The sequence below is a fragment of the Actinomadura hibisca NBRC 15177 genome (assembly GCF_001552635.1).
Classification (GTDB): Bacteria; Actinomycetota; Actinomycetes; order Streptosporangiales; family Streptosporangiaceae; genus Spirillospora; species Spirillospora hibisca.
Window position 1 is genome coordinate 1 of sequence record NZ_BCRO01000105.1, and the last position, 42,332, is coordinate 42,332.

The window sequence follows — 42,332 nt, forward strand, 5'->3', positions numbered from 1 at the left end:
CCCCGGAACAGCGGAAGGCGCAAAGCGCCTGCCCTGCCTATAAGTGCGTGCTGGGACTCCGTCCCCCGCGGCCCCTGGCAAGGGGCTCTGCCCCCTGCACCCCCGTCATGACGGCTGGGGTCGGCGCGCTCGTGCGGAGCGCGGGCTGAGGTAGCTGGTCACGCGCGGAGCACGGGGTTGGGGTTGTTGTTCGGGTGGGGGTCAGCCTGCTTCTTCGCGCAGGGTCTCGTTCAGCTGGGCTTCTTCCCGCAGCTTGTCCTGCAAGATCTGCAAGCCCGCCAGGCCGTCCACCGACAGGGCCGCCAGTTCGTCCAGGGAGATCAGCGGAGTGTTCCGCAGCGGCGGCTTCCAGCCCTCCGACTCGTCGTAGCTCCGCAGCACCTTCGCCGGGACGCCGCCGATCACCGAGTGGTCCGGGAACTCGCCGCGGACCACCGCGCCGCCCGCCACCGCCACGTTCCGGCCCAGGCGCGTGCCGGGCAGGATGATCGCGCCGGTGCCGATCCAGCAGCCCGAGCCGATCACCACCGGGTTGTTCTCCGGCCACTGGCGGCCCACCGGGGTGGCCAGGTCGGCGTAGGTGTGGTTCTGGTCGGTGATGTAGACGTTCGGGCCGGTGAAGACGTCGTCACCGATCTCGATCGACTGGTGGCCCACGATGTGCGTGCCGCGGCCCAGCGAGCAGCTCTTGCCGATCTTCACGATGGTGTCGGGGCCCAGGTCCAGGCCGGGGACGAAGCCGGCCGAGATCGTCACGTGCGTGCCGACCAGGGTGTGGTCGTCGATCGAGATCCACGGTTCGCCGTAGATGCTGCCCACCGGGAAGCCGATGCAGACCCCCTCGCCCAGGTGGGCGAACCTGCGGTTGCCGGGAGTGTGCGGGGTGATCTCCCCGTGGCGCTGGACCCATTCCCAGCCGCGGTGCACGGCCTTGTGGATCTCGCGGCGGGCCCGGTCCCTCAGCAGGTGCCGTAGCGAAGGGGGTTTCGGCGACATGGCGCCCACGGTACCGGTTGGTAGGGAACGGGCAGGCCGAAGGGCCCGGATCGGTGCCGGGCCCTTCGGTTCCCGTCTTACGAGGAGTGTGCCTTCGTGTCCGACTTCTGCTCGTCGGACTCGTAGATCAGCTCCTGGGTGTTGCTGCGGCGCACCGCCATCAGGCCCGCCACGCCGAGCGCGGCGACGGCCACCATCATGCCCAGCATCGCCTTGCGGCCGCGCTGGGGCGGCGGCTCGGGTTCCACCCGCTGCGCCACGTCGGTCAGGAACGTGCTCACCTGGGGGGCCAGGTCGGCCTCCACGTAGTGGGCGGCGTGCTCCAACCGGGGTGCGCTCCAGCCGCGTGCGGCCAGAGTGCGTTCGGCGGCCACCTCACGCGTGTGCTGGGCTGCCGGGCCGATCCGTTCGGCCGCCAGACCGACGCCGCTCCGGCAGGCCTCGAAGCCCTGCCGGTAGGCATCCTGGGCGCGGCTCAACCGTGAGAGCGCCTCATCCTGCGGCTTGCGACCGATACTCATCTTTAGGGACACGCTAACCTCCCTGTTTGCGAGGTCCTGCCAAGCAGCCTTCCCATCGAGCGGGGGGTAAACCCCAAGTCCACTGACCTGGGGAAACGTTGAACGATAGATCACTCGATGTCGTTCGACGTCAGCCGGGATCAGCTAGAGACGGCCCTCGGTGTCTGCGAAAGTGTCTCCCCTGCCTCCAGCGTTCTGCCAGGTCAGAGCAGTAATAGGTCCCAGTGCCAGCCGGAGATCATATGGCTGGTGCTGGAGATCTTTGTGTGCGCGGAACACCCTCTCCCCGCCACGGAGACAGCGAGTTCCAGCGGGGAGAGGGTGCCGGGCGCCTTAGAACTCCCCTGCTCTATGGCACCCGTCTGGTGGGGACGCGATGGTCACAACGCGGGCCGGCGTTCCTCCAACGCGTCCCCTGTCTATGGAGAGGGTGGAGCGGGGTTGTTGTCGCCTGCCTGCCGTCGCCACTGGGGCCAGAGCGCGACGCAGTCGAGGAAGATCAGATCCACTTCGTCGGCTGCGTCGCGTAGCCCGGCGGCGTGGCCTCGGAGGTAGGCGACTCGGTCGGGGTCGGTCGCGACGGTCTTGGCGGCTTCCTCGTCGTACCGCTTGGCCTTCTTGCAGAGCACGGCGGGGGTGTTCGCCACGGCCGTCATCGCCGCGCGTGCTCCTTTGAGGCGGAAGGCGAACAGGTAGACGGGGCGGTGGGGAGTGTTGACGCTCGGCTTCTGCTTTCCCCAGCCGGGTTGTGCTGCGTTCGCCACCTCGTCCAGTCGCAGGGCCGCGAACCGGTAGGCGTCCACCTCGCCCGACAGGTAGGCGCGCTCCTCCGGTGATTTCGCGTGCTCGGCGCGCTTGTCGTTGGATGCCGCCATGTCGCGCATCTCGTCCGCGCTCTGGACCGCCAGCCGCCACGCGCCCAGCCGACAGGAGACGCGGTCCACCAGCAGCAGCGCGGGGTGGTCCATGTGGCGCGGGCTGAGCCGGAACCTCATTGCGTGATCACCGCCCACACGCACTTGCCGCCCGCGAGCCGGGTGTAGGTGCCCCACTTCGCGGCCATGATCGACAGCATCGCCAGGCCCCGGCCGTCTTCGCTGGTCAGGTCGAACGGTTTGATGGTGGGCAGTTCCTGCGAGGGGTCGAGAACTTCGATCACCTCGCCTTGGGCGCTGCGGTAAACGCGGATGATGATCTTGTCGCCCGGCTGGCAGGCGTGCCGGAAGGCGTTGGTGACCAGCTCGGAGACGGCGGCGATCGCGTCATCGGCGTCCAGGCCGTGACGGGCGAACCAGAAGCCGACGAAATCGCGGGCTTTCTTGATCGCTTCGGGCCTGGCTTCGATCATGAGCGATGACGGCGGGGTGATTCCCTCCGGCGGGCGGAGCTGTTCCTTGGTGATCATGATTCTGCCTCTGCGTTGTTGCTCCCTGTGAAATCTCTGTGACGCACTCCACAATCCCGCAGGCGCGGCGTACGGTACTACGGGACGAGTGCGTTAGCTCCAAAGTTGTACCGGCCGCTACCGATGCCAGTACCGGACGAAGGAGATCACGTTGGCCAGTAAAAAGGTCAGCCCTGAACTTCGCGCCTTCGGCACCGAAGTGAAGACGCTTCGGATTGCGACCGGTATGAGCCAAGACCGGCTTGCTGCGCTGGTCAGCGTCACGCGTGGCTACATTGGCCAAGTCGAGCGGGGCTGGACTCGGTGCCGGAGGGATTTCGCCGAACGGCTGGACACCGCCTTGAAGTCCGGTACCCACCTGCAAGCGACATGGGACGAGTTGATCAGGGGTACGAAATACCCCAAGCACTTTGTGAAGTTCCCGCTGGTCGAAGCCACGGCCGGAATCCTGCGAGCCTACGAAAGCCACCTCGTCTACGGCCTGTTCCAGACGGAGGCGTACGCTACGGCGCTGATTAAGCGGCCGGAAGGCGTAGTCGTCCGAATGGGACGGCAAAAGAAAGTGCTGTCCGCCCCGTGCCCCAAGATATTCGTCGTCATGGAGGAAGGTGTTCTGTGCCGACAGGTGGGGTCGCCTGAGATCATGCGTGAACAATTGGAGTACCTATTGGAAATCTCCTATTGGGATGAGGTATGCCTTCAAATTATCCCCGCAGAGATCTATGTAGAGGAAGCCCGTGCTCCCTTCGGCATCGCCACCCAGGATGACCGTAGTGAGGCCGCCTACCTTGTTAATGCCACGGGTGGGGAGACGACAACGCAGGAAGACCAGTTGGGGGAACTCAGCAAAGGCTTCGCTACACTCCAAGCTATGGCGCTGAACGTGACGGACACGAGAGCGCGCATCAGAAAGGTGCTTGACGAGCGATGGACTTGAACGACGCCCAGTGGCGTAAAGCCTCCCGTAGTTCGGCGCAGGGCGACCAGTGCGTTGAAGTCGCTGCTATTTCTGGCACGGCTGGTATCAGGGATAGCAAGGACCCTCACGGCCCTAAGCTGGTTCTCTCTCCGGAGGCTGTGCGCTCTCTGGTGAATGGCATCAAGAGTCTTTAGGGCAGCAGAGAACGCCTCTCACTCTTCTTGTGAGGGGCGTTTCCTGTCCGTGCGGCTGCCTTGCCTGGGGCGGCTCGTGGCCGGTGAGGCTTGCCAGCGGAAGGTCCACCGCAAGCGGCTCAAGCCCGCGATCAAGGTTGGGGTCGTGGTGATGGGGCAGGCTTCGCGGTCCGGTGTCCGCGGATTGGTTCCGGTGGCCCGGGAAACCCTTGCCTAGCAGGGGGTCGGGACTGGGGACACGCTAACCTCCCTGTTTGCGAGGTCCTGCCGAGCGGCCCTCCCATCGAGCGGGGGGAGCCAACCCTGTGTGCGCGATCACGCCGTCACGCAGGGGGCGGACGTCGGTGCACGAATCCGCAAGCATCCATCCGACGAGGAGGGGGCCGTCGTGGCCAACGAAGTCTTTGCGACCCTGAACACCAACAAGGGCAAGATCGTCGTCCAGCTCTACCCGGAGCAGGCGCCCGAGACCGTGGCCAACTTCGTCGAGCTGGCCGAGGGGACCCGCACCTGGCGGCACCCCGAGACCGGCGAGCAGTCGACCACGCCGCTGTACAACGGCACGATCTTCCACCGCGTCATCCCGGACTTCATGATCCAGGGCGGCGACCCGCTGGGCACCGGCACCGGCGGTCCGGGCTACGAGTTCAAGGACGAGTTCAGCCCGAGCCTGAAGTTCGACAAGCCCTACCTGCTGGCGATGGCCAACGCCGGGCCCGGCACCAACGGCTCGCAGTTCTTCATCACCACCAACGTGGCCCACACCCAGCACCTGACCGGCCGGCACACCATCTTCGGCAAGGTCATCGAGGGCACCGACGTGGTGGACGCCATCTCGGCGGCGCCGACCGGGCGCATGGACCGGCCGGTGGAGGACGTCGTCATCGAGTCGGTGACGATCGAGCGCCGCTGAGCGTTGACAGGGAGACCGACCCCGGACGGAGCCCCGCCATGAGCAACGACCCGGCCACCGAGGCGCCGACCTGTTACCGGCACCCCGGCCAGGAGACCCACGTCCGCTGCACCCGCTGCGACCGGTACATCTGCCCGGACTGCATGCGGGACGCGGCCGTCGGCCACCAGTGCGTCGAGTGCGTTGCCGAGGGCAACCGGGGCGTCCGGCGGGCGCGGACGGTCCGGCCCGGCCGGCCCGTGGTCACCTACACGCTGATCGGGCTGTGCCTGCTCGCGTACGCGGTCGAGGTCGTGTGGCCGCGCGTCGTGGACGAGTTCGCCATGGTCGGCTGGGTCTGGCCGGAAGGCGCCCCGAAGCCGCTCGGGGTCGCCGAGGGCGAGTGGTGGCGGCCGGTCACCTCGATGTTCCTGCACCAGCCGCCCGACGAGGGGTTCGGCCCCGCCCACATCCTGTTCAACATGTGGGCGCTGTGGGCGGTCGGGTCGCAGCTCGAAGTGATCCTGGGCCGCTGGCGGTTCCTCGCGCTGTACATGCTGGCCGGGCTCGGCGGCTCGACGTTGTTGTGCCTGGTGAGCCCGGCCACCGCGGCGATCGGGGCGTCCGGCGCCATCTTCGGCCTGTTCGGGGCGTTCTTCGTCTACAGCCGCAAGCTGGGCGCGCCGATGGGGCCGATCGTGTTCCTGCTGGTGCTGAACCTCATGATCACGTTCGGGGCCGACGGCATCTCCTGGCAGGCCCACATCGGCGGGCTGGTCGTCGGCGGGCTGCTGGCCGCGGTCTTCGCCCACGTCCGGCGCCCGGCCGTGCACGTCGCCGCCTCGGCGCTGACGCTGGTGCTGCTGGTCGGGCTGATGGCGGTCAAGGCCCAGGAGCTGACCTCCGGGGTCGCCTGACGGCCGCCGCGCGTGTCGCGGCGGCCGTCAGGCCGAACACCGGGTTGTGGAAAACCTGGGGAAAGCCGGGGTCGGCGGTCCCCATCATGTGGATAACACCCGTGGATTCGCCGGCCCGGAAAGCGGGTAGGGGCTACCGCCAGCGGGTCGAGAGGATCACCCCGAGGATGATCGAGGTGAACCCGATGCCCAGGTTCCAGTTCCCCAGGTCGGACATCCCCGGCACGTCGGTGCCGGTGCTGGCCGTGACGTAGAAGGTCGCGATCCAGGCCAGCCCGAACAGCCAGAAGAACACCATCAGCGGCACCAGCCAGCGCGGGCTGACCTCCGGTGCCTTGGACTTCTGCGGCGGCGTGTAGACGGCCTTCTTGCGCACTTTGGACTTGGCCACGGTGGGATCGATCTCCTCGGGCGGCTGGCGGCCGGAGCGCCGGTCCGCGCATGGTCGTTTTGTCGGTTAGCGTAGTCGCTGGTGAGCAGCGTACGGCGTCGAACGTGGGGAAGCATCATTCCGGCCCTCACGCTTGTGGCGGGAACCTTGTTCGCGGCGAGCGCGAGCACGGCCCGCGGTACCGACCTGCGCGAGGAGGGCCGCACCCGGCTCACCGAGCTGATCACCGCCGAGCAGCGCCGCACCCGCCGCGAGCGCGCGCACTACCAGGAGCTCCGCCGCGAGGTGGACGGCATCTCCCGCCGGGCCGGGCGGCACGACGAGCGCGTCAAGCGCTCCCAGGCCGGCGCCGACCGGCAGGCCGCCGGCGCCGGGTTCACCCCGCTGGCCGGTTCCGGCGTCCGCGTCACGCTCGACGACGCGCCGCCGCGGCCCGGCGGCCCGCCCCGCGGCGTCGGCCCCGACGACCTGGTCGTGCACCAGGCCGACGTGCAGGCCGTGGTGAACGCGCTGTGGGCCGGCGGTGCTGCCGGAATGCAAATTATGGACCAACGGGTGATCTCCACCAGCGCCGTCCGCTGCGTGGGCAATACCCTGATCCTGCAGGGGGTCGTCTACTCGCCGCCGTTCCGCATCACCGCCGTCGGCGACCCGAGGCGGCTGCGCGCGGCGCTGGACGCCTCCGCCGAGCTGACGCTCTACCGGAAGTACGTGCGCGAGTACGGGCTGGGGTACGCGGTCCGGAGCCTGGACGGGGTCCGGTTGCCCGCCTACACCGGAAACGTGACCATGGACCACGCGACGGTGCCGGCCGGGGCCGCGCCGGGCGGTGCTCCCTGACCGGGAGCGGGCGAGCAAGGGGGTAGGCGCGGTGCGGACGGTCATTCGCGGGCTGGGCGAGCTGTGCATCACCGGCGGCCTGGTCCTGCTGCTGTTCGTCACCTACGAGCTGTGGGGGACCGGCCGCTACACCCAGCAGCAGCAGGACGCGCTCGGCCAGGAGATGATCAAGGAGTGGAAGGCGCCGAAGGTCACCACCGAGAAGGTGAAGCTGGGCAAGGGCCTGGCGATGATCCGCATCCCCCGGTTCGGGCCGAAGTACCGCTTCGTGGTGATCGAGGGCGTGGAACTGGCCGACCTGCGCAAGGGGCCCGGTCACTACCCCGGCAGCGCGCTGCCCGGCCAGGTCGGCAACTTCGTCGTCTCCGGCCACCGCACCACCTACTCGGCCCCCTTCAACCGGGCGGGCGAGCTGCGCCGCGGCGACAAGATCCTGATCGACACGCGCGAGAAGCAGTACGTCTACCAGGTCACCGACCGCAGGGTGGTGCGGCCGTCGACGGTCGAGGTGACCGCGCCGGTGCCGTTCAAGCCCCGCGCGCGCCCCACCGAGCGGCTGATCACGCTGACCACCTGCCACCCCAAGTACTCCGCCGCGCAACGCCTGATCATCTTCGGTGAGCTGACCGGCGAGCTGCCCCGCGCCGCCGCCCCCGCGTCCGGAAAGTAGGAGGTCCCCGTGTACGCCTGGCTCTGGCGCGTCCTGCCGGGAGGCTGGCCGCTCAAGGCCGTGCTGGCCCTCGTGCTGGCCGCCGCGCTCGCCGCGGTCCTGTGGTACCTGGTGTTCCCCTGGCTGGAGCCCAAGGTGCAGTTCGACCACGGCGTCGTCAACGGCACCCCCTCCGCGCCGTCCTCGCCGGGCTGAGCCGGCGGTGCGCGTCCTGGTCGTGGACAACCACGACAGCTTCGTCTTCAACATCGTGCAGTACCTGCGGGAGCTGGACGCCGACTGCGTCGTGAAGGACCGCTCGCAGGTGGCGGTCGCCGACGCCGCCGGAGCGGACGGGGTGCTGCTGAGCCCCGGCCCCGGCCACCCCGCCGACGCGGAGGTCTGCCTCGACCTGGTCCGCGACGCCGACGAGCGCGGCACGCCGCTGCTGGGCGTCTGCCTCGGCCACCAGGTCATCGCGCAGGTGTACGGCGCGGTCGTCGGGCACGCGCCCGACGTCGTGCACGGCTACACCAGCAACGTCCACCACGACGGGCGCGGGGTGTTCGCCGGGCTGCCCGACGGCTTCCCCGCGACCCGCTACCACTCGCTGGCGGTCGACCCCGGGACGGTCGCCGGGCCGCTGGAGATCACCGCGCGTACGTCGGACGGGGTGGTGATGGGGTTGCGGCACCGCGAGCGGCCGATCGAGGGCGTGCAGTTCCACCCCGAGTCGGTGTTGTCGGTCGCGGGTCACGAGCTGCTCGGCAACTGGCTGCTGGCCTGCGCCGCCGCCCGCTGACCCGCCTACGGGCGGCACATGCACCGCTTTGCGGGGAAAAAATCTGGTGAAACCGGTAACACACGGATGCCGGGTTCCGAAGACCATAACGAGGGCTTCCGCCATTGCCCCCGAGTGGCGGAAGCCCTCCTTTCATGCCCGGACGCCGAAGGGCCCGGCCCCCCTGCGGGGACCGGGCCCTTCACGCGTCCGTCATTCGCTCTCCCCCGGCGACGGGCTGCCGGGGCCGCCGGGCGACGGGGGCGCGGGCTTCGGCACGATCAGGATCGTCACCAGCGAGCCCGGCGCGACCGTCGTGCCCTCCTGCGGCGTCACCTGGAAGACCGTCCCGGGCGGGAAGGAGGCGTCCGGGGCCGGCTGCTCGCGCGCGTCGCACTGGAGTTTGAGCTGCCGCAGGCGGGCGCACGCGGCGTCCTTGGGCAGCCGCATCAGCGTCGGCACCTTGACGTCCTGGGCGGCCTCGGCCACGTACACCGTGATGGTGGCGCCCGGCTTGACCTTGCTGCCGCTCTGCGGGTCGGTCTTGAGCACCGTGCCCGGCGAGGCGCTGGTCGAGCTGACCTTGCGGACGGTGAAGCTCAGCCCCTTGGCCTGGAGCTTCTGCTGCGCCTCGGCGAGCGAGTCGCCGACCACGCCGGGCACCGCCACCATCTTCGGCGGGGCCGGACCCCGCGAGACCGTCAGGGTGACCGAGGTGCCGGGCGCGACCTCGGCGTCGGCGGCGGGGTCGGTCTTGATGACCTTGTCCTTGTCCACGTCCTCGTCGAAGGCGCGCTCGACGGTGGGGTTGACCTTCAGCCCCTTGGCCGTCAGCGCCTCGGCGGCCTCCTTCTCCGACATGTCGGCCACCGAGGGGACCGCCACGTTCGCCGGCGTCTTCGGCTTGTCGTCGTCGCCGCCCGACAGCGCCACGCCCACCAGGCCCGCGCCGCCGATCAGCACCACCACCAGCGCGATCCACAGCGCGATCTTCTTGCCGTTGCCGCCGCCGCGGCCGTAGTCGCCCTGCTGATCGTCGTAGCGGACCGGCGGCAGGTCGTAGCCGGTCGGGCCGCCCATCGGGCGCTGCATCTGCGTGTGCTGCGGCTGGGCGCCCATCACCTGGGTGTGCTGGCCCTGCGGGACGCCGCCGCCCATCAGCATCGTCGAGGCGGCGGTGGAGTGCACCTGCTGGCCCTGGAGGACCCGCTGGATCTCCTGCCGGAACTCGGTCGCCGACTGGTAGCGGTGGTCGGCGTCCTTGGCCATCGCCTTCAGCACGATGGCGTCGGCCCACGTCGGGATCTCGTGGTCGACCTGGGACGGCGGGACCGGCTCCTCGCGCACGTGCTGGTAGGCGATCGCCACCGGGGAGTCGCCGGTGAACGGCGGCCTGCCGGTGAGCAGCTCGTACAGCAGGCAGCCGGTGGAGTAGATGTCGCTGCGCGCGTCGACGCGCTCGCCGCGCGCCTGCTCGGGCGACAGGTACTGGGCGGTGCCGATGACCTGCGCGGTCTGGGTCATGGTGGAGGCGGCGTCGTGCATCGCGCGGGCGATGCCGAAGTCCATCACCTTGACGTCGTGGTTGCGGGTCAACATGATGTTGGCCGGCTTGATGTCGCGGTGCACGATCTGGCCGCGGTGGCTGTAGTCCAGCGCCCGCAGGATGCCGTCGGTGATCTCCAGCGCCTTCTCCGGCCGCAGCGCGCGGTTCTCCCGCAGCAGGTCGCGCAGCGTGCTGCCGTCCACGTACTCCATGACGATGTACGGGATCTGGCTGTCGCCGATGGTGTCCTCGCCGGTGTCGTACACCGCGACGACCGACGGGTGGTTCAGCGAGGCGGCCGACTGGGCCTCCCGCCGGAACCGGGCCTGGAAGGTGGGGTCGCGGGCCAGGTCCGACCGCAGGGTCTTGATCGCGACGATGCGGTCCAGGCGCAGGTCCCGGGCACGGTAGACCTCGGCCATGCCGCCGCGCCCGATGACCGAATCGAGCTCGTAGCGGCCGCCGAGCAGCCGAGGTTGACTCATATGTGCACTTTCCCTCGTACCTCTACACCTTGTCCTGCGAACCCGGTCCCCCGCCGCGGGCGGGCGGGCGGGCCGGATCCGAAGGCGGCGGGGCCGTGGTGCGCCCCGCCGGAGTGGGTGTCGTTGGTGCCGGGGCGGTGGCAGTCGCCCTGGTCGGTTTGCTGGTTGCCTTCGCTGAAGGGGACGCGCCGGAGGAGTCCGGCGTTGACGCGCGCTCCGGGGCCGTCCGGCGTCCTCGCGCGGGCGGCGGCCCGGTGCCGAGGGTATCCGGAGCCGGGTCGCCGTCAAATTCCGGCAAAACGGACATGAAGCGGGACGGGGCCGCCGCAGCGGCCCGTCCCGGGACGTGCGCGGCCTCGCCCGGACCACCGGTCGCCGGCCGCTCGCACGGCCGGGACCGGTCGCCGCAGGCGGGGCCGGGTCTCACTTCTTCAGCACCTGCCTCATCACCTCGCCGGCGATCGGGCCGGCGTTGGCGCCACCGCTCTCGGGGCCCTCGGTGACCACCGCGAACGCGTAGCGCGGCTTCTCCATCGGCGCGAACCCGACGAACCAGCGCGCGTTGGGGTTGCCCTCGCCCTGCTCGGCGGTGCCGGTCTTGCCCGCGATCCCGTACTGGGCCAGGCTCTTGCCGGTGCCCTCGGTGACCACCGCGCGCATCATGTCGGCGAGCTGGTCGGCGGTGTCGGCCTTCATCGCCTGCGCGTACTCCTGCGCCCGCGCCCGGTACAGCTCGCTCTGGTCCTTGGCGCGGGCCCGCTCCACCAGGTACGGCTTCATGATCTTGCCCTTGTTGGCGGTGGCCGCCGCGACCATCGCCATCTGCAGCGGGGTGGCGCGCACGTTCTCCTGGCCGATGCCCGAGCGGGCGGTGCCGTCGCGGCCGGTGCGGATCTTCTTCTTGGTCGCCGGGTCGAAGTACTCGACCGGCACGTCGCTCTCGGCGGGCTGCACGTCCGGCTCGATCTCGAACTTGCGGTTGAAGCCGAACTTGGTGGCGCCCGCGTTGAGCTTGTCGATGCCCATCTCCAGCGCCAGCTTGCCGAAGGTGGTGTTGCAGGACTCGGCGAACGCGCCGCGCAGCGTGGCGGTGCCGCCGCACTGGCCGGTGTCGTGGGAGTTGGGCAGCGCCTTGTTGGACTCGGGCAGGACGAGCTGCCCGGTCGACACCTGGCTCTGGCTGTTGATCGCGCCGCCGTCCATCGCGATCGCCGAGGTGACGATCTTGAAGGAGGAGCCGGGCGGGAAGGTCTGGCTCATCGCGTTGTCGATCAGCGGCTTGATCACGCCGGTCTGGGCGTCCAGCGCCTCCAGCCGCTTGCCGCCGGTCAGCCCGGTCTGCGGCGCGACCTCGTTGGGGTCGAAGGAGGGGAAGGAGGCCAGCACCTGCACCGCGCCGGTCCTGATGTCGATCACCGCGACGCCGCCGCGGCGGCCCTGGGAGGTCTGCGCCTTGAGCCGCCGGTAGGCGGTCTCCTGCGCGGCGGTGTTCAGCGTCAGCTCCAGGTCGGCGCCCTCGGGCTTCTTGCCGATGAAGGTGTCGAACCAGCGCTGGTGGGTGATGCGCTTGTCGGTGCCGCCGAGCAGCGAGTTGTAGGCCATCTCGACCTTGGACGCGCCGCCGTTGAAGTACCCGGTGATCGGCGAGTACAGCAGCCCGTCCTTGTAGGTGCGCCCGTACTTGGGGTTGCTCTTGCCGGTGGGGAACGACTTGACCAGCACCTGCCCGTCGGCGGTGATCTGGCCGCGCGGGTTGTTGAACACCTCGGAGAAGCGGCGGGTGTTCAACGGGTCGGTGCGCAGGCTCTCGGCCTCGCTGCCCTGGACGTAGTTGACCTGGGCCATCAGTCCGAAGAACAGCAGCAGCCCGAAGATCGCGACGCGCCGGATCGGCTTGTCCATGTTCATGTTGCCTCCCTCCGGTCGGCGCCGAGCGAGCCCGAGGAGGTGCGTTCTTCCCTCGTCGCGTGCTCGCTCCTTCGTCGCTCCGCGCGCTCCTCAGTCCAGAACGCACCGGCTCGCTCGGTGTTCATTCGGGGGAAGTCACCTCGTACTCACGATCTGGGTCATGCCCTCGTCCTGGATCGCCTGGGGGGCGGGCTTGCGGGCGTCGTGGCTCATCCGGACCAGGATGGCGATCAGGATCCAGTTGGCCATCAGCGACGAGCCGCCCTGGGACAGGAACGGCGTCGTCAGACCGGTCAGCGGGATCAGCTTGGTGACCCCGCCGACGATCACGAAGACCTGGAGCGCCAGCACGAACGACACCCCGCCGGCGAACAACTTCAGGAACGGGTCCCGGGCCGCCACGGCGGTCTTCATGCCGCGCTGCACGATCAGCGCGTAGATGAGCAGCAGCACCATCAGGCCGGTCAGGCCCAGCTCCTCGCCCAGCGAGTCGAAGATGAAGTCGCTGAACGACAGCGGGATGATCCACGGCTTGCCCTGGCCGAGCCCGGTGCCGAGCACCCCGCCCTGGCCGAGCGCGAACAGGCCGTGCATCAGCTGGGCGCTGTCGGCGTACTTGCCCTTCAGCTCGTTGGTGCAGGCGTACCAGCCCGGGGCGATGGCCCGGGTGTTCTTGGCCCGCGCCGCGTTGCCCTGGCTCTCGTACTGCTTGGCCTTCTGCTCCAGGATGATCTGGTTCTTCTTGAAGATGGCGGTGTTGGGGTTGACCGGCTCGACTTTGCCGCTGGCCATCATGCAGCCGCCGTCGAAGTACGGCTCGGGGTGCTGCCAGATGCTGATGCGCTGGTTCACGTGGCCCATGAACGGCAGCAGCGTGGCGACGAAGATGCCCACCGCCAGCAGCCCGATGCCGATCATCACCCACGACACGCGCTGGGTGGCGATGTAGAGCATCGACACGAACAGCCCGAAGTACAGCAGCGCGGTGCCCAGGTCCTTCTGGATGAACAACACGCCCAGGCAGAAGATCCAGATGACCATGATCGGGCCCAGGTCGCGGGCGCGCGGCAGGCTGATCGGGCCGATCTTCTTGCCGATCAGCGACATCGCCTGCCGCTTGTTGACCAGGTACCCGGCGAAGAACACCACCAGCAGCAGCTTGGCGAACTCGCCCGGCTGCACCGAGAAGCCGCCGATCGCGATCCAGACCTTGGCGCCGTTGATCTCGCGGCCGACGCCCGGCACCACCGGCAGCAGCAGCAGGATGATCGCGCCGAGGCCGATCAGGTAGGTGTAGCGCTGGGCGGTCTTGGGGGTGAACGACAGCGGCGCGTCCGACCGGTTGGTGTCGCGCATGATCAGGACGGCGGCCACGAACAGCGCGATGCCGACGAAGGTCCACATCAGCTGGCCGGGCGCGTCGGCGGCGTCCTCGAAGGCCTTGCCCGACGACAGCGCCGCCTGCTTGCCGCGGCTGGTGTCCAGGTCCAGGCGGTAGATCATCGCCAGGCCGATGCCGTTCAGCGCCACCGCCAGCGGCAGCAGCACCGGGTCGGCGTAGGGCGCGAACTTCGCCTGCACGAAGTAGGCCGCGAACGCCAGCACCGCGAGGCCGCCGCCGTACAGCGGCAGGCCGAGCGGCAGCCGGCCGTCGCGGGCCAGGCCGACCTCGGCGAACGCCGACAACGTCAGCACCATCGCGAAGATCAGCAGGGCGAGGGAGGCCGCGCCGCGCCGGTTGTAGGGGAGCTGCGCGCGGATCTGGTCGCCGATCGAACTCATCTAGGACTTCCCTCCCGCCGGGCAGTCCTGGTCGGCGGCCTCGCCCTTCTTGCAGGCGTCGCGGTGCTGCTCCAGGGTGCGCAGCGCGTTCTCGGCGGCGGGCTTGCCGATGAACGCCAGGGTCCCGCCGCGGACGGCCGTCTGGTCCTTGCCGGGCAGCTCGGCGATCGCGATCGCGCTGTCGGTGATCTTCACCGGCTTGCCGCAGTCGCGCTGGCCCGCGCCCTTGATGATGACCACCCGCCCGCGCTCCTCGGCGAGGGTGTGCTTGCAGACCTGCTTCTCCAGGTCGGTGACGCCGCTCGCGCCCTTGACCGAGTAGGTCTCGCGGACCTTGGCCTGGGTGGTCTGCGGCAGGTCGGCGACCGGGATCGGGGTCTTCGGCTGCTGGCCGGCGGCGGCCTTGCGGGACAGGTCGAGGCCCGGCACCTTCTGGTTGGTGCCGCGGAACAGCACGACCTGGCCCTTCTCCTCGCCGATGTAGTAGCCGTCGCGGATGTTCTGCAACGTCACGAAGCCGACGGCGGCGATCCCGACGATCGCCACCCCGGCGAAGCCGATCAGCCACGCCCAGCGGCGCATCCCGCCCCCGCCGCGCCGGGCCGGGCGGCGGCCGCGCCGCCCCTCGGGCTGCGGCATGGTGGTGTTCGGGCCGCCCATCGGGGGGCCGTCCACCGGCTGGTTCATGGGCATGGGCGCGGGCGGCGGCATCTCGTCCACCGCGACCGGCGGTTGCGGCATCGTGTCGCGCAGCTGCGCGGCGCGCCCGGCCGGGGTGTCGGCGGCGGCGCCCGGTCCGCCCGGCCCGCCGCCGGAGCCGCCCGGCAGGTCGGGCGGCGCGGCGTTGGCCGCCGCGCCCACCGCGTGGCCCGCGCCCGGCTGCCGGGGCGGCTGCTGGCCGAGCTCCACCACGTCGGCCACCACGCAGGTGATGTTGTCCGGGCCGCCGCCCCGGTTGGCCAGGTCGATGAGCTGGCGCACCGCCTGCTCGGGCTCGGCGGTGTCGGTCAGCACCTGGAAGATCGTCTCGGCGGTGACCACGCCGGACAGGCCGTCGGAGCAGAGCAGGTAGCGGTCGCCGGCCTGGGCCTCGCGCAGCGACAGGTCGGGGTCGACCTCGCCGCGGCCGTCCAGGGCGCGCAGCAGCAGCGAGCGCTGCGGGTGCGAGGCGGCCTCGTCCGGGCTGATCCGGCCCTCGTCCACCAGCGACTGCACCAGCGTGTGGTCGTGGGTGATCTGGAACAGGCTGCCGTCGCGCAGCAGGTAGGCGCGCGAGTCGCCGATGTGCACCAGCGCGACCTGGTTGCCCGCCCAGAGCATGGCCGTCAGCGTGGTGCCCATGCCCTGGAGCGCCGGGTCGGACTCCACGATGCGGTGCAGGTTGTCGTTGGCGGTGCGGACCGTGTGCTCCAGCGCCGCCAGCAGCTCGGTCGCCGGCAGGTCCTTGTCGAGCTTGCGCAGCGCGTCGATCGCGGCCGCGCTGGCGATCTCGCCGCCGACGTGGCCGCCCATGCCGTCGGCCACCGCCAGCAGGTAGGAGCCCGCGTAGGCCGAGTCCTCGTTCCCCTCGCGCAGCATGCCCACGTCGGACCGCGCGGCGTATCGGATTCCGAGGCTCATTTGCGCAACTCGATCACGGTCTTGCCGATGCGGACCGGCACGCCCGGCGGGATCGGCATGGGCCGGGTGACCTTGGTGCGACCGAGGTAGGTCCCGTTGGTGGAGCCGAGGTCCTCCACGATCCACTGGCCGTCCTGCGCGTAGATGCGGGCATGGCGGCTGGAGGCGTAGTCGTCGGTCACCACGAGCGTGGCGTCGCCCGCCCGGCCGATGGTGACGGGCATCCCGGTCAGGTCGATGACGGTGCCGGCCCGCTCGCCCTGGACGACGACCAGCTTGGTCGGGGCGTTGCCGCCGTGCTGCGGCCGCGGCGGTTTGGGCTGCCGGGACGCCTTGGCCGGCCGCGGCGGCGCGGCCGCCCGGTCGGCGGCCCGCGCCGCGGCCTTCGAGCCGAACAGGTCGGCCCGGATCACGCCGACGGCGGCGATGACGAAGAGCCAGAGCACCGCGAGGAACGCCAGCTTGATCAGCGTGAGGGTGAATTCGGACATCGGAGTCGGGGTTACTCCCTATCGCGGCGGAAGACCAGGGTTGTCCGCCCCATCGTGACCCGCGACCCGTCCACCAGCGTCACCCGCCGGATCGGTTGGCCGTTCACGAAGGAGCCGTTGGTTGACCCTAGATCCACGAGGACGATTTCGGGACCTTCTACGCGGATCTCGGCATGGTGCCGTGACACGCCCGGGTCAACGAGCCGCAGGTCGCAGTCGGTACCGCGGCCCAGCAGCGTCACCGGAGTGTTGATCTCATATGTGCGCTGGGTGGTGTCGGACCCCTCCACGGCGGTGGTGACCAGCAGCCGCGGATGGCCCCCGAAGGCGCCGCCCCGCGCGCCCTGCGGCACGTCGCTCACCGGCTGGCGGATCTCGCCGCCCTCCACCGTGGACCCCCGGATCACGCCGGACCGGATCCGGAACATGCCCGTGGCCAGGTCGCCCGCGTTCTCGAAGCGCACCCGCACCGGCCCCACGAAGGAGTACCCCTGCTCCTTCGCGTACTCCCGGGCCAGATTCGCGAGCTCCTGGCTCAGGCTGTCGGCGTAGACCTGCAACCGCTGCCCGTCCTGCTGCGAGATCTCGACCACGAAGTCGTTGGGCACGAGCGTGCGGCCCTGCGCCACGATGGCGGCTCGGTCGTCCATCTCGCGCTGCACAGCACTGGCCACCTCGACCGGCTGCAGCTCAGACTTGAAGGCCCTGGCGAAGGCTCCTTCGACCATGCCTTCGAGCCTTCGCTCGAAGCGCTGAATGACGCCCACGGGCACCTCCCTTCCCCACTGGTAGACGATCGTATCGGTGCGAAGGTTCGCGAGCAGTATCCGAGTTCCTCTCCACCCCTTCGACCGTGCTAATCTCTTCGAGCACCCGGAAACGGGGCGACACCCGGGGCGGGTGGCGGAACGGCAGACGCGCACGGTTCAGGTCCGTGTGTCCGAAAGGACGTGAGGGTTCAAATCCCTCCTCGCCCACTTCAGAGTCAGGGGCGGCGTGCTCACGGAAAGCGTGAGCCGTCGCCTCTTTCGTTGTGTTGGCCCAGGGGGGCGACCCCCTGGAACCCCCGATGTGGGGGGCTTCGCCCCCCACGCCCCCCACCGGGTGCGAGGTCTTCCTTGGCGGGAAGCTTGGGGTCTTCCGGTTGGTTCTCTGTGCTTCGCCTTCCTTGTCCTTGGCCTGCGAGGTCTTCCTGAGCGCATCCAGGTCGGGGGCGGTCAGGGGTGATTTGTGTGAGGCCGGACACATTCGCCACGGGTCGGGGCGCGGAGGCATGCCTCTACTGTCTCCCGCGGGGTATCCCCGCGTCCATATTCGGCGACGGCAGGTGCGCGGCGCGAGCGTCGTACGGTCGTCCCCAGGGCCGCCAGTGCCAGCGGAGCCAGTAGGTAGAGGCCGCACGACAGCAGTACCGCGCCGGTGAAGAGCGTTCCCACTTGGGCCAGCAGGCGGGCCTTGCCCTCCAGGAGCCTGGTCGCGGCGGCCATCCCGACCACGGTGACGGCCGCCAGGCAGGCGGCTGTGGCGCGCATCAGTGAGTCCAGCCCGATGTCTGTGGCCAGGGCGATGGTGATGAGTGGCGCGCTGAGGGCCGCCAGGAGCAGCAGGCTGCGGTGCGGCACCTGGCCCGGGTCGCCGCCCTTCGCGATGGGGCGGGGCAGGGCGCCGTTCCGGGCCAGTGCCGCGCCGAGGCGGGAACCCCCGGCAACGTAGGTGTTCATCGCGACGAAGCTCAGCACCACGGCCGCGGCTGCTGTGGCCGCTTTGGCGAACGGGCCGATGCCTTCCTCCATCAGCAGGCCCAGCGGCACCGGTGACGTCGCCGCGCGGTCGCCGAGCACGCCGGTGACCGTCACCGCGAGGGCCAGGTAGAGGACGCCGACGATGAGCAGTGTCAGCGCCGTTGCTCTTGGCAGCAGCCGCCTGGGGTCGGCGAAGTCGGCCGACAGGTGGCTGGCGGCCTCCCAGCCGACGAAGGCGAAGAACAGCACCCCGGCGGCGTGCGCGACGCCCTGGACGCCGTGCGGCGCGAAGGGGGTGAAGTTCGCCGCCTGCACGTGCCGCCCGGCGGCCAGGATCGCGATCACCAGCAGGGCGGTCAGCGCCGTCACCAGGACCAGCTGCACCCGTCCCGACAGGCGCAGGCCCGCGTGGTTGGCGGCGAACGCGGCGACCAGGAGCCCGGTCGCCACCGCCGCCGCACCCGGACGGCCCCAGCCCGTCGCCGAGGCCACGTAGTCGCCGCCGATCAGCGCGCCCGCCGGGACGCCCACCGGCACCGCGCCGAAGAACCACCAGCCGACGATCCGTTCCGCCCGGGGGCCGAACGCGCGGGCCGCGAACGCCGCGACGCCGCCCGCGTCCGGGAAACGGGCGCCGAGCGCGGCGAACGTGAAGGCCACCGGCACGCTCAGCGCCAGCAGCGCGGCCCAGGCCACGATCGCGGCGGGCCCGGCCGCCGCGGCGGCCAGGTGGGGCAGGGCCAGCACGCCCGGCCCGAGCACCGCGCCCACGAACAGCGCGGTGCCCTGCCCGAGTCCCAGGCCGGGCCGGGCGGCTTCCACGGGAACGCTCAACGGACTCCTCCAAGGTCGATATGGGACCTTGAAAGTAGGCAGTTGAGCGGCTTGGGTGCCGCTTCTCCGAACGCATGGCCGGAATCGAGGCGATAATCCGGCCCATGGACGAACTAGATGCGGAGATCGTTCGGCTTCTCCAAACGGATGCCCGGCTCTCCAACCGGGAGCTGGCCCGGCGGCTCGGCGTCGCGCCCTCGACCTGCCTGGAGCGGGTGCGCGCGCTCGCCCGGCGCGGCGTCATCCGCGGCTACCACGCCGACATCGACCTCCAGGCGCTGGGCCGCGGCGTGCAGGCGCTGGTGTCGTTGCAGGTCCGGCCGCTCAGCCGCACGGTGATCGACCGGATCCAGGGCGACGTGGCGGGCATGCCGGAGGTGCTCAGCGTCTTCGTGGTGGCGGGCGGCGACGACCTGGTGCTGCACGTGGCCGTCCCCGACCTGGACCACCTGCACGCCTTCCTGCTGGAGCGGCTGAGCCGCCGGCCGGAGATCGGCGGCTTCCGCACCTCGGTGATCTTCCAGCACGTGCGCAGCACCGTCCTGGAGCGGCTCGGCGACCCGGCCTGACGGCGTCACGCGGGGGTGGTGTTCGCGATCATCTTCTGGAGCACGGCCAGGGCGGCGGTGTACTCCTCGTCGCTGATGCCCGCGTGGATGCGGTCCCGGATGGCCGGGGCGTGCCGCTTGACGCGGGTCCGGGCGGCCTCGCCCGCCTCGGTGATCCACAGGCGGTCGTCGCCGTCCAACCGCAGCAGCCCCCGGGCCAGCAGGTCGTGCGATTCGAGCTGCACGTCGTCCTCGGGCAGCAGGTAGTCGCTCATCGCCTCGACCAGTTCGTCCACCGTCCGGCCCTGGCCGTCGGGGGAAAGGTCCTGCCGGGACAGGTTGCGCAGGATCCAGTACTGGGGCTGGGTCAGTCCCAGTTCGACGATCTGGGCGCGGATGAAGGTGATGGTCCGGCGGTGCGCCTCGCCGGACCAGTAGCCGATGGGCTGGCTCGCGTCGGTCATGGTCGCTCCTTTTCGTTGGGAACGCCAACGCTAGAACCTCAAGATTGGTCGAGGTCAAGGTCGCCGGATTCGCCTGCAACCGGGACGGCGGGGGTGGGGTTCGGAGGGGTGAGATCGTCCCCCTAAGAAAGAAGGAACCCCGTGGACCTGCAACTGACCGGACGCGTCGCCATCGTCACCGGCGCCTCCAAGGGCATGGGCCTCGCCGTCGTCCGGACCCTGCTGGAGGAGGGCGCGAAGGTCGCCGCCGTCTCCCGGAAGTCCTCGCCGGAGCTGGACGCGCTGGCCGGACCCGGCCTGCTGCACGTGCCGGCCGACCTGATGGACCCGGCCGCGCCCGCGCTGGTCGTGGAGCGCGCCGTGGAGACGTTCGGCGCGCTCGACATCCTGGTCAACAACGCCGGGGGCCCGCCGCCCGGGGCGAAGCTGCCCCGGTTCGGGTTCACGACGCTGGCCGACGACGACTGGCGCGAGATGTTCGAGTTCAACCTGTTCGCCCCGGTGCGGCTGGTCCGCGCCGCGCTGCCGCACCTGCTGGCGAGCGACGCCGCCGCGATCGTGAACGTCTCCAGCGGCAACGCCCGCCAGCCCGGCCCGATGAACTACGACTACAACGCCGCCAAGGCGGGGCTGAACAACCTCACCAAGGGGTTGTCGGAGGAGTACGGGCCGCAGGGCGTGCGGGTCAACACCGTCTCGCCGGGCCCGGTGCGCACCGCCTGGTGGACCGAGGAGGGCGGCGCGGCCGACGTGCTGGCGGGCGCGACCGGCGCGGACCGGGACGCGGTGCTGGACACCGTCGCGCCGCAGATGATGAACCTGGTCACCGGGCGGCTGGCCGAGCCGCAGGAGGTGGCCGACGCCATCGTGCTGCTGGTCTCGCCGCGGTCGGGGAGCACCACCGGGGCCGAGTTCGTGGTGGACGGCGGCTTCCTCAAGGGGCTATGAGTTCCGTTTCTGGTTTATAGAAAAACCATCTGTTGGACTTCTGATGTCGTGGTTGCGAGGGTGGAGGTGATCGAGAGAACGCGGACGAGAGGAGACCGCCATGACGCTCCACGACGTGCAGGGACCGGTGCTCCGGCCCGGAACCGAGGAGTACGACGCCGAGCGGACCGGCTTCCAGCTCGCCGGGCCGCACCGCCCCGAAGTGATCGTGGGCGCGGTGGACGCCGCCGACGTGCGGGCCGCCGTCGCCCACGCCGCCGCGCACCGGCTGCCCGTGGCCGTCCAGGCGACCGGCCACGGGCTGCCGCGCGGCGCGGCGGGCGGGATGTTGATCAGCACCCGCCGGATGACCGGGATCACCGTCGATCCGGCCGCGCGCACGGCCCGCGTCGAGGCGGGCGTGCTGGGCCGCGACCTGGTGGCGGCCGCCGCCGAGCATGGGCTGGCCCCGCTCAACGGGTCCGCGCCGACCGTGGGCGCGGTCTCCTACATGCTCGGCGGCGGGATCGGGCTGCTCGCCCGGACCCACGGGTTCGCCGCCGACCACGTGCGGGCCGTGGAGGTCGTCACCGCCGACGGCCGCCTGCGGACCGTCGACGCCGGGTCCGACCCGGACCTGTTCTGGGCGCTGCGGGGCGGGCGCGCCAACTTCGGCGTGGTGACGGCGCTGGAGATCGACCTGCTGCCGGTGTCGCGGATCTACGGCGGCGGCCTCTACTTCGACACCGAGCACGTCCCCGCCGTGCTGGAGGCGTACCGGGAGTGGACCGGCGCGGTGCCGGACGAGATGACCTCGTCGGTGGCGCTGGTGCCGTTCCCCGATCTGCCGCACCTGCCCGAGCCGCTGCGCGGACGGCACGCCGCGCACGTCCGGATCATCTACGCGGGGGACGCGGCCGCCGGGAGGCGGCTGGTCGCGCCGCTGCGCGCGGTGGCCGACCGCCTGATCGACACCGTCGGGGACATGCCGTACGCCGACAACGCCACGATCCACAACGAACCGCCCACGCCGATGGGTTACCACAGCGACCACGCCCTGGTCAGCGCGCTGACGCCGGAGATCCTGGCGGCGCTGCGCGGCACCGTCGGCGAGCGGATCATCACCGAGGTGCGGCACCTCGGCGGCGCGCTGGCCAAGCCCCCGGCCGTGCCGAACGCGGTCGGGCACCGGGACGCGCAGTTCCTGGTGGGCGTGTTGTCGCCGCTGCCGCCCGGCACCGGCGTCGCGGGCGTGCGGCCCCGGCACGCGGAGATCATGGACGCGCTGGCGCCGTGGGACGTGGGCCGCAGCCTCAACTTCCTCTACGGCGACAACGCGGGCGAGGAGCAGGTGCGGCTGGCCTACGAGCCCGACGACCACCAGCGGCTGGCCGAGCTGAAGGCCGTCCACGACCCCGACGACCTGTTCCGGCTCAACCACCACATCTCCCCCGCGTCCTGACCAGCGCGAAGCCCCCGTGAGGATCTCCTCACGGGGGCTTCGTCCGCGCTCAGGCGGCCTCGTCCTGCCAGATCCTGCTGTTGAGGTCGGTGCCGCGGATCACCTGCACGCGCCAGGGCTCCAGCTTCAGCACGTGCAGCTTGGGGTCGTCCACGCCCGTCCAGAACTGGCCGAGGTCGTAGCCCGCGCCGCGCGGGCTGGTGCGGCGGTACAGCTCCCACACGTGCCGCCGCGTCGCCAGGTCGTCCAGGTCCACCCAGGTCGCCACGGTGTCCACCGACGCGGCGTTCTGCCGGGGCGTCCAGTAGGAGAAGGTGGCGTGCGGGTTGTTGGCGAGGTGGGCCTCCTTGACCGGCGTCCGGTAGGTGGCCAGCCAGCCCACCGGCTTGCCGTCCATCACCTCCCAGACCGGGATCAGCACTCTCGCGCGCGGCCGGTGCTTCTTGTCGACGGTGGTCATGGTCGCGTAGACGATGGTGCCGACGTAGGTGTCGAACTGCTCGCGGATGGCGGCGAAGTCGCGCACTTTGGTGGCCATGAGGGGTCTCCTTCGAGGTCAGGCCGTGGCCTGGACGGGCTCGGGGGTCTCGGCGACGGCCGCGGCGGGGCGGGTGCGGATGCCGAAGACGGTGACCGCGGCTCCCAGGGCGGCGGCGACGACGGGCACCAGCAGCGCGGTGTGCAACGCGTCCAGCCCGGGGCCTCCGGCGGCGACGTACACGGCGGTGACCGCCGAGACGCCGAGCGCCATCCCGAACTGCATCGCGGTGTACAGCAGGCCGCCCGCCAGGCCGTGCTCATCCTCGGCCACGCCCTCGGTCGCGGCGATCGTGAGCGGCCCGTACACCAGCGCGAACCCGACGCCGACCAGCAGCACCGTCGGCAACATCAGCGTGTAGGCCCAGCCCAGGCCGACCGGCAGGAACAGCACGTAGGCGAGGGTCGCCGACACCATCCCGCCGAAGATCACCTTGACGTTGCCGAAGCGCTGCACCAGCCGGGGCGTGAGCGTCGGGGCCAGGATCGCGTCCAGGCCCATCACCGCCATGGCGAGGCCGGTCTGCATGGTGCTCCAGCCGCGCAGCTCCTGGAAGTAGAGCGTGGCGAGGAACTGGAAGCCCGCGAACGCGACCATGAACAGCAGCGCGCCGAGGTTGGTGCGCACCAGCGGGCCCGAGCGCAGGATGCCGAGCCGCACCAGCGGGGCGGGCGCGCGCCGTTCGGCCCACACGAACAGGGCGAGCAGCAGCAGGCCCGCGGCGAACACCGCGGCGGTCAGGCCCGTCCCGTCACCGGCGTGCTCCAGCCGCACCACGCCGTAGACCAGCAGCAACATCGCGCCGGTGACGCTGAGGGTGCCGAGCAGGTCGAAGCTCTCGCGGGCGGCGGGACGGGCGCCGGTGTCGCGCAGCAGCGGGATCGCGGCGGCCAGGATCAGCGCCGACATGATGACCGGCGCGAAGAACACCCACCGCCAGCCGAACGAGGTCAGCACGCCGCCGACGACCATGCCGAGCGAGAAGCCGCCCGCGCCGACCCCGGCGTAGACCAGCAGCGCCTTGTTGCGCACCGGGCCCTCGGCGAAGCCGGAGGTGATCAGCGAGAGGCCCGCCGGGGCCATGAACGCCGCCGCCACGCCCGTCACGAACCGCGCGGTCAGCAACATCCAGCCCTCGGTGGCGAACCCGCCGAGCCCGGAGAACAGCAGGAACACCGTCAGCCAGAACAGGAACATCCGGCGGCGGCCCAGCAGGTCCGACGCGCGCCCGCCCAGCAGCATGAAGCCGCCGTAGCCCAGCACGTAGGCCGACACGACCCCGCTCAGCACGCCGGTGGACAGGCCGAGGTCGGCGCGGATGGAGGGCAGCGCGACGTTCAGCATCGCGACGTCGATGCCCTCAAGGAAGATCGCTCCGCAGAGCACCAGCAGCACGCTCCAGGCGCGCCCGGACATCGTGGTGATCACGCCGGGCGGCGATGCCGGCGGGGGTGTTTCGGACACGGGGGACTCCTCGTCGCAGACCGGTTATCGAAGAGGGCGTCGGTTCCCTCTTGTTACCGGCCTCATCCTGCGGCACCATCTCTGAGCATGGAAGACGGCACTTTGAAGTCCCCCGGTACCCGCTGTGATACCGGCGCCGACCACGGCTTCGACGTCGCGAACTGGGACGTCCGCGAGGGCTGCGAGGTCCGGCAGATCCTGGACCGGGTCGCCGACAAGTGGTCGCTGCTGGTCATCGCGCTGCTGGACCAGCGCAGCCTGCGGTTCACCGAGCTGAAGCGGCTGATCGACGGGGTCAGCCAGCGCATGCTCACCCGCACCCTGCGGCACCTGGAGCGCGACGGCCTCGTCAAGCGCACCGTCCATCCGGTGGTCCCGCCCCGGGTGGACTACGAGCTGACGCCGCTGGGCGTCAGCCTGCACGCCACCATCAAGGCCCTGGTCACCTGGACCGAGGACCACCAGCAGGAGATCGCCGCCGCCCGCGCGGACTACGACCTGCGGGCGGCGGCGGAAGAGGAGGCGGCGGCGGTCTGAGCCGGTCCGGTCAGGAGGCCTCCTTCGCGCGGGCGGTGCGGCGGGCCAGCAGCAGGGCGGGCGCCAGGGCCAGCGCCACCAGGACGATCGCCCAGACGTAGGTGCCCTGGAAGGCGTCGGCCAGCTCGGGGCCCCGCGCCGCGCGCTCGGCGGGCGTCAGGTCCCGCACCGCGTGCGACCCGCCGGGCAGCCGCGCGGCCAGCACCACCGACATCACCGCCATGCCGATCGCCGAGACGGTGGTGGTGACCATGCTGACGGTGGTGCTCCCGGCCGCCGCCTGCCCGGCCGCCAGCCGCCGGGTCGCGGCGGTCATCGCGGGCATCATCGTCGAGCCGCCGCCCGCGCCGATCAGCAACATCGCGCCCAGCAGCCCCCAGTACGGGCCGTCGGCCGACAGTTGCAGGGTGAACAGCGTGAACCCGGTCGCGGCGGTCAGCACGCCGCCGACCACGATCCGGCCCGGCCCGATCCTGTCGACGAAACGACCGGTGACCTGCATCGCGGTGCCCGACGCCAGCGCGAACGGCACGCCCAGCAGGCCCGCCATCGTCGCGCTCTCCCCGCGCGCCACCTGGAAGTACAGCGGCTGGAGGATCATCGTGCCGGCGTAGCCGGTGGCGAACAGCGCCAGCGTGCCGGCCGCCGCCGCGAACGCGCGGTCGCGGAACAGCCCCAGGTCGATCAGCGGGTGCCGGGCGGTCAGCGCCCGCGCCACGAACGCCGCGACCAGCGCCGCCCCGCCCAGCATCGGCGCCAGCACCCCGGCCGAGCCGAAGTCGCCGCGCTCGCCGCCCGCCGTCACGCCGTAGATCAGCGCGGCCAGGCCCGGTGACAGCAGCAGCAGGCCGAGCACGTCCAGCGGTCGCCGCTCGGGCTCGCCGTCGCGCGGGAACAGCCGCGCGGCCAGCACCACGACGGCCGCGCTGACCGGCACGTTGACGAAGAACATCCAGCGCCAGGACACCTCGTCGACCAGGTAGCCGCCCAGCACCGGCCCGGCCAGCGGGCCGACCAGGATGGCCAGGCCCAGCGTGCTCATCAGCCGGCCGAGCCGGTCGGGCCCGGCGGCGCGGATCAGGATGGTCATGCCGATCGGCATCACCATGCCGCCGCTGAAGCCCTGCACGATCCGGAAGGCGATCAGCGAGGGCAGGTTCCAGGCGAACCCGGCCAGCACCGAGCCCACCGCGAACAGCGCGATGGCCAGCAGGTACAGGCGGCGGGCCCCGAAGCGGCCGATCGCCCAGGCGGTGCCGGGGATGACCGCGCCGAGCGCCAGCGAGTAGCCGGTGGCCACCCACTGGATCGACGACAGGGAGGCGTCGAAGTCCTGCGCGAGCCGGTGCAGGGCGACGTTGACGATGGTGGTGTCCAGCGTGGTCATGATCGAGCCCAGGACGAGGACCAGGGCGATGGTCATGGGGCTGGTCACGGGGGCGGGCGGCGGCGCGGCCTGCGCGCGCGGTGCGGCGGCGGTGGTCATCGGGGTCTCCAGAGGGGGCGGGCGCGGGCCGGTCAGGCGGCGTAGGGGCGAGCGGTGCGGGCGTCGCGCAGCGTGCGGGCCCACCAGGCGAGCTGGTCGAACATGCCCTTGGCGGCGGTCGCGGCGGCCTCGTGCTCGTGCGGGCGGCCGTCGTCGTCGAACCGGCCCCAGGGGTTGTGGAAGCTGACGGTGTCGCGGACGGTGACGCAGTGCAGCTCGGCGAAGACCAGCCGGAGCTGCTCGACCGCCCGCAGGCCGCCCGCCATGCCGCCGTAGGACACGAACGCGACCGGCTTGGCGCGCCACTGGTCGTAGTGGGTGTCGATGAAGTTCTTCAGCACGCCCGGGAAGCTGTGGTTGTACTCGGGGGTGACGATGACGAAGGCGTCGGCGTCGGCCAGCACGACGGAGGCGGCGTCCAGGTCGGTGGGGTTGGCGGGGCGGGCGCCCAGCGCGTGCGGCAGCGGGATGCCGGCCAGGTCCAGGACCGTCACCTCCAGCTCGGGGTGGCGGCGGGCCTCGGCGGCGGCCCACGCGGCGACGGTCGGCCCGAAGCGGCCCTCCCGGGTGCTGCCGATGACGACGGCGACGCGCAGCTTCTCGGTCATGGTGCGTTCTCCCTGCTCAGCGGTGTTTCGCGGTACGGATGACGCTACGGACCGCCGGTGACCGGGGGCATCTGTCGGATGACTGGTCACGGTGACCGGCGGGTCCGGGCACCAGACTGGGACCTCAACGAAACTTGAGGTCAACCTCTCCGATCTGTATCGGCCGCTATAGAATGGGGGCATGACCAAGTCCCCGGGCCGCCCGCGCTCCTTCGACCGCGACGCCGCGCTGGAACAGGCCCTGCGCGAGTTCTGGCGCAACGGCTACGAGGCGACGTCGATCGCGGCGCTGACCGGCGCGATGGGCATCCGGCCGCCGAGCCTGTACGCGGCGTTCGGCGACAAACGGAAGCTGTTCGCCGAGTGCGTCCACCGCTACCAGGAGACCTACGCAGCCGCCGCCGGGCGTCGGCTGCGCGAGGAACCGGTCGGCCGCAAGGCGATCCAGCGTTTCCTGTACGACCTCGCGGACATCTACACCGACCCGTCCCACCCGCCGGGCTGCCTGATCATCACGGCCGCCGCCAACCACGCCCCCGAGTCGTCGGAGGTCGAGGCGGAGCTGCGGGCCATCCGGGAGGCGAGCAAGCAGACGTTCGCCGACCGCATCGAGGACGACGTGCGCGCGGGACGGCTGCCCGCCGACACCGACGTGAAGGGCCTCGCCACCTACTTGGCGGCGGTGGTGCAGGGCATGTCGCGCCAGTCGCAGGACGGCGCGACCCGCGAGGACCTGGAAAGCATCGCGAAAATGGCGATGCGCGCCTACCCCTGACCCGCATGCCGCGCGCCTACGGAGAGTCACGATCGAGGGGAATCCCATGGAGAGCGAGCTTCCGGCCGGGATCGGTGCACCGGCCACCCGGGCGCTGACCGGTGCGGGCTATCGGAGCCTTGAACAGTTCGCCGAGGTCAGCGAGCGCGACCTGCTCAAGCTGCACGGTGTCGGGCCCAAGGCGGTGCGGATCCTGCGCGAGACCCTCGCCGAGCGTGGGCTTTCCTTTCGAGAATGAGCATCTTCGGCGGTTGTCATTCGAGAGTGCGGTATTTCGGGCTTCTGGTTGAGGGGTTCCCGACGTCATCGCCTTCGTCAATTCCTCGATTCTCGGCGACGGATATCCCCTGTTCATCGATTCCTTCTTGTGGTCCGGGGCCGCCGACCGGCGCGACCGCAAAGGACGGCACCGCGACTCCTGGATGCGGCTGCTCCTCGCCGCCGGGGTGCTCTGATCGCCGTCGCGGAGGCGTACTAGGGTGCGTTCATGATCAATGTTGATCCGAGCCGGACCGCGCTCCTGCTGGTCGACCTGATGGACCGGATCGTCACCGCGCCGCTCGCGCCGCGTCCCGGTGTGGCGGCGCTGGAGGCCTCGGTCGCGCTGGCCGAGCGGTTCCGCGGGGCGGGCGCGCCCGTGGTGGCCGTCCGCGTCGAGCGTCCCGGCGTCGCCGAGCAGCCGCCCGGCAGCGACCTGGCCGAGCAGGTCGCGGCCCTGGCCGACGCGGTGATCGTCAAGCGCACCGTCGGCGCGTTCCACGGCACCGGCCTGCACGACCTGCTCCAGCGGTACGGGGTCGACACCCTCGTCCTGGCGGGCATCGCGACCAACATGGGGGTGGAGTCCACCGGCCGCGCCGCCGACGACCACGGCTACGCGACCGTCTACGTCGAGGACGCGATGACGGCGCTCAGCGCCGAGGAGCACCGCGCGGCGGTGTCGCTCGACCTGCCGCGTTTCGGAAAGGTCGTGCAGAGCGGCGAGCTGGAGTTCGGCGCGGCGGAGTGAAGCCTTTTTGGGCGGTGGAAACAGGGCGGAAAAGCGCGGGACGGCACGTTCGATAGTGTCCGCGCGAGATCATCATTCGGGGTCGGACCAGGGGGTGTGCCCGTTCGGCGGGCCGCCGGTGACGCGCAACGTGAAGGGGCGGTACTCGTCGTCGGCCTCCTCCACCGCGAACCCGGCGGCGGTGAGGATCGTGCCGATGGCGCGGACCATCGCGACCGCGACGGACCCGCTGAACAGCAGCGCCGGGTGCTGGTCGTCGACGTCGTCGGCGCTCACCGCGAAGGCCGCGGCGCGCGCGAGTTGCGGGTGCAGCCGCCAGGTGGCGTAGACCCCGCCCGCCGCGTCCGCGCCGTAGTCCACCTCGATCTCGGCACCCGCGCCCAGCGCCAGGTCCAGATCGCCGGACATCAGCGGGAGACCGGCCGCGGCGAGCGCGTTGCGCGCGCGGCCGGCGAGGCGGTCCCGGGCTCGGCAGGTGCCCGGCGTGGCTTTCTCGTATCTCACCAAGACACCTCATGATCGCCCTTGGATCCTGTGAGGTGAAGAGGCGGCCGCTCACCCGTTTCCGGCGGCCTCCCACGGGTCGCGCGAGTGGGGGCGCGGGGACGCGGGGCGGCGCTCGTCCGGCGCGGGGTCGTCGGGCAGCGACTCGGCCAGCGTCAGGATGCGGTCCAGGCCCATCCAGTTGAGCCGCTCGGCGAAGAACGCCGGAGGGCGCAGCACGATGAGCCGTCCCTGCCGCTCCCGCAGCCGCTTCCAGGCCCGGACGAGCACGTTGAGGCCGGTCGAATCACAGAACCGCAGGTCGGCGGCGTCCACGGCGACATGGGTGCGCCCGTCGGGGAGGGCGGGCACCGACAGGGCCTCCTCCAGCGCGGGCGCGGTGGCGATGTCCAGTTCCCCGGTCACCGCCACCACCACCCACCGGCCCTCGACGCGCCGGTGCAGCCCCATCTCGTCCTCGGCGAGCGCCCTGTCTGGCATCATGCCGTTTCACCCCGTGCGATGGTCGGCGTCGTTTTCTGCGCTCTACCCCGTCACGGCGGGACTATTGCGGACGGGTGGGGCCGCTGTGGGTTCACTGCGGCTTCGGGGACGCCGTCATGTACTTCATGCAGGCCATCACGGCCGCCTGCATCTTGGCCTTGTCGGTGTTGGGCGGCATTGACTGCCCCTGCGGCGGCAGCTCGATGCCGTTCCGCTTCATGCAGGCGGCGAAGTCGACGAGCGCCTTGGGCGTGGGCCGCGCTCCCGGCCCGCCGTCGTTCCCGGTGTTGCCGCCGCCGGTGCTGCCGGGCGGGGCGGACGCGCCGGGCGCGCCCGGCGGCAGCGAGCCGGACGGCGCGACCGACCCGCCGGGCGCCCCCGGGACGCCCGGCTGGCCCGGCGTGCCAGGGGCGGTGGCGGGCTGCTGCGGCGCCTGGGCCGTGCCGCCGGGCTCGTCGTCACCGCCGCACGCGGTGAGGAACAACGCCGGGGCCAGCAGCAACACCGCCGCACGGCTCGCTGAGAGCTTCATCGATGATCCTTTCAGGGGTGGGCGCTCACGGTAGGGCGTCCCACCGCCCGGCCGCTAGAGGACGGCTGAATGCGGTCGTTCCCCGACTTCAGCCAGGAACCCGGTGATCAGGTCCTGCCACTCGCGGGGACGCTCCACGAACGGCAGGTGGCCGGTGTCCAGCTCGGCGACGCGGGCGTCCGGGAGGGCGGCGGCCAGCTCGTACTGGAGCGCGGGCGACACGAGCTGGTCGGCGGTCGTGACCACCACCAGCGTGGGAACGGTGACGGCGGCCAGGTCGGTGCGCACGTCGGCGCGGTTCAGGACGAGATCGACGTGCTCGGCCGTGCCCGGCGGGACGGGCCCTTCGAGGACGGCCCGCAGCTGCTCCGCGTCGAGGGTCTCCAGGGTGGCGGGGCTGAACGCGGCGAGGGCGAGGAACGTGCCCAGGCGCGTCGGGTCGGGGTCGTCGAGAAGGGAGCCCCACAACCGCGCCGACAGGCGGAACCGGTTGTCGGGACGGGCGAACGCGGCGGTCAGCACCAGTGCGGAGACGCGCTCGGGGTGGCGGGCGGCGGCCCGCACGGCGACCGCGCCGCCGAGGGAGTAACCGGCGATCGCGAAGGTGTCCAGGCCCTCGTCCACGGCGGCGGCGACGAGTTGATCGGCCAGCTCGTCCAGCTCTAGGGACGCGGTGGAGCGCGGGGTCTCGCCGGTGCCGGGGTAGTCGACGGCGACCACGGTGTGGCGGGCGGCGAGGCCGTCGAGGATCGGACCGAAGTTGGCGGCCACGCCGCCGCCCGCGCCGTGCGCGAGGGCGAGACCGGGGCCGGAGCCGGCGACGGTGCGGGCGAAGGGGGAGGTCATGCGGGGGCTCCTTCTGTAGTGCTTGCTACAGAAAGAACCGTAGCGCAGATGTGTATCGGACGCTACATAAAGGGTCTCCGGCGGGTCGGGGAACAACCGGCGGGGGTGGGTGGTTACATGTGATGGTCGGTGTGCCTGGAGTCCCCGGGCCCTACCTATCGCCTTCACGGAATACCGTGGGCGCCGGACCCGCGCGAGCGGACTCCGGAGCCTGGCAGGAGCCGTGTTGTGCCTTTCGCCGAGAGGCGACCCGACACACCGGCCAAAGCCGACGGCCCCGCCGGACCTCGCGTCCGGCGGGGCCGCGGCATGTCCGGGCCAGGTCGCGGGGCGTCCCCGGGCCACGCTCGGGCGGAATGCGGCGCGTTCCCGGGCCACGGTTGGCCGGAATGCTGCGCATCTCCGGGTCACGCCCGAGCGGAATGCTGCGCGTCTCCAAGCCATGTTCGGCCGGAATGCTTCGTGTCTTCGGGCCTTTCGGGCGGTGGCAGACTTTCCGCCATGAGTCTCGCGGCACACCTGGAAGACCTCGGCCGGCCGCTGGTCGAGGAGCAGCTCGCCCACCCCACCGTGGCCGGTATCGCCCGGGGCGACCTGGACGAGGCGGTGTTCCGGTCCTGGCTGGAGCAGGACTACCTGTTCCTGCACGACTACGTGCGCGTCTTCGCTCGGCTGGCCTGGCAGGCCCCGTCCGCGCACCTGGGCGACCTGGTGGACCTCGCGCACGCCACCTTCCACGACGAGCTGGAGCTGCACCGGTCGTTGTCGGCGGAGTTCGGAGCCGACCTGGACGGCGCGAAGAAGGGCCCCGCCTGCGCCGCCTACACCACGTTCCTGCTGGACAGTGCCGCCGACTACGCCGCCGGGCTGGCGGCGCTCTACCCCTGCATGTGGGGCTACTCCACCCTCGGCGCGCGGCTGGCCGAGGACCCGCCCGCCGAGCCCCGCTACCGGCGCTGGGTGGACACCTACGCCGACCCCGGTTTCGCCGAGCTGACCCGCCGGTGCGCCCAGATGATCGACGAGGCGGGCGGCGACCGGCGGACCGCCGAGCGCCTGTTCCTGGAAGGCATGCGCCACGAGATCGCCTTCTGGGATGTGCCGCTTTGACGATTCCTTGAGCAGATCCGTACCGGTACGCCGGAAACGGCGGATCGTGACCGGGCGTCACCGGGCATGATCACCGATGTGCTGGAGATCAGGAGGGGGCTTCCCGACGCGGCGGCGCGGTACGCCGCGGCCAAGCTGTACTGGGCGGGGTTCTCCCGCAAGATGGAACCCGTGCTGGGCGGCCGGCAGCCGGTCGAGCTCGTCGCGAAGGCGCTGGTGCCCGAGAAGGTGATCGGAGCCTGGGACGGGGACCGGCTGCTGGGCGTCGCGTTCGTCATGGACGGCCCGCAGCCGGTGCTGCACATGAGCGCCGTCGACTTCGTGCACGAGTTCGGGGCCGTCGCGGGCTGGTGGCGCAGGCTGCTCGCCACCTTCGCCGCCTCCTCGCCGCCCGCCGACGGCGCGCTGATGCTGGACACCCTGGCGGTGTCGCCCGCCGCTCGCGGCATGGGCGTGGGAACCGCGCTGCTGAACGCGGTCGTCGCCGAGGCCCGGTCGCGCGGCCTGCGCGAGGTCCACCTGGAGGTCGTGGACACCAACCCGCGCGCCCGCGCGCTGTACGAACGGTTCGGGTTCGTGCCCGCCGGGACGGTCCGGACGCCCTACCTGCGCCGCCTGATGGGCTACGGGGCCGTGACCGCCATGCGTTTCGACGTGTCCTGGCCGACGCCCGCCGAACGGGAATGACCGCGCGGAAATGAGAAGGCCGCGTCCCCTGGAGGGACGCGGCCTGGCTGACATCGTTCTCCTTCCACGCGCCGGGGAAGGGCTTCGGGACATCGCACGCGCTTACCGCGCGGTGGCCGTGAAGGCCGCCGTGCGCACCTTGCCGCCGTGCTTGAAGTCCAGGAACAGCCGGTACTCGCCCGGCCCCGGGACGGCGGCGTGGAAGGCGATCTCGGGTCCCGGCGCGGTGACGCCGTCGCCCGGCTCGCCGCTCGGGTGCACGTGGACGTAGGCGAGGTCGCCCGCCCGCAGCACCACCAGGTGCCCGTACGCGCCGAGGTAGGGCTCCAGGTCGGTGACCGGGACGCCGTCCTTGCGCACGGTCAGCACGAGGTGGCCACCGGCTCCGGCGGCCGGGTCGCCGGTGAGGGCGACCTCGTAGCCGTCGACGGTGAACGCCCGCGCCGCCCCGGGGAGGGGGCGCTGCTCGGCCTGGCCGGTGACGGTGAGGTCGGCGTGCAGGGTCAGGGTGCCGCCGGCGCCCTCGGGCGCGGTGTCGGCGAACGCGCGGTAGGGCCCGGCCTCGGGGAGGTCGAGGCGCACCGTCCAGGTGCCGTCGTCCGCGCGCTCGGGGTGGACGTGCCAGAAGGCGGTGAGGTCGGCGCGCACGACGATCAGGTGCAGCTCGCGGTCGTGGACGGGGGTGTAGGCGGTGGCCGGGACGCCGTGCTCGTCGAGGACGCGGAAGCGGAGGGTGGTCTCGCCCGGCGCGAACTCGGTGACGGGGAAGTCGAGGGTGTAGGCGGGGGTGGTGTGGGCCGGTTGGTGGGCGGCGTGCGAGGTGTGAGCGGCGTGGTGGTGCGCGGTGTGTTCCATGTCCTGAAATTTATACCCCTAGGGGGTACCTGACAAGGTGGTGGAATGTGAACTCCGCCACCACTGGTGCTTGGCGGGGCTCACGGGTGGGAAGGTGTTTGACTACTAACAGTCATTATCTGATCGCGAAGAGTGAAGTAAGGTTCGGAGAGTGCGCGCGAGCCGATACCGCCAGGTATCAACCGGTCGCCCCATCGACTGGCTGGGGCCGGTTCTGCTCGCCACGGCCCTGTTCCTGACCTGCGTCTACGGTCTGGGCGGGTCGGAGCCGATGACTTCCACGGCTCCCGCCACTTCCACGGTTCCTGGCGCGCCCGTCGCCTCCGCTCCGTCCGGTGCCTCCGTCGGCTCCGCCGCGTCCCGTGTCACCGCCGGGCAGAGTGGTGGGGCCGTCGTGTCCGCCGTCCGATCCGGCGGAGAGCACAGCCGGGGCGCCGAGCCTGAAGACCAGAACGCCGCCAGGATGCGGCCGGTCGCACGTCAGGCCGTCGTCCGTTCCCTGATGTTCGTGCGCGCGCTGCCGCTCGTCGGCAAGCTCGCGTGGCGGGACGAGCCCGATCCCGCGGCCGCCCATCCCGCGCCTCCGCCCGGACGGCTGGCGGGCCACGCCGGTCGCGCCCCTGGCGCGCGCCTGCTCATCACCCTGCGGATCTCCCGCGTCTAGAAGCCCCCCGGCGCGGCGTTCCCAGGGGTCTCCGATGCTTCACGCACGGCCGGACGCCCTGTCCGGCCTGCCCGCAGAACGCCCGTGCCCGCAGTGATCCGTACGTTCACCCCAGAACAAGGAGCGGGAATCCATGAGAGTCCGGGACCTGCACGTCATCACCGAGAAGTGGCACTTCTACTGCATGAACTGCCTGCGCTCCTGGGAGCGCGTGTTCGAGGCGTGGCACTCCGACGACGGCCACGGCGGCGCGGCGGTCGCCTGGCGGCTGGACGGCCAGGCCAGCCTGCCGCCGTGGTCGGACCCCATCTGCCCGACCTGCCTGGGCCTCCAGGTCAAGGCGCTGCCGGGCGGATCGCGTGATCTGATCCCGCCGCAGCGCTGACCCCGGAGAAGGGAACGAGCGCCGCCCCCGCGTTCGGGGGCGGCGCTCGCGGCGGCCGGAGCGGCGGGTCAGCGACCGGCCGTGACCTCCTCGCGGGCCGTGGCGCGCGGCGCGGCGACGGCCTCGGCGTCGCCGTTCAGCGCCTTGAAGCGGCGCAGCCGCAGGCTGTTGCTCACCACGAAGACCGAGGAGAAGGCCATCGCCCCACCGGCGATCATCGGGTTGAGCAGCCCGGCGGCCGCCAGCGGCAGGGCCAGCACGTTGTAGGCGAACGCCCAGAACAGGTTGCTCTTGATCGTGCGCAGCGTGCGGCGCGACAGCCGGATCGCGTCGGCGGCGGCCCGCAGGTCGCCGCGGACCAGCGTCAGGTCCGACGCCTCGATCGCCACGTCGGTCCCGGTGCCCATCGCCAGGCCGAGGTCGGCCTGGGCGAGCGCGGCCGCGTCGTTGACGCCGTCGCCGACCATCGCGACCGTGCGGCCCTCGCCCTGCAGGCGCTTGACGACCTCGACCTTGTCCTGCGGCAGCACCTCGGCGATGACCTCGTCGATGCCCACCGCGTCGGCCACCGTGCGGGCGACGGTCTCGTTGTCGCCGGTCAGCAGCACCGGCCGCAACCCGAGCGCCCTGAGCTGGGAGATCGCCTCGGCGGAGGTCGGCTTGACCTGGTCCGCGACGGTGATCACCGCGCGGGCCGCGCCGTCCCAGCCCACCGCGACCGCGGTGTGGCCGAGCGCCTGCGCGTCGGCCATGGCCCGCTCCAGCTCCGGGGTGAGGCGCTGGGACCAGTCGGCCAGCAGTTGCGGGCGGCCGACCAGCACGGCGTGCCCGTCCACGATGCCCTGCACGCCCAGGCCCTCGACGTTGGCGAAGTCCTCGACGGTGCCGAGCTCCCCGGCGCGCTCGGCCGCGCCCTTGGCGACGGCCTGCGCGATGGGGTGCTCGGAGGCGTTCTCCAGCGCCCCGGCCAGCCGCAGCACCTCGGCCTCGTCCTGGCCGTCGGCGGTGACGACGTCCACCAGCGCCATGCGGCCGGTGGTGACGGTGCCGGTCTTGTCCAGCACGACGGTGTCGACGGCGCGGGTGGACTCCAGCACCTCCGGGCCCTTGATCAGGATGCCGAGCTGCGCGCCGCGGCCGGTGCCGACCATGAGGGCGGTCGGGGTGGCCAGGCCCAGGGCGCACGGGCAGGCGATGATCAGGACGGCGACGGCGGCGGTGAAGGCGGCGGCCAGCCCCGCGCCGGTGCCGATCCAGAAGCCGAGGGTGGCCACCGCGATGGCGATCACGATCGGCACGAAGATGCCGGAGACGGTGTCGGCCAGCCGCTGCACCTGCGCCTTGCCGGTCTGGGCCTCCTCCACCAGGCGCGCCATCTGCGCGAGCTGGGTGTCGGAGCCGACCCGGGTCGCCCGCACCAGCAGGCGGCCGCCGGCGTTGACGGTCGCGCCGGTCACGGTGTCGCCGGGGCCGACCTCGACCGGCACCGACTCGCCGGTGAGCAGCGAGGCGTCCACCGCCGAGGAGCCCTCCTCGACCACGCCGTCGGTGGCGATCTTCTCGCCGGGACGGACCACGAACACGTCGCCGGTGGCGAGCTGATCGGCCGGGACGCGCTCCTCGCGCCCGTTCCGGACGACCGAGACCTCCTTGGCGCCCAGGTCCAGCAGGGCGCGCAGCGCAGCGCCGGCGCGGCGCTTGGAGCGGGCCTCGAAGTAGCGTCCGGCCAGGATGAAGGCGATCACCCCGGCGGCGGCCTCCAGGTAGATGTTGGCCGAGCCGTCCGAGCGGGTCATCGAGAACTCGAAGCCGTGCCGCATGCCGGGGGTGCCCGCCGAGCCGAGGAACAGCGCCCAGAGCGACCAGCCGAACGCGGCGAGCGTGCCCACCGACACCAGCGTGTCCATGGTGGCGGCGCCGTGCCGCAGGTTGGTCCAGGCGGCCTTGTGGAACGGCCACCCGGCGTACACGACCACGGGTGCGGCGAGCGTCAGCGACAACCACTGCCAGTACTCGAACTGGAACGCCGGGATCATCGCCATCGCGATGACCGGGACCGACAACGTCAGCGCGGTGATCAGGCGCTGGCGCAGCGGGCGCAGCTCGTCGGCCTCTCCTGCCGGGGCGGCCTCGTCGGACTCCTGCCTGGGCGGCGCGGGCGGCTCGGCGGTGTAGCCGGCCTTCTCGACCGAGGCGATCAGGTCCTCCGGGGTCACCCCCTCGGAGAACTCGACCCTGGCCTTCTCGGTGGCGTAGTTGACGGTGGCGGTGACGCCCTCGATCTTGTTGAGCCGCTTCTCGATGCGGGCGGCGCACGACGCGCAGGTCATCCCGCCGATCGCCAGCTCGATCTGCTGCCCGGACGTGCTGCCGGTGCCCATCGCTCGCTCCTCTCCGTGGTCGTGCGGGACGTCTAGTGGGTGTGCCCGTCGGCGTCGTGCCCGACGGGTTGTTCTGCGGGCTCGTCCTCTGCTGGGGCCTGCGGTGCCTGCGCGTCGCCCGCCAGGGCCGTGAACTCGGCGGTGCGGACCTTGCCCGCGTGCTGGAAGTCCAGGTAGAGACGGTACGCGCCCGTGCTCGGCACCTCGGCGTAGAAGGTGATGTCCGGTCCGGGGCTGGTCTTGCCGTCGCCGGGTTCGCCGTCGGGGTGCACGTGCAGGTAGGCGAGGTCGCGGTCGCGCAGGGCGACCAGGTGGCCGTACGCCTCAAGGTACGGCTGGAGGTCGGTGACCGGTTCGCCGTCCTTGCTGACCGACAACGTGAGCTTGCTGGTCCGGCCCGGCGTGAGGATGCCGTTCAGCTTGACCTCGTAGCCGTCCACCTTGGCGACCTGCTCGGCCTTCGGCAGCGCCGCGGGCTCGTAGTTCCCCGGGGCGACGACGTCGGTGCCGAGGGTGAGCTGCTGCGCGGCCCCGGCGGGCTTGATGTCGGTGAAGAAGCGGTAGGTGCCCGCGGTCGGCAACGTCAGCGGGATCGACCAGACGCCGCCCCCGGCCTCGACCGGGTGCAGGTGCTGGAAGCCCGACAGGTCGCGGCGGGCCACGATGAGGTGCAGCTTCTTGCCGTGCAGGGGCTGGTAGTCGGTGACCGGCTTGCCGTCCCGGCCGGTGACGGTGAACCGGAAGTCGGTCTTCTCGCCGGGGCGGACGGTGGTGGTGGCCGGGGTGAGCGTGTAGCCGTCCTGGGAGACCTGGAGGCCGCCGGGGACGGGGGTAGGGGTATCGGCTCCGTGCTTGCCGGACTTGCCGGACTTGCCGTTCTTGGTGGTTCCGTGGTCGCCGCCGTGGCCGCCGGAGCTCGCCTCGGCGGTGGAGCCGACGGGGCCGGTCAGATTGCCGACCCCGACGGCTCCACCGAAGACGGCGGCCAGGCCCAGGGTGAACGCCCCCAGCTTGGTCGCGGTGTTCATCTCATGCCTTCACTTCGTAACCGGCCTCTTCGACGGCGTCCCGCACCAGGGCGTCGTCGAGGGGGCCGTCGCTGGTCACGGTGACCTGGCCGCTGGCGAGGTCCACGTCCACGGCGGTGACGCCGGCCACCTGGCCGACCTCCTGCTTGACCGAGCCGACGCAGTGGCCGCAGGTCATTCCGGCGACGGTGTAGGTGGCGGTGCTCATGGCGTTCCCTCTTCTTCTCGCGTTCTGTACCCCAGGGGGGTATCTCGTGGCCCTCATGCTGGCACAACCGGACGTCCGGTGCAACCCCTACCCCCTAGGGGTTATTTCATGATCCAGCTCACAGTACTGCACAATACCCTAGGGGGGTAAGGTTCCCGGCATTCCACTTCCTTCGGGATCTTCGGATCCCGCTGTCCTTCGGAGTCGTGAGATGTCCCTTCCTTCGCAACCGCGCCGCATCGTGATCGCCGGAGCCTCCCTGGCGGGTCTGCGCGCCGCCCAGAGCCTGCGCGCCGAGGGCTTCGCCGGCGACATCACCCTCGTCGGCGCCGAACCGCGCCCGCCCTACAACCGGCCGCCGCTGTCCAAGAGCGTGCTCACCGGAGACGACGACGTGACCCTGCCGGGCGACGAGGTCGACGCGCACTGGCTGGGCGGACGCCGGGCCATCAGCCTGGACGTCGCCGGGCGCCGGGTCGCGGTGGACGACGGGAGCGACCTTCCCTACGACGGACTGGTGATCGCTACCGGCGCTCGGCCGCGTCGGCTGGCCGAGGACCAGATGGGGTACGCGGGGGTGCACGTGTTGCGCACCGTGGAGCACGCGCAGGCGTTGCGGGCGGGGCTGGGTGGGGTTGCCGGTGCGGCTGGGCGGGTCGTCGTCATCGGTGGTGGCTTTATTGGGGGCGAGGTGGCCTCGACGGCGCGCTCGCTGGGGGCGGAGGTGACGCTCGTCGAGGCGGGCGAGCTGCCGATGGCCGGGGTGGTCGGGGAGGTGGCGGCCGGGTGGTTGGCCGAGCACCACCGCCGGAACGGGGTCGAGTTGATCACCGGTATGCGGGTGGTCGGGCTGGTGGGCGAGGGTGGGGAGCCTGGTGAGGGCGGGGAGTTTGGTGAAGGCTGGGAGTCTGGTGAGGGGCGGCGGTTGGGGGCGGGGCGGGGGGCTCGGCGGGTGCGTGCCGTTCGGTTGGACGGTGGGCGTGAGGTCGCTGCTGATCTCGTCGTGGTGGCGATCGGAGTGGTCCCCAACACCGAGTGGCTGGAGGGCAGCGGGTTGACGCTGGACGACGGCGTCGTCACCGACCAAGCTCTGTTCGCCGCGCCCGACGTCGTCGCGGCCGGGGACGTGGTGCGCTGGCCGCATGGGTTGTTCGGCGAGCGGGTGCGGGTCGAGCACTGGGCCAACGCCAACGACCAGGGGCTGCTGGCGGCCCGCAATCTGCTGCGCGGGCCTGCGGAGGCCGAGCCGTACGCCGAGGTGCCGGGGTTGGGGACGCGTGTGCACGGGGCGCGCGTGCAGTGGGCCGGGTTGCCGCACCTGGGGGACGCGAGCCATCTGGTCGCGGGGAAGGCGGAGGACGACAAATTCGCGGTCGCTTTTACGCGGGGCGGGATTTTGGTGGGTGCGGCTGCGGTCGCATTCCCGAAGGAACTGAACCGGTTGCGTCGGGGCATCGTGGCGGGGTCGGCGCTGGCGGCCGGCTGAGACGGGGTTCGGCGTTATCTGAGGCGTCGTCTAGAGCGTTGTCCGAGGCCTTTTGGTGGGGCTTTCCGGGGCGCGGGCACCCGAGATGGGGACGGTTTGGGCAGCACGTTACAAGGAAGTTATCCACAGCCCTGTGTGGCGTCGCAGACCCGATCTCCTTAGCGGTTTGTCTACTTTTGTCGAGGTAAGGGGGGCGGGATGCCCGCTCTTCCGGCTGCTCTCGGGGTTGTGCACAGCGTTGTCCACAGGTTTCCACAGCCCTGTGGACAGCTCCATCGCCGATACTTGACACATGCCTGAGCTACCCGAGGTGGAGGCGCTGGCCGCCTTCCTGCGCGAACGCGCCACGGGGCACGCCGTCGCGGGCACCGATGTTCTCGCGATCTCCGCGCTCAAGACCTACGACCCGCCGATCACCGCGCTCAACGGCCTGATCGTCACCGACACCGTCCGGCGCGGGAAGTTCCTGGACATCGACGTGGACGGTCTGCACCTGATCATCCATCTGGCACGGGCGGGCTGGCTCCGCTGGCACGAGGAGCTGCCCGCCCGCCTGGGCCGCGCCGGCGGGCGAAACCCGCTGGCCGTCCGCGTGCACCTGGACGACGGGTCCGGCTTCGACCTGACCGAGATGGGGACGAAGAAGGGCCTGGCCGTCTACCTGGTCCGCAACCCGGCCGACGTGCCGGGCGTGGCGGCGCTGGGCCCCGACCCGCTGGACGAGGCATTCACGCCCGAGGCGCTGGGCGCGATCGTGGCGGGCAAGCGGACCCAGATCAAGGGCCTGCTGCGCGACCAGAAGGTGATCGCCGGGATCGGCAACGCCTATTCCGACGAGGTGCTGCACGTCGCCCGGATGTCGCCGTTCAAGGTGGCGGCGACGCTGGACGAATCCGACGTCGCCACTCTGCATTCGGCGATCGTGACGACCCTGCGCGAGGCGGTGGGCCGGGCCGAAGGGCTGCACGCGCAGGATCTCAAGGGAGAGAAGAAGACAGGACTGCGCGTCCATGGGCGGGCCGGGGAGAAATGCCCGGTCTGCGGGGACGTCGTGCGCGAGGTGTCGTTCGCCGACTCCGCGCTCCAGTACTGTCCGACGTGCCAGACGGGTGGAAAGCCGCTTGCCGATCGCCGTATGTCGCGCCTGTTGAAATAGCTTTGTGTGGCTTGGCTTGGCTTGGGTTCGGGTGGTTCGGCGTGGTGTGTTTTCCGGGTCAGCGCACCTTCGGGACGTCGCCGAACAACGGCTTGAGCTTGGTCCAGCGGCTCAGCTCACAACCGTCGGTACGGGTGAACTTGGCGTCCACCGGCTGACCCTTCCAGGTGCCCTTGACCGTGGCGATCTCGGGACCGCCATAGATCTTGGTGCAGATCTGCTGCTCGGGCGGGGCCTTGAAGGGGTCCTGGGCCTGCGCGAGCGTGGCGCACGCCTGGTCCTTGCGCGGGTGGTCCCCGCCGGCCGGGTCGCAGGTGAGCGTCCAGGTCTTGGCCGGCGCCTGCGCCGACGCCTTGACCGCGACCGTGAGCCGATCCGCCGGCGCGGACGGGTCGGCCTGCGTCGGCTGGAGGGACACGGTGCGCTGGTCAGCGGGTTTGTCCGTGGCCTGTTCGGTGCCGCAACCCGCCAGTGCCATGATCATGGCTAGGCCGGGCGTGGTGAAAAGGAGCGTCCGATACCGCATGAGTGATTCGACGCGGGCGGGTTCCGCGCGGTTCCATGGAGGTGTGATGTTTTTCGGGGATGAGGTTCCGGCGGTCGACGCGGCCGCCGTCTCACAGGACGCCTACCTGCTGGACGTGCGGGAACAGGACGAGTGGGACGCGGGGCACGCGCCCGAGGCGGTGCACATCCCGATGGGGGAGCTGAGCGACCGCGCCGGTGAGATCCCGCGCGACCGGGAGGTCTTCGTGATCTGCCGGTCGGGCATGCGCTCGGCCCAGGTGACGGTGGCCCTGAACCAGGCGGGCTGGCTGGCGCGCAACGTGACGGGCGGGATGAAGCGCTGGGCGGAGGCCGGTCGTCCGATGGAGGCCGGGGGCGGGCAGGACGGGGCGCCTTACGTGGCTTAGGTCGTGGCTTGGGTCTGGCTTGCGCCAGACGTCACCTGCGCCGCCTGCTCCTGCACTGCGTGGGGCGCCGCTTTACCGCCTGCCTTGTTTTGCCCGGCTCGCGCAGCGAGCCGGGCAAAACAAGGCAGGCGTAGTTCTAGGCCCGGCCTGGGGTAGGCGGTATGGGGGCTGAGTGCCTTCGGGCGGGGTGAGGTTGTTGTTTGGGTGCGGGGCGCGGGGTTGAGGTAGGTGGTCGGGTGCTGAAAACCCGCACGGGGTGGGGTCGCTGGGTATCTGGATCAACCCCGCGCGGGCTGGGGGTTGTTGGTTAGGTGCGGGAAACCCGCGCGGGGCTGGGCTTGGGTGCGCCCGTGTAGACCCCC

48 protein-coding genes and 1 tRNA gene are annotated in these 42,332 nt (G+C 71.3%); 23 read left to right on the forward strand and 26 right to left on the reverse strand.

Features of this window, described 5'->3' with window-relative positions:
* Positions 1-201: 201 nt before the first annotated feature.
* The 4 genes from AH6_RS36675 to AH6_RS36690 all read right to left on the reverse strand — a co-directional run bounded on the left by AH6_RS36675 (position 202) and on the right by AH6_RS36690 (position 2,922).
* Positions 202-996, reverse strand: coding sequence for an acyltransferase (locus tag AH6_RS36675; RefSeq protein ID WP_067489681.1), 795 nt, complete (start codon positions 994-996; stop codon positions 202-204).
* 77 nt (positions 997-1,073) lie between these two features.
* Positions 1,074-1,517, reverse strand: coding sequence for a hypothetical protein (locus AH6_RS36680; protein ID WP_157431941.1), 444 nt, complete (start codon positions 1,515-1,517; stop codon positions 1,074-1,076).
* Between the two features lie 419 nt (positions 1,518-1,936).
* The gene (locus AH6_RS36685; protein ID WP_157431942.1) at positions 1,937-2,512 is read right to left on the reverse strand and encodes a hypothetical protein; all 576 of its coding nucleotides are present in this window, start codon (positions 2,510-2,512) and stop codon (positions 1,937-1,939) included.
* Positions 2,509-2,922: an ATP-binding protein gene (locus tag AH6_RS36690; protein WP_067489687.1), complete on the reverse strand. Its 414-nt coding sequence runs from the start codon at positions 2,920-2,922 to the stop codon at positions 2,509-2,511. Before AH6_RS36690 ends, AH6_RS36685 begins: the two co-directional genes overlap by 4 nt.
* Before the next feature lie 151 nt (positions 2,923-3,073).
* Here AH6_RS36690 and AH6_RS36695 point away from each other — a divergent pair, with 151 nt between their 5' ends.
* From AH6_RS36695 to AH6_RS36705, 4 genes are all read left to right on the forward strand, one after another.
* Positions 3,074-3,859, forward strand: a complete 786-nt coding sequence (locus AH6_RS36695; protein ID WP_157431943.1) for a helix-turn-helix domain-containing protein — start codon at positions 3,074-3,076, stop codon at positions 3,857-3,859.
* The gene (locus tag AH6_RS43140; protein WP_083983825.1) at positions 3,850-4,035 is read left to right on the forward strand and encodes a DUF397 domain-containing protein; all 186 of its coding nucleotides are present in this window, start codon (positions 3,850-3,852) and stop codon (positions 4,033-4,035) included. The genes AH6_RS36695 and AH6_RS43140 overlap by 10 nt, the downstream gene beginning before the upstream one ends.
* 388 nt (positions 4,036-4,423) lie before the next feature.
* Positions 4,424-4,948 (forward strand): peptidylprolyl isomerase, encoded by a 525-nt coding sequence (locus tag AH6_RS36700; RefSeq protein WP_067489692.1) that lies wholly within the window; start codon positions 4,424-4,426, stop codon positions 4,946-4,948.
* A 38-nt stretch (positions 4,949-4,986) separates the two neighbouring features.
* On the forward strand, positions 4,987-5,844 hold the full coding sequence (locus AH6_RS36705) for a rhomboid family intramembrane serine protease (RefSeq protein ID WP_067489695.1): 858 nt from the start codon (positions 4,987-4,989) through the stop codon (positions 5,842-5,844).
* A gap of 133 nt (positions 5,845-5,977) precedes the next feature.
* Here AH6_RS36705 and AH6_RS36710 read toward each other — a convergent pair whose 3' ends face one another.
* On the reverse strand, positions 5,978-6,235 hold the full coding sequence (locus tag AH6_RS36710; RefSeq protein ID WP_067489698.1) for a cell division protein CrgA: 258 nt from the start codon (positions 6,233-6,235) through the stop codon (positions 5,978-5,980).
* 147 nt (positions 6,236-6,382) lie between these two features.
* On the opposite strand from AH6_RS36710, the gene AH6_RS36715 reads away from it, so the two are divergent.
* From AH6_RS36715 to AH6_RS36730, 4 genes are read left to right on the forward strand one after another with little or no spacing between them, the layout of a single operon-like run.
* Positions 6,383-7,075, forward strand: a complete 693-nt coding sequence (locus AH6_RS36715; protein WP_245679629.1) for a DUF881 domain-containing protein — start codon at positions 6,383-6,385, stop codon at positions 7,073-7,075.
* 31 nt (positions 7,076-7,106) lie between these two features.
* The gene (locus AH6_RS36720) at positions 7,107-7,745 is read left to right on the forward strand and encodes a class E sortase (protein ID WP_067489703.1); all 639 of its coding nucleotides are present in this window, start codon (positions 7,107-7,109) and stop codon (positions 7,743-7,745) included.
* Between the two features lie 9 nt (positions 7,746-7,754).
* Positions 7,755-7,940, forward strand: a complete 186-nt coding sequence (locus tag AH6_RS36725) for a hypothetical protein (protein ID WP_067489706.1) — start codon at positions 7,755-7,757, stop codon at positions 7,938-7,940.
* Positions 7,941-7,947: 7 nt separating this feature from the next.
* Positions 7,948-8,526, forward strand: coding sequence for an anthranilate synthase component II (locus AH6_RS36730; RefSeq protein WP_067489709.1), 579 nt, complete (start codon positions 7,948-7,950; stop codon positions 8,524-8,526).
* 192 nt (positions 8,527-8,718) lie between these two features.
* On the opposite strand, the gene pknB is transcribed toward AH6_RS36730, so the two are convergent.
* The 6 genes from pknB to AH6_RS36760 form a co-directional block, all read right to left on the reverse strand.
* Positions 8,719-10,536: a Stk1 family PASTA domain-containing Ser/Thr kinase gene (pknB, locus tag AH6_RS36735; RefSeq protein ID WP_067489712.1), complete on the reverse strand. Its 1,818-nt coding sequence runs from the start codon at positions 10,534-10,536 to the stop codon at positions 8,719-8,721.
* A 423-nt stretch (positions 10,537-10,959) separates the two neighbouring features.
* Complete coding sequence (locus AH6_RS36740) at positions 10,960-12,444, reverse strand: peptidoglycan D,D-transpeptidase FtsI family protein (protein WP_083983827.1); 1,485 nt, start codon at positions 12,442-12,444, stop codon at positions 10,960-10,962.
* A gap of 135 nt (positions 12,445-12,579) precedes the next feature.
* Complete coding sequence (locus AH6_RS36745; protein ID WP_067489715.1) at positions 12,580-14,226, reverse strand: FtsW/RodA/SpoVE family cell cycle protein; 1,647 nt, start codon at positions 14,224-14,226, stop codon at positions 12,580-12,582.
* Positions 14,227-15,846: a Stp1/IreP family PP2C-type Ser/Thr phosphatase gene (locus AH6_RS36750; RefSeq protein ID WP_083983828.1), complete on the reverse strand. Its 1,620-nt coding sequence runs from the start codon at positions 15,844-15,846 to the stop codon at positions 14,227-14,229.
* A complete protein-coding gene (locus tag AH6_RS36755) occupies positions 15,843-16,337 on the reverse strand; it encodes an FHA domain-containing protein FhaB/FipA (RefSeq protein ID WP_067489720.1) in 495 nt (164 codons plus the stop codon). The genes AH6_RS36750 and AH6_RS36755 overlap by 4 nt, the downstream gene beginning before the upstream one ends.
* 11 nt (positions 16,338-16,348) lie before the next feature.
* Positions 16,349-17,104 carry an FHA domain-containing protein gene (locus tag AH6_RS36760; protein ID WP_067489723.1) on the reverse strand — a complete coding sequence of 252 codons (756 nt, stop codon included), beginning with the start codon at positions 17,102-17,104 and terminating at the stop codon, positions 16,349-16,351.
* Between the two features lie 127 nt (positions 17,105-17,231).
* On the opposite strand from AH6_RS36760, the gene AH6_RS36765 reads away from it, so the two are divergent.
* Positions 17,232-17,314: transfer RNA gene (locus AH6_RS36765), tRNA-Leu, on the forward strand.
* 240 nt (positions 17,315-17,554) lie between these two features.
* Here AH6_RS36765 and AH6_RS36770 read toward each other — a convergent pair.
* Complete coding sequence (locus AH6_RS36770) at positions 17,555-18,913, reverse strand: amino acid permease (protein WP_218006017.1); 1,359 nt, start codon at positions 18,911-18,913, stop codon at positions 17,555-17,557.
* A 104-nt stretch (positions 18,914-19,017) separates the two neighbouring features.
* Here AH6_RS36770 and AH6_RS36775 point away from each other — a divergent pair, with 104 nt between their 5' ends.
* Positions 19,018-19,482: an Lrp/AsnC family transcriptional regulator gene (locus tag AH6_RS36775; protein WP_067489729.1), complete on the forward strand. Its 465-nt coding sequence runs from the start codon at positions 19,018-19,020 to the stop codon at positions 19,480-19,482.
* A 5-nt stretch (positions 19,483-19,487) separates the two neighbouring features.
* Here AH6_RS36775 and AH6_RS36780 read toward each other — a convergent pair whose 3' ends face one another.
* Entirely contained in the window at positions 19,488-19,925 is a 438-nt protein-coding gene (locus AH6_RS36780; RefSeq protein WP_067489732.1) for a MarR family winged helix-turn-helix transcriptional regulator, read from the reverse strand.
* A 141-nt stretch (positions 19,926-20,066) separates the two neighbouring features.
* On the opposite strand from AH6_RS36780, the gene AH6_RS36785 reads away from it, so the two are divergent.
* Positions 20,067-20,873, forward strand: coding sequence for an SDR family NAD(P)-dependent oxidoreductase (locus AH6_RS36785; RefSeq protein WP_067489735.1), 807 nt, complete (start codon positions 20,067-20,069; stop codon positions 20,871-20,873).
* 100 nt (positions 20,874-20,973) lie between these two features.
* Positions 20,974-22,314, forward strand: coding sequence for an FAD-binding oxidoreductase (locus AH6_RS36790; protein WP_067489738.1), 1,341 nt, complete (start codon positions 20,974-20,976; stop codon positions 22,312-22,314).
* Between the two features lie 49 nt (positions 22,315-22,363).
* On the opposite strand, the gene AH6_RS36795 is transcribed toward AH6_RS36790, so the two are convergent.
* Entirely contained in the window at positions 22,364-22,852 is a 489-nt protein-coding gene (locus AH6_RS36795) for a pyridoxamine 5'-phosphate oxidase family protein (protein WP_067489742.1), read from the reverse strand.
* Positions 22,853-22,870: 18 nt separating this feature from the next.
* Complete coding sequence (locus AH6_RS36800; RefSeq protein WP_245679630.1) at positions 22,871-24,316, reverse strand: MFS transporter; 1,446 nt, start codon at positions 24,314-24,316, stop codon at positions 22,871-22,873.
* An 87-nt stretch (positions 24,317-24,403) separates the two neighbouring features.
* Between AH6_RS36800 and AH6_RS36805 the strand changes: the two genes are divergently transcribed.
* On the forward strand, positions 24,404-24,853 hold the full coding sequence (locus AH6_RS36805; protein ID WP_067489745.1) for a winged helix-turn-helix transcriptional regulator: 450 nt from the start codon (positions 24,404-24,406) through the stop codon (positions 24,851-24,853).
* 10 nt (positions 24,854-24,863) lie between these two features.
* Here the strand turns inward: AH6_RS36805 and AH6_RS36810 are convergent, their stop codons facing one another.
* Together AH6_RS36810 and AH6_RS36815 are read right to left on the reverse strand one after the other, a co-directional pair.
* A complete protein-coding gene (locus AH6_RS36810; RefSeq protein ID WP_067489748.1) occupies positions 24,864-26,339 on the reverse strand; it encodes a DHA2 family efflux MFS transporter permease subunit in 1,476 nt (491 codons plus the stop codon).
* Between the two features lie 32 nt (positions 26,340-26,371).
* On the reverse strand, positions 26,372-26,947 hold the full coding sequence (locus AH6_RS36815; protein ID WP_067489751.1) for an NADPH-dependent FMN reductase: 576 nt from the start codon (positions 26,945-26,947) through the stop codon (positions 26,372-26,374).
* Positions 26,948-27,128: 181 nt separating this feature from the next.
* On the opposite strand from AH6_RS36815, the gene AH6_RS36820 reads away from it, so the two are divergent.
* From AH6_RS36820 to AH6_RS36830, 3 genes are all read left to right on the forward strand, one after another.
* The gene (locus AH6_RS36820; protein ID WP_067489754.1) at positions 27,129-27,722 is read left to right on the forward strand and encodes a TetR/AcrR family transcriptional regulator; all 594 of its coding nucleotides are present in this window, start codon (positions 27,129-27,131) and stop codon (positions 27,720-27,722) included.
* A gap of 46 nt (positions 27,723-27,768) precedes the next feature.
* Positions 27,769-27,960, forward strand: coding sequence for a helix-hairpin-helix domain-containing protein (locus AH6_RS36825; protein ID WP_067489759.1), 192 nt, complete (start codon positions 27,769-27,771; stop codon positions 27,958-27,960).
* 249 nt (positions 27,961-28,209) lie between these two features.
* Positions 28,210-28,731: an isochorismatase family protein gene (locus AH6_RS36830; RefSeq protein WP_067489762.1), complete on the forward strand. Its 522-nt coding sequence runs from the start codon at positions 28,210-28,212 to the stop codon at positions 28,729-28,731.
* A gap of 72 nt (positions 28,732-28,803) precedes the next feature.
* On the opposite strand, the gene AH6_RS36835 is transcribed toward AH6_RS36830, so the two are convergent.
* From AH6_RS36835 to AH6_RS36850, 4 genes are all read right to left on the reverse strand, one after another.
* Positions 28,804-29,235 (reverse strand): hypothetical protein, encoded by a 432-nt coding sequence (locus AH6_RS36835; RefSeq protein ID WP_067489765.1) that lies wholly within the window; start codon positions 29,233-29,235, stop codon positions 28,804-28,806.
* 51 nt (positions 29,236-29,286) lie between these two features.
* Entirely contained in the window at positions 29,287-29,718 is a 432-nt protein-coding gene (locus AH6_RS36840) for an STAS domain-containing protein (RefSeq protein ID WP_067489768.1), read from the reverse strand.
* A gap of 91 nt (positions 29,719-29,809) precedes the next feature.
* On the reverse strand, positions 29,810-30,250 hold the full coding sequence (locus AH6_RS36845; RefSeq protein WP_067489771.1) for a hypothetical protein: 441 nt from the start codon (positions 30,248-30,250) through the stop codon (positions 29,810-29,812).
* A 54-nt stretch (positions 30,251-30,304) separates the two neighbouring features.
* Positions 30,305-31,096: an alpha/beta fold hydrolase gene (locus AH6_RS36850; protein WP_067489774.1), complete on the reverse strand. Its 792-nt coding sequence runs from the start codon at positions 31,094-31,096 to the stop codon at positions 30,305-30,307.
* 501 nt (positions 31,097-31,597) lie between these two features.
* On the opposite strand from AH6_RS36850, the gene AH6_RS36855 reads away from it, so the two are divergent.
* Both AH6_RS36855 and AH6_RS36860 read left to right on the forward strand, forming a co-directional pair.
* Positions 31,598-32,206, forward strand: a complete 609-nt coding sequence (locus AH6_RS36855; RefSeq protein WP_067489777.1) for a TenA family protein — start codon at positions 31,598-31,600, stop codon at positions 32,204-32,206.
* 66 nt (positions 32,207-32,272) lie between these two features.
* Positions 32,273-32,893 (forward strand): GNAT family N-acetyltransferase, encoded by a 621-nt coding sequence (locus AH6_RS36860; RefSeq protein WP_067489780.1) that lies wholly within the window; start codon positions 32,273-32,275, stop codon positions 32,891-32,893.
* Between the two features lie 102 nt (positions 32,894-32,995).
* On the opposite strand, the gene AH6_RS36865 is transcribed toward AH6_RS36860, so the two are convergent.
* A complete protein-coding gene (locus AH6_RS36865; protein ID WP_067489783.1) occupies positions 32,996-33,748 on the reverse strand; it encodes a DUF8832 domain-containing protein in 753 nt (250 codons plus the stop codon).
* Between the two features lie 394 nt (positions 33,749-34,142).
* On the opposite strand from AH6_RS36865, the gene AH6_RS36870 reads away from it, so the two are divergent.
* Together AH6_RS36870 and AH6_RS36875 are read left to right on the forward strand one after the other, a co-directional pair.
* Positions 34,143-34,412, forward strand: coding sequence for a hypothetical protein (locus AH6_RS36870; protein WP_157431944.1), 270 nt, complete (start codon positions 34,143-34,145; stop codon positions 34,410-34,412).
* Between the two features lie 133 nt (positions 34,413-34,545).
* Positions 34,546-34,797, forward strand: a complete 252-nt coding sequence (locus tag AH6_RS36875) for a hypothetical protein (protein WP_067489789.1) — start codon at positions 34,546-34,548, stop codon at positions 34,795-34,797.
* 68 nt (positions 34,798-34,865) lie between these two features.
* Here the strand turns inward: AH6_RS36875 and AH6_RS36880 are convergent, their stop codons facing one another.
* Genes AH6_RS36880 through AH6_RS36890 form a run of 3 tightly spaced genes read right to left on the reverse strand, consistent with a single transcriptional unit; the run spans position 34,866 to position 38,414 of the window.
* Complete coding sequence (locus AH6_RS36880; RefSeq protein ID WP_067489792.1) at positions 34,866-37,178, reverse strand: heavy metal translocating P-type ATPase; 2,313 nt, start codon at positions 37,176-37,178, stop codon at positions 34,866-34,868.
* 32 nt (positions 37,179-37,210) lie between these two features.
* On the reverse strand, positions 37,211-38,206 hold the full coding sequence (locus AH6_RS36885) for a DUF8832 domain-containing protein (protein WP_067489794.1): 996 nt from the start codon (positions 38,204-38,206) through the stop codon (positions 37,211-37,213).
* A 1-nt stretch (position 38,207) separates the two neighbouring features.
* Positions 38,208-38,414 carry a heavy-metal-associated domain-containing protein gene (locus AH6_RS36890; protein WP_067489797.1) on the reverse strand — a complete coding sequence of 69 codons (207 nt, stop codon included), beginning with the start codon at positions 38,412-38,414 and terminating at the stop codon, positions 38,208-38,210.
* 211 nt (positions 38,415-38,625) lie between these two features.
* Between AH6_RS36890 and AH6_RS36895 the strand changes: the two genes are divergently transcribed.
* Together AH6_RS36895 and AH6_RS36900 are read left to right on the forward strand one after the other, a co-directional pair.
* Positions 38,626-39,900, forward strand: a complete 1,275-nt coding sequence (locus AH6_RS36895) for an NAD(P)/FAD-dependent oxidoreductase (RefSeq protein ID WP_067489800.1) — start codon at positions 38,626-38,628, stop codon at positions 39,898-39,900.
* Positions 39,901-40,192: 292 nt separating this feature from the next.
* The gene (locus AH6_RS36900) at positions 40,193-41,056 is read left to right on the forward strand and encodes an Fpg/Nei family DNA glycosylase (protein WP_067489803.1); all 864 of its coding nucleotides are present in this window, start codon (positions 40,193-40,195) and stop codon (positions 41,054-41,056) included.
* A 58-nt stretch (positions 41,057-41,114) separates the two neighbouring features.
* Here AH6_RS36900 and AH6_RS36905 read toward each other — a convergent pair whose 3' ends face one another.
* Positions 41,115-41,582 (reverse strand): SSI family serine proteinase inhibitor, encoded by a 468-nt coding sequence (locus AH6_RS36905; RefSeq protein WP_067489806.1) that lies wholly within the window; start codon positions 41,580-41,582, stop codon positions 41,115-41,117.
* Positions 41,583-41,628: 46 nt separating this feature from the next.
* Here AH6_RS36905 and AH6_RS36910 point away from each other — a divergent pair, with 46 nt between their 5' ends.
* On the forward strand, positions 41,629-41,970 hold the full coding sequence (locus AH6_RS36910) for a rhodanese-like domain-containing protein (RefSeq protein WP_067489809.1): 342 nt from the start codon (positions 41,629-41,631) through the stop codon (positions 41,968-41,970).
* Positions 41,971-42,332: the final 362 nt, after the last annotated feature.

Coding starts and splice junctions, on each gene's coding strand:
- AH6_RS36805 (WP_067489745.1), top strand. CDS start 24,404: ATGGAAGACGGCACTTTGAAGTCCCCCGGTACCCGCTGTGATACCGGC.
- AH6_RS36810 (WP_067489748.1), bottom strand. CDS start 26,339: ATGACCACCGCCGCCGCACCGCGCGCGCAGGCCGCGCCGCCGCCCGCC.
- AH6_RS36690 (WP_067489687.1), bottom strand. CDS start 2,922: ATGATCACCAAGGAACAGCTCCGCCCGCCGGAGGGAATCACCCCGCCG.
- AH6_RS36680 (WP_157431941.1), bottom strand. CDS start 1,517: ATGAGTATCGGTCGCAAGCCGCAGGATGAGGCGCTCTCACGGTTGAGC.
- AH6_RS36895 (WP_067489800.1), top strand. CDS start 38,626: ATGTCCCTTCCTTCGCAACCGCGCCGCATCGTGATCGCCGGAGCCTCC.
- AH6_RS36850 (WP_067489774.1), bottom strand. CDS start 31,096: ATGACCTCCCCCTTCGCCCGCACCGTCGCCGGCTCCGGCCCCGGTCTC.
- AH6_RS36780 (WP_067489732.1), bottom strand. CDS start 19,925: ATGACCGACGCGAGCCAGCCCATCGGCTACTGGTCCGGCGAGGCGCAC.
- AH6_RS36675 (WP_067489681.1), bottom strand. CDS start 996: ATGTCGCCGAAACCCCCTTCGCTACGGCACCTGCTGAGGGACCGGGCC.
- AH6_RS36750 (WP_083983828.1), bottom strand. CDS start 15,846: ATGAGCCTCGGAATCCGATACGCCGCGCGGTCCGACGTGGGCATGCTG.
- AH6_RS36890 (WP_067489797.1), bottom strand. CDS start 38,414: ATGAGCACCGCCACCTACACCGTCGCCGGAATGACCTGCGGCCACTGC.
- AH6_RS36905 (WP_067489806.1), bottom strand. CDS start 41,582: ATGCGGTATCGGACGCTCCTTTTCACCACGCCCGGCCTAGCCATGATC.
- AH6_RS36740 (WP_083983827.1), bottom strand. CDS start 12,444: ATGAACATGGACAAGCCGATCCGGCGCGTCGCGATCTTCGGGCTGCTG.
- AH6_RS36885 (WP_067489794.1), bottom strand. CDS start 38,206: ATGAACACCGCGACCAAGCTGGGGGCGTTCACCCTGGGCCTGGCCGCC.
- AH6_RS36900 (WP_067489803.1), top strand. CDS start 40,193: ATGCCTGAGCTACCCGAGGTGGAGGCGCTGGCCGCCTTCCTGCGCGAA.
- AH6_RS36875 (WP_067489789.1), top strand. CDS start 34,546: ATGAGAGTCCGGGACCTGCACGTCATCACCGAGAAGTGGCACTTCTAC.
- pknB (WP_067489712.1), bottom strand. CDS start 10,536: ATGAGTCAACCTCGGCTGCTCGGCGGCCGCTACGAGCTCGATTCGGTC.
- AH6_RS36745 (WP_067489715.1), bottom strand. CDS start 14,226: ATGAGTTCGATCGGCGACCAGATCCGCGCGCAGCTCCCCTACAACCGG.
- AH6_RS36880 (WP_067489792.1), bottom strand. CDS start 37,178: ATGGGCACCGGCAGCACGTCCGGGCAGCAGATCGAGCTGGCGATCGGC.
- AH6_RS36795 (WP_067489742.1), bottom strand. CDS start 22,852: ATGGCCACCAAAGTGCGCGACTTCGCCGCCATCCGCGAGCAGTTCGAC.
- AH6_RS36820 (WP_067489754.1), top strand. CDS start 27,129: ATGACCAAGTCCCCGGGCCGCCCGCGCTCCTTCGACCGCGACGCCGCG.
- AH6_RS36825 (WP_067489759.1), top strand. CDS start 27,769: ATGGAGAGCGAGCTTCCGGCCGGGATCGGTGCACCGGCCACCCGGGCG.
- AH6_RS36685 (WP_157431942.1), bottom strand. CDS start 2,512: ATGAGGTTCCGGCTCAGCCCGCGCCACATGGACCACCCCGCGCTGCTG.
- AH6_RS36865 (WP_067489783.1), bottom strand. CDS start 33,748: ATGGAACACACCGCGCACCACCACGCCGCTCACACCTCGCACGCCGCC.
- AH6_RS36910 (WP_067489809.1), top strand. CDS start 41,629: ATGTTTTTCGGGGATGAGGTTCCGGCGGTCGACGCGGCCGCCGTCTCA.
- AH6_RS36775 (WP_067489729.1), top strand. CDS start 19,018: ATGGACGAACTAGATGCGGAGATCGTTCGGCTTCTCCAAACGGATGCC.
- AH6_RS36705 (WP_067489695.1), top strand. CDS start 4,987: ATGAGCAACGACCCGGCCACCGAGGCGCCGACCTGTTACCGGCACCCC.
- AH6_RS36840 (WP_067489768.1), bottom strand. CDS start 29,718: ATGATGCCAGACAGGGCGCTCGCCGAGGACGAGATGGGGCTGCACCGG.
- AH6_RS36790 (WP_067489738.1), top strand. CDS start 20,974: ATGACGCTCCACGACGTGCAGGGACCGGTGCTCCGGCCCGGAACCGAG.
- AH6_RS36755 (WP_067489720.1), bottom strand. CDS start 16,337: ATGTCCGAATTCACCCTCACGCTGATCAAGCTGGCGTTCCTCGCGGTG.
- AH6_RS36815 (WP_067489751.1), bottom strand. CDS start 26,947: ATGACCGAGAAGCTGCGCGTCGCCGTCGTCATCGGCAGCACCCGGGAG.
- AH6_RS36845 (WP_067489771.1), bottom strand. CDS start 30,250: ATGAAGCTCTCAGCGAGCCGTGCGGCGGTGTTGCTGCTGGCCCCGGCG.
- AH6_RS36855 (WP_067489777.1), top strand. CDS start 31,598: ATGAGTCTCGCGGCACACCTGGAAGACCTCGGCCGGCCGCTGGTCGAG.
- AH6_RS43140 (WP_083983825.1), top strand. CDS start 3,850: ATGGACTTGAACGACGCCCAGTGGCGTAAAGCCTCCCGTAGTTCGGCG.
- AH6_RS36860 (WP_067489780.1), top strand. CDS start 32,273: ATGATCACCGATGTGCTGGAGATCAGGAGGGGGCTTCCCGACGCGGCG.
- AH6_RS36830 (WP_067489762.1), top strand. CDS start 28,210: ATGATCAATGTTGATCCGAGCCGGACCGCGCTCCTGCTGGTCGACCTG.